Annotated in this window: 57 protein-coding genes and 1 pseudogene (1 of these 58 only partly in view); 14 read left to right on the top strand and 44 right to left on the bottom strand. The window is 31.7% G+C overall.

The genetic code is table 11. The features are described 5' to 3' along the window. Window positions 1-408, bottom strand: partial view of a Y-family DNA polymerase gene (locus HMPREF2642_RS09160; protein ID WP_030062726.1) — the 5' end (the start) only. It extends 855 nt beyond the left edge of the window; the window shows 408 of its 1263 coding nt (coding positions 1-408); its start codon is at window positions 406-408; the stop codon falls past the left edge of the window. 153 nt (window positions 409-561) lie between these two features. Between HMPREF2642_RS09160 and HMPREF2642_RS09155 the strand changes: the two genes are divergently transcribed. Next, window positions 562-747, top strand: coding sequence for a 2-hydroxymuconate tautomerase (locus tag HMPREF2642_RS09155; RefSeq protein ID WP_002433883.1), 186 nt, complete (start codon window positions 562-564; stop codon window positions 745-747). 96 nt (window positions 748-843) lie between these two features. On the opposite strand, the gene HMPREF2642_RS09150 is transcribed toward HMPREF2642_RS09155, so the two are convergent. After that, the gene (locus HMPREF2642_RS09150; RefSeq protein WP_070597797.1) at window positions 844-1818 is read right to left on the bottom strand and encodes an LCP family protein; all 975 of its coding nucleotides are present in this window, start codon (window positions 1816-1818) and stop codon (window positions 844-846) included. 136 nt (window positions 1819-1954) lie between these two features. Here HMPREF2642_RS09150 and msrA point away from each other — a divergent pair, with 136 nt between their 5' ends. After that, window positions 1955-2458, top strand: a complete 504-nt coding sequence (gene msrA / locus HMPREF2642_RS09145) for a peptide-methionine (S)-S-oxide reductase MsrA (RefSeq protein ID WP_023350318.1) — start codon at window positions 1955-1957, stop codon at window positions 2456-2458. Window positions 2459-2515: 57 nt separating this feature from the next. Here the strand turns inward: msrA and mprF are convergent, their stop codons facing one another. From mprF to parE, 6 genes are all read right to left on the bottom strand, one after another. Further along, entirely contained in the window at window positions 2516-5038 is a 2523-nt protein-coding gene (mprF, locus tag HMPREF2642_RS09140; RefSeq protein ID WP_070597796.1) for a bifunctional lysylphosphatidylglycerol flippase/synthetase MprF, read from the bottom strand. Between the two features lie 252 nt (window positions 5039-5290). Then, a complete protein-coding gene (locus HMPREF2642_RS09135) occupies window positions 5291-6505 on the bottom strand; it encodes an AI-2E family transporter (RefSeq protein WP_030062727.1) in 1215 nt (404 codons plus the stop codon). Between the two features lie 161 nt (window positions 6506-6666). Then, entirely contained in the window at window positions 6667-7515 is an 849-nt protein-coding gene (glcT, locus tag HMPREF2642_RS09130; protein ID WP_030062728.1) for a glucose PTS transporter transcription antiterminator GlcT, read from the bottom strand. Between the two features lie 171 nt (window positions 7516-7686). Beyond that, window positions 7687-9150, bottom strand: coding sequence for a glutamine transporter AlsT (locus HMPREF2642_RS09125; RefSeq protein WP_023350321.1), 1464 nt, complete (start codon window positions 9148-9150; stop codon window positions 7687-7689). A 214-nt stretch (window positions 9151-9364) separates the two neighbouring features. Next, on the bottom strand, window positions 9365-11767 hold the full coding sequence (gene parC / locus HMPREF2642_RS09120) for a DNA topoisomerase IV subunit A (protein WP_049428596.1): 2403 nt from the start codon (window positions 11765-11767) through the stop codon (window positions 9365-9367). After that, window positions 11764-13758, bottom strand: a complete 1995-nt coding sequence (parE, locus tag HMPREF2642_RS09115) for a DNA topoisomerase IV subunit B (RefSeq protein ID WP_176744847.1) — start codon at window positions 13756-13758, stop codon at window positions 11764-11766. The genes parC and parE overlap by 4 nt, the downstream gene beginning before the upstream one ends. Window positions 13759-13967: 209 nt before the next feature. Between parE and plsY the strand changes: the two genes are divergently transcribed. After that, window positions 13968-14576 carry a glycerol-3-phosphate 1-O-acyltransferase PlsY gene (gene plsY / locus HMPREF2642_RS09110; protein ID WP_030062730.1) on the top strand — a complete coding sequence of 203 codons (609 nt, stop codon included), beginning with the start codon at window positions 13968-13970 and terminating at the stop codon, window positions 14574-14576. 179 nt (window positions 14577-14755) lie between these two features. Continuing rightward, window positions 14756-15052, top strand: coding sequence for a HesB/YadR/YfhF family protein (locus HMPREF2642_RS09105; RefSeq protein WP_002433639.1), 297 nt, complete (start codon window positions 14756-14758; stop codon window positions 15050-15052). 46 nt (window positions 15053-15098) lie between these two features. Here the strand turns inward: HMPREF2642_RS09105 and menI are convergent, their stop codons facing one another. The 3 genes from menI to HMPREF2642_RS09090 all read right to left on the bottom strand — a co-directional run bounded on the left by menI (window position 15099) and on the right by HMPREF2642_RS09090 (window position 20325). Continuing rightward, on the bottom strand, window positions 15099-15566 hold the full coding sequence (gene menI, locus HMPREF2642_RS09100; RefSeq protein ID WP_002433572.1) for a 1,4-dihydroxy-2-naphthoyl-CoA hydrolase MenI: 468 nt from the start codon (window positions 15564-15566) through the stop codon (window positions 15099-15101). Window positions 15567-15701: 135 nt separating this feature from the next. Next, window positions 15702-18407, bottom strand: a complete 2706-nt coding sequence (gene acnA, locus HMPREF2642_RS09095) for an aconitate hydratase AcnA (RefSeq protein ID WP_023350325.1) — start codon at window positions 18405-18407, stop codon at window positions 15702-15704. A gap of 277 nt (window positions 18408-18684) precedes the next feature. Continuing rightward, window positions 18685-20325 carry a BCCT family transporter gene (locus tag HMPREF2642_RS09090; protein ID WP_002433960.1) on the bottom strand — a complete coding sequence of 547 codons (1641 nt, stop codon included), beginning with the start codon at window positions 20323-20325 and terminating at the stop codon, window positions 18685-18687. Between the two features lie 213 nt (window positions 20326-20538). Here HMPREF2642_RS09090 and mscL point away from each other — a divergent pair, with 213 nt between their 5' ends. Further along, complete coding sequence (gene mscL / locus HMPREF2642_RS09085; protein WP_002433596.1) at window positions 20539-20895, top strand: large conductance mechanosensitive channel protein MscL; 357 nt, start codon at window positions 20539-20541, stop codon at window positions 20893-20895. A gap of 55 nt (window positions 20896-20950) precedes the next feature. Here the strand turns inward: mscL and sbcC are convergent, their stop codons facing one another. The 8 genes from sbcC to HMPREF2642_RS09050 form a co-directional block, all read right to left on the bottom strand. Further along, entirely contained in the window at window positions 20951-23980 is a 3030-nt protein-coding gene (gene sbcC / locus HMPREF2642_RS09080; RefSeq protein ID WP_070597794.1) for an exonuclease subunit SbcC, read from the bottom strand. 3 nt (window positions 23981-23983) lie between these two features. After that, the gene (gene sbcD, locus HMPREF2642_RS09075; protein WP_030062733.1) at window positions 23984-25108 is read right to left on the bottom strand and encodes an exonuclease subunit SbcD; all 1125 of its coding nucleotides are present in this window, start codon (window positions 25106-25108) and stop codon (window positions 23984-23986) included. A gap of 111 nt (window positions 25109-25219) precedes the next feature. Beyond that, window positions 25220-25687 carry a CcdC family protein gene (locus tag HMPREF2642_RS09070; protein WP_002433613.1) on the bottom strand — a complete coding sequence of 156 codons (468 nt, stop codon included), beginning with the start codon at window positions 25685-25687 and terminating at the stop codon, window positions 25220-25222. 865 nt (window positions 25688-26552) lie between these two features. Beyond that, on the bottom strand, window positions 26553-26711 hold the full coding sequence (locus HMPREF2642_RS11745) for a hypothetical protein (protein ID WP_002433944.1): 159 nt from the start codon (window positions 26709-26711) through the stop codon (window positions 26553-26555). Window positions 26712-26760: 49 nt separating this feature from the next. Continuing rightward, window positions 26761-27117 carry a hypothetical protein gene (locus HMPREF2642_RS09065; protein WP_030062734.1) on the bottom strand — a complete coding sequence of 119 codons (357 nt, stop codon included), beginning with the start codon at window positions 27115-27117 and terminating at the stop codon, window positions 26761-26763. Window positions 27118-27235: 118 nt separating this feature from the next. Beyond that, the gene (locus HMPREF2642_RS09060) at window positions 27236-27778 is read right to left on the bottom strand and encodes a phage scaffolding protein (RefSeq protein ID WP_030062735.1); all 543 of its coding nucleotides are present in this window, start codon (window positions 27776-27778) and stop codon (window positions 27236-27238) included. Window positions 27779-28173: 395 nt separating this feature from the next. After that, window positions 28174-28356: a hypothetical protein gene (locus HMPREF2642_RS09055; protein ID WP_002433834.1), complete on the bottom strand. Its 183-nt coding sequence runs from the start codon at window positions 28354-28356 to the stop codon at window positions 28174-28176. A 37-nt stretch (window positions 28357-28393) separates the two neighbouring features. Continuing rightward, window positions 28394-28834 carry a hypothetical protein gene (locus tag HMPREF2642_RS09050; RefSeq protein WP_002433923.1) on the bottom strand — a complete coding sequence of 147 codons (441 nt, stop codon included), beginning with the start codon at window positions 28832-28834 and terminating at the stop codon, window positions 28394-28396. Between the two features lie 267 nt (window positions 28835-29101). On the opposite strand from HMPREF2642_RS09050, the gene HMPREF2642_RS11430 reads away from it, so the two are divergent. Beyond that, window positions 29102-29374 (top strand): tyrosine-type recombinase/integrase, encoded by a 273-nt coding sequence (locus tag HMPREF2642_RS11430; protein ID WP_229952714.1) that lies wholly within the window; start codon window positions 29102-29104, stop codon window positions 29372-29374. Window positions 29375-29469: 95 nt separating this feature from the next. On the opposite strand, the gene HMPREF2642_RS09045 is transcribed toward HMPREF2642_RS11430, so the two are convergent. The 4 genes from HMPREF2642_RS09045 to sosA form a co-directional block, all read right to left on the bottom strand. Beyond that, entirely contained in the window at window positions 29470-29706 is a 237-nt protein-coding gene (locus tag HMPREF2642_RS09045; protein ID WP_016898133.1) for a YneF family protein, read from the bottom strand. Between the two features lie 216 nt (window positions 29707-29922). Then, window positions 29923-31911, bottom strand: coding sequence for a transketolase (gene tkt, locus HMPREF2642_RS09040; protein ID WP_070597793.1), 1989 nt, complete (start codon window positions 31909-31911; stop codon window positions 29923-29925). 131 nt (window positions 31912-32042) lie between these two features. Beyond that, entirely contained in the window at window positions 32043-32279 is a 237-nt protein-coding gene (locus HMPREF2642_RS09035; protein WP_002433819.1) for a DUF896 domain-containing protein, read from the bottom strand. Window positions 32280-32442: 163 nt separating this feature from the next. Beyond that, window positions 32443-32676 carry a DNA damage-induced cell division inhibitor SosA gene (gene sosA / locus HMPREF2642_RS09030; protein WP_023350330.1) on the bottom strand — a complete coding sequence of 78 codons (234 nt, stop codon included), beginning with the start codon at window positions 32674-32676 and terminating at the stop codon, window positions 32443-32445. Window positions 32677-32818: 142 nt separating this feature from the next. Here sosA and lexA point away from each other — a divergent pair, with 142 nt between their 5' ends. Further along, entirely contained in the window at window positions 32819-33439 is a 621-nt protein-coding gene (gene lexA, locus HMPREF2642_RS09025; RefSeq protein ID WP_002433936.1) for a transcriptional repressor LexA, read from the top strand. A 232-nt stretch (window positions 33440-33671) separates the two neighbouring features. Here lexA and HMPREF2642_RS09020 read toward each other — a convergent pair whose 3' ends face one another. From HMPREF2642_RS09020 to HMPREF2642_RS09000, 5 genes are all read right to left on the bottom strand, one after another. Then, entirely contained in the window at window positions 33672-34688 is a 1017-nt protein-coding gene (locus HMPREF2642_RS09020) for a CAP domain-containing protein (RefSeq protein ID WP_030062736.1), read from the bottom strand. 22 nt (window positions 34689-34710) lie between these two features. After that, window positions 34711-35688: a GMP reductase gene (guaC, locus tag HMPREF2642_RS09015; protein WP_023350332.1), complete on the bottom strand. Its 978-nt coding sequence runs from the start codon at window positions 35686-35688 to the stop codon at window positions 34711-34713. Window positions 35689-35849: 161 nt separating this feature from the next. Then, window positions 35850-36119, bottom strand: a complete 270-nt coding sequence (gene rpsN, locus HMPREF2642_RS09010; RefSeq protein WP_002433763.1) for a 30S ribosomal protein S14 — start codon at window positions 36117-36119, stop codon at window positions 35850-35852. Between the two features lie 187 nt (window positions 36120-36306). Beyond that, the gene (rpmG, locus tag HMPREF2642_RS09005; protein ID WP_001831295.1) at window positions 36307-36456 is read right to left on the bottom strand and encodes a 50S ribosomal protein L33; all 150 of its coding nucleotides are present in this window, start codon (window positions 36454-36456) and stop codon (window positions 36307-36309) included. Window positions 36457-36550: 94 nt separating this feature from the next. Beyond that, window positions 36551-38065, bottom strand: coding sequence for a catalase (locus tag HMPREF2642_RS09000; protein ID WP_037548939.1), 1515 nt, complete (start codon window positions 38063-38065; stop codon window positions 36551-36553). Window positions 38066-38283: 218 nt separating this feature from the next. On the opposite strand from HMPREF2642_RS09000, the gene HMPREF2642_RS08995 reads away from it, so the two are divergent. Beyond that, window positions 38284-39732: an amino acid permease gene (locus HMPREF2642_RS08995; RefSeq protein ID WP_002433697.1), complete on the top strand. Its 1449-nt coding sequence runs from the start codon at window positions 38284-38286 to the stop codon at window positions 39730-39732. Between the two features lie 172 nt (window positions 39733-39904). After that, complete coding sequence (locus HMPREF2642_RS08990; protein WP_002433981.1) at window positions 39905-40219, top strand: hypothetical protein; 315 nt, start codon at window positions 39905-39907, stop codon at window positions 40217-40219. A 120-nt stretch (window positions 40220-40339) separates the two neighbouring features. On the opposite strand, the gene HMPREF2642_RS08985 is transcribed toward HMPREF2642_RS08990, so the two are convergent. The 4 genes from HMPREF2642_RS08985 to HMPREF2642_RS08970 all read right to left on the bottom strand — a co-directional run bounded on the left by HMPREF2642_RS08985 (window position 40340) and on the right by HMPREF2642_RS08970 (window position 44477). Next, window positions 40340-41143 carry a Cof-type HAD-IIB family hydrolase gene (locus HMPREF2642_RS08985; protein WP_030063677.1) on the bottom strand — a complete coding sequence of 268 codons (804 nt, stop codon included), beginning with the start codon at window positions 41141-41143 and terminating at the stop codon, window positions 40340-40342. 64 nt (window positions 41144-41207) lie between these two features. Further along, on the bottom strand, window positions 41208-42128 hold the full coding sequence (gene thrB / locus HMPREF2642_RS08980) for a homoserine kinase (RefSeq protein WP_002433614.1): 921 nt from the start codon (window positions 42126-42128) through the stop codon (window positions 41208-41210). Window position 42129: 1 nt separating this feature from the next. Next, window positions 42130-43191 carry a threonine synthase gene (gene thrC, locus HMPREF2642_RS08975; protein ID WP_023350338.1) on the bottom strand — a complete coding sequence of 354 codons (1062 nt, stop codon included), beginning with the start codon at window positions 43189-43191 and terminating at the stop codon, window positions 42130-42132. A 5-nt stretch (window positions 43192-43196) separates the two neighbouring features. After that, complete coding sequence (locus tag HMPREF2642_RS08970; protein ID WP_030063680.1) at window positions 43197-44477, bottom strand: homoserine dehydrogenase; 1281 nt, start codon at window positions 44475-44477, stop codon at window positions 43197-43199. A 188-nt stretch (window positions 44478-44665) separates the two neighbouring features. Between HMPREF2642_RS08970 and HMPREF2642_RS08965 the strand changes: the two genes are divergently transcribed. Continuing rightward, on the top strand, window positions 44666-46042 hold the full coding sequence (locus HMPREF2642_RS08965; RefSeq protein WP_023350340.1) for an aspartate kinase: 1377 nt from the start codon (window positions 44666-44668) through the stop codon (window positions 46040-46042). Window positions 46043-46111: 69 nt separating this feature from the next. Here HMPREF2642_RS08965 and HMPREF2642_RS08960 read toward each other — a convergent pair whose 3' ends face one another. Beyond that, complete coding sequence (locus tag HMPREF2642_RS08960; protein WP_070597792.1) at window positions 46112-46705, bottom strand: hypothetical protein; 594 nt, start codon at window positions 46703-46705, stop codon at window positions 46112-46114. A gap of 334 nt (window positions 46706-47039) precedes the next feature. Here HMPREF2642_RS08960 and HMPREF2642_RS08955 point away from each other — a divergent pair, with 334 nt between their 5' ends. Continuing rightward, window positions 47040-47897, top strand: coding sequence for an NERD domain-containing protein (locus HMPREF2642_RS08955; RefSeq protein ID WP_070597791.1), 858 nt, complete (start codon window positions 47040-47042; stop codon window positions 47895-47897). Window positions 47898-47958: 61 nt separating this feature from the next. Here HMPREF2642_RS08955 and HMPREF2642_RS08950 read toward each other — a convergent pair whose 3' ends face one another. Further along, the gene (locus tag HMPREF2642_RS08950; RefSeq protein ID WP_049428573.1) at window positions 47959-48495 is read right to left on the bottom strand and encodes a thermonuclease NucI; all 537 of its coding nucleotides are present in this window, start codon (window positions 48493-48495) and stop codon (window positions 47959-47961) included. 160 nt (window positions 48496-48655) lie between these two features. Between HMPREF2642_RS08950 and HMPREF2642_RS08945 the strand changes: the two genes are divergently transcribed. Beyond that, window positions 48656-48844 carry a hypothetical protein gene (locus HMPREF2642_RS08945; RefSeq protein WP_030063687.1) on the top strand — a complete coding sequence of 63 codons (189 nt, stop codon included), beginning with the start codon at window positions 48656-48658 and terminating at the stop codon, window positions 48842-48844. A 431-nt stretch (window positions 48845-49275) separates the two neighbouring features. Beyond that, a complete protein-coding gene (locus tag HMPREF2642_RS08940) occupies window positions 49276-49461 on the top strand; it encodes a hypothetical protein (protein WP_030064864.1) in 186 nt (61 codons plus the stop codon). A 16-nt stretch (window positions 49462-49477) separates the two neighbouring features. Here HMPREF2642_RS08940 and HMPREF2642_RS08935 read toward each other — a convergent pair whose 3' ends face one another. The 6 genes from HMPREF2642_RS08935 to HMPREF2642_RS08910 all read right to left on the bottom strand — a co-directional run bounded on the left by HMPREF2642_RS08935 (window position 49478) and on the right by HMPREF2642_RS08910 (window position 54695). Then, the gene (locus HMPREF2642_RS08935; protein ID WP_002433771.1) at window positions 49478-50080 is read right to left on the bottom strand and encodes a response regulator transcription factor; all 603 of its coding nucleotides are present in this window, start codon (window positions 50078-50080) and stop codon (window positions 49478-49480) included. Beyond that, complete coding sequence (locus HMPREF2642_RS08930) at window positions 50077-51177, bottom strand: sensor histidine kinase (RefSeq protein ID WP_002470020.1); 1101 nt, start codon at window positions 51175-51177, stop codon at window positions 50077-50079. The genes HMPREF2642_RS08935 and HMPREF2642_RS08930 overlap by 4 nt, the downstream gene beginning before the upstream one ends. Next, window positions 51178-51909 carry an ABC transporter permease gene (locus tag HMPREF2642_RS08925; protein ID WP_002433649.1) on the bottom strand — a complete coding sequence of 244 codons (732 nt, stop codon included), beginning with the start codon at window positions 51907-51909 and terminating at the stop codon, window positions 51178-51180. After that, entirely contained in the window at window positions 51909-52784 is an 876-nt protein-coding gene (locus HMPREF2642_RS08920) for an ABC transporter ATP-binding protein (RefSeq protein ID WP_030064860.1), read from the bottom strand. Before HMPREF2642_RS08920 ends, HMPREF2642_RS08925 begins: the two co-directional genes overlap by 1 nt. A 180-nt stretch (window positions 52785-52964) precedes the next feature. After that, on the bottom strand, window positions 52965-54437 hold the full coding sequence (gene cls, locus HMPREF2642_RS08915; protein WP_070597790.1) for a cardiolipin synthase: 1473 nt from the start codon (window positions 54435-54437) through the stop codon (window positions 52965-52967). Between the two features lie 60 nt (window positions 54438-54497). Beyond that, complete coding sequence (locus tag HMPREF2642_RS08910; RefSeq protein WP_002433822.1) at window positions 54498-54695, bottom strand: hypothetical protein; 198 nt, start codon at window positions 54693-54695, stop codon at window positions 54498-54500. Window positions 54696-55013: 318 nt separating this feature from the next. Here HMPREF2642_RS08910 and HMPREF2642_RS08905 point away from each other — a divergent pair, with 318 nt between their 5' ends. Next, complete coding sequence (locus HMPREF2642_RS08905) at window positions 55014-56039, top strand: threonine aldolase family protein (RefSeq protein ID WP_030064855.1); 1026 nt, start codon at window positions 55014-55016, stop codon at window positions 56037-56039. A gap of 117 nt (window positions 56040-56156) precedes the next feature. Here HMPREF2642_RS08905 and HMPREF2642_RS08900 read toward each other — a convergent pair whose 3' ends face one another. From HMPREF2642_RS08900 to HMPREF2642_RS11880, 4 genes and pseudogenes are all read right to left on the bottom strand, one after another. Further along, complete coding sequence (locus tag HMPREF2642_RS08900) at window positions 56157-56405, bottom strand: DUF4355 domain-containing protein (RefSeq protein ID WP_051673304.1); 249 nt, start codon at window positions 56403-56405, stop codon at window positions 56157-56159. Beyond that, window positions 56396-56489, bottom strand: a pseudogene (locus HMPREF2642_RS11630) (hypothetical protein); the annotation flags it as partial. The pseudogene HMPREF2642_RS11630 and the gene HMPREF2642_RS08900, both read right to left, overlap by 10 nt. A gap of 69 nt (window positions 56490-56558) precedes the next feature. Then, window positions 56559-56807: a hypothetical protein gene (locus HMPREF2642_RS08895; protein WP_023350352.1), complete on the bottom strand. Its 249-nt coding sequence runs from the start codon at window positions 56805-56807 to the stop codon at window positions 56559-56561. A 20-nt stretch (window positions 56808-56827) separates the two neighbouring features. Next, a partial coding sequence (locus HMPREF2642_RS11880; RefSeq protein WP_256276645.1) for a minor capsid protein occupies window positions 56828-57671 on the bottom strand: 844 nt, incomplete at its 5' end.

The following is a 57671-nucleotide window of genomic DNA, read 5'->3' as shown; positions in this document are numbered from 1 at the left end:
TTCGCAAAACGCATAAACTGTAGAACTAAACCTATGATAACTATCTGTGACATCCATAAAAAATTCATCAATACTATATTGATGTAAGTCTTCAGGTGGTACATAACGTAGTGCAATTTTTGAAATAGCAACAGAAACATTTAAATACTTTCTCATACTTGGGTTAATGATATAAATATCATTTCGATGTGGTATTTCAAAAAGTCTAGATCCCGTTTTTATACCTATTTCTTTCAATTTCGGTGTAGCAGCCAACACTACTGACCCCTGCCTTTTCGTATCAGCTACTACTGCTAACTTGGTTTCTAAAGGATCCAAGCCCTTCTCCATACATGACACACTCGCAAAAAAGCTCTTCTGATCAATGCATAATACATCTCTATCCTCTAATAGATTATAGTCATACATAACTATGCCTCCCTTACGAAATCTATTATATACGAACACGTGTTCTTATTCAATACAAACAAGAACGAATGTTCTATTTAATTTGAATCTCTATCGTTAATTTCGTGATATACTAAAGAAGGCATTTCTAATTAATTAAGGAGGATGCATGATATGCCAATCGTAAATGTAAAGTTATTAGAAGGACGTACAGATGATCAATTAAAAGATTTAGTGAATGAGGTTACAAATGCAGTAGAAAAAACTACTGGAGCAAACAAAGAGGCCATCCACGTCGTAATCGAAGAAATGAAAAAGAGCCATTACGCCGTTGGTGGAGTAAGAAAATCAGATCAATAAAACGCAAAATCCCTGAAATGAAAGCTATTTACCATAGAAGCTATCATCTCAGGGATTCAATTATTTTATCACTTATTTTTTCTAATCATCTTAGTTTTAATCATCGAAAAAGTCTTGAATTGCTTTTTTATTTTTTTCTTTATCAATTTGAAGCGCACTACCATCATTATTAGTATTAATATCTTGATACGTGTTTTTAACAGGTACAGTTAGTGATTTAACATCTTTATCACCACGAATACCAAAGCTTAATCCAGTTTGGAAAATAGCTGAATTAGGCATATCAGTATTAACGTATCCTCTTAAAATACCTGCAACTTTCGGAAGTTTTGCAACGGTATTAAAATTTACTAACTCTTGTTTTAAAGTTTGCATAACTTGTTGTTGACGGCGAACACGCCCGAAATCTCCTTCAGCATCGTGACGGAATCTCGCATAACCTAATAGCTCTTTACCATTTAATCTATGATGACCTTTTTTCAATGAAACACCTATATTTTCAGACATGTCCTTCTCTACGTCTATAGGTACACCATTAGGTTCAAGTTCATCAACCATTTTCTCAAATCCAGTGAAATCTACTACCGCATAATATTCAGGATTGATACCTAAATTTTTATTAAGTGTCTTTCTTAGTAACTCAGGTCCACCAAGTGAATAAGCTGCATTAATTTTGTATTTATCATAACCAGGGATATCTGCGTAAATATCTCTCATTACAGACATCATTTTCATTTTTTTATTAATATAGTCGTATTGTACAACCATAATTGAGTCTGTACGAGATTTACCGCTTTGAGCTTTATCTGCTCCAAGTACTAATACAGATATTTTGCCATCATTTTTAACGGCTCCATTAAATTGATGCATCTTTACATCTTTAGCATACTTCATACCACTATTATATTGATGAGTGATATAGACAATTATTGAAATAAGAATGATGAGAATGATTAAAATGATAAAAGGTAATTTGCGTAGTCTTTTTTTATTTCGTCGCCTAGAAGGTGTCGATGTTGTGCCAGTGTGACGTCGATACTCTGTTTCTCTATGTTCCTTCTGTTCTGTCATATTTACCTACCTTATATCTTCAAAATTACATATCTATATACTATAATTAATATGTATTAACGTTATATAAAAAGTATTCAAATTGCAAGAGTTTTTTTAATAAATGGTACTAAGGTCCAATGAAAGGATGTCATGAATGAATATTAATACGGCATACTTTGCCGGTGGTTGTTTTTGGTGTATGACCAAACCTTTTGATACATTTGACGGTATCGAAAAAGTAACTTCTGGTTACATGGGTGGACATACAGAGAATCCAACGTATGAAGATGTTAAAAGTGGTAACACTGGTCATTATGAAACAGTAAAAATTGAATATGATGTAGCACTTTTTTCATATCATAAACTATTGGAAATATTTTTTTCAGTAATCGACCCACTAGATGAAGATGGACAGTTTCAAGATAGAGGTTCCCAATATCAAACAGCCATTTTTTACTCTAATGAAGATCAAAAGAAATCTGCCGAATCATATATCGAAGCACTTCAAGATACTTTAAATGCAGACAAAGCAATAGCTACAAAAGTCTTACCCGCTTCAACTTTCTTTGAAGCTGAAGAATACCATCAAGATTTCTATAAAAAGAATCCCGAACGTTACGCTAAAGAACAACAAGATAGAGCGAATTATTATAAATAATGGACAAAAAATAGCGATAGTGCTGAATGTTACAATTCAGTACTATCGCTATTATTTTTATTTATGTCGAATGACTCTCATCACTTTCAACATACTTTCCCATAGAGAGCTATCTTTACGATAAACTAAAAATCTTGGTTCCCAGTTAGGACTATACTTTTCTTTATAACGTCTTAAACCTTGGAAACGATATAATCCATTAAAATGTTCAAAGACTCGCCCTGCTAAACGTTCTCTTAAATAAGAGTAATGTAAAGTACCAACATTAGAGAGGGTGGCCATTCCCATGTTAAAGGCTTTATATTCTTTTTCCTGACCCCATAACAACATGTGTAAATACAGTCCATCCATTAAAGGTAGATCGAGCTCTGGTAACCATCGAATTAAATCGACAGAAATTGCATCGTTAAAGTGCGTAGGCATTAAACTACAGAATGCAATCATCTTACCATGTTCATCTCTCATTACACCTATAGGCGCTTTAGAAAGATATGGTTGTGTAAATTGACCTACAGAGAAGTGCATTTCATTTCTACCATCTAACCATCTATCACTAACATATTTGAGTTCGTTAAAGAAATCTTGTGAAAATGGTGGTTCAATAATTTCAAAAGAAATATTTAAATCATTAAATTTATTGAGTGTAGCTCTAAAGCCACGACGCTTTTTACCTGAGGTAGTGAATGATGTTAAATCAATAATAGCTTCCTCACCTAGTTTGAAAAATTGATTCCCGAAATGATGATATAAAGGCATATAATTATCACTAACTTGATAGAAAATAATGTCGTAACCTCTATATTCTGCATATTGATAAAATGATTCTAACAATGATTCAAACGTATTTGCATCGCCTATAGGATCTCCTAATACAACTAAGGCATTAGATTTATAACGATACATGAGGAATGATTTTTCATTTTCATGGATAAAACAATCTTTATCACCACTATAAACAAGATGGCTCAAGTAATTACCACCATATTCATGAATAATAGCTTCACATATTGATAAATCTGTAATTTGATGAGGACGGTCAAATTTGTAATCAAATAACCATGCAATGAGACCAACCAGAATAATCACAATTAAAATAGTAACCCAGAAGTAATATCTTAATAATGATGTATCTACTTCAATGTGATAAATATCTAATGCGTATAATGTTTCCGCAATTAAAATATGATTTAGATATAAAACAATCACGCTGAGTATAAGCATGAGAACTAATTTTCTAAAACGGAACGGACGCTTAAGCACTTGAGCACGACGATAAGCTAAAACTAATAAAATAAACATGACTACAAGCCAAGTTAACAATAAGAAAGATGCGTAAGTATAAATTGTAGCTCCCGCAATTAAAATAATAGAAATCATCGCATAAATAATCGCACGACGACTCTGTTTAAAAATACCTCTCACATTCAAAATTAATAATAAACAAGCACTCGTATGGATAGATAAAGTTAAATAATAAGCAAAGTGATTTCCATCATATAGTCCATCATAAACAATCGTTAAATTATTAATGAAGAAAATGATGCTAGTTAAAAATATTAATATTGCGAGTGAAAATGAAGGTATTTTAGCTAAAATGTCTTTTTGATAGGACATCAAGAATGACGTAAAGTCCTTAGCAGGAACATAATATTTCGAACCTTCAAGATATTTTTTAGCAGTTGTTCCAAACTCAAATGTAGATAGTATAAGTGCAATAATGACTGGAACAAAATAATATGCAAATCGATATAGAAGTAATGCTAATAATATTTTTTCTTCTGAAACATCTAAAGATTTAAGTCCTAGTAAAACAACTAAATCGAAGGCACCAAAACCACCAGGAATAAAACTAACTAATCCTGATAACGCCGCGATCACGAAGATGCCGATAAATGTCATAAATGATACATGAATACCTACGATAAGTGCAGCAAAGTAAAGAACAGTAGCTGCTGCCATCCACTCGATACAAGATACAAGTGTACAATACACACCCATATAACGATTAGATTTATCCGCTGGTTTAGCGATAGTATAAATGATAAATACAGGTAAAAATAGTGCTACAACATATAAAATCCAGCGTACCCATGTAATTTTATCCATCATATGAGAAGCGTTAAAAACGTGTAGAACAACTAATATGGACAAGAGACTAAGTCCAGTGAGCATTGAAATCAAGATAATCGAAATATAATGTACGAGTTTCTTAATATCATCTGTATAGTTTTTATAAACGAAGGCTCTGACTCCTGCACCGATAAAGCCACCAAAACCTACGATAGCATTGAGAGCATTGATAATATAACTAACTCTTAATACTTTAGTCACTGACATGTTAAGCTTTAACGATTTCACTAAAATAATGTCATATAGTGACAAAAGAATGAGCGATGCTCCCCCACCTGCAAATAATAAAATAAGCCACAATCTATTTATTTTGCCAAATTGCATCAAAGTGTCTTTAAAATTAATATGAGCTAATTCACGATACAATGTGAAAATGACAAAAATAAATAACGCTGTGGCAAAGATAAATTTCAAAATAGATAATAATTTACTTTTCACTTCTTGCGTCATTTTTTCACTTCAATTCTAATTTAAATCTATTACATGACAAAAATATATCATAAAGAAAGGTTTTATAGAATATATATTGATAGATAAGTACCTAACATTATTGTAATGCTAAAATTATTTCTCTGACTTAGACACATAATTTTAGCTCTCATTTATGGGAAATGTAAGCATAAATGAGAGCTATTTATTGAATATTAACTTAAAACAAAATTATTCATAAAAAATCCCCTATTCAAGGGGATTCTATAAATATTAATCTGTAATTTCTTCTTCTTGTTTAATACTATAATCTCCAGCATCTTCACCATAGTAACGATTATATCTTCGTTTAAATAGTAAGAATATATGAGATACTAGTACTTTAAGTACCGCATATAATGGAATACCAATAATTACACCCACGACATTCATTAAATTACCAGCACATAGCAAAATGAAGATAATTGTTAATGGATGTATTTTGAGTGTTTTACCCATAACGTTTGGAGAAATAAAGTGCCCTTCAAAGAACTGAACAAGTGTCCAAACGATAACTAATTTAAGTAACATCCAAGGTGATGTGATAATCGCAATTACAATAGCTGGTGAAATTGCAATCGTTGGTCCTAAGTATGGAACAACACTTGTAACTGCTGCAATACTCGCTAATACTAAAGGATATTTAAGACCGATAATTGAATATCCAATTAATAGTAATACACCTATACAGAAAGAAACGATGATTTGACCTTGAATGTAAGAACCTACTTGAACACTCATTTTTTCAAGTAAATCATGAAAATCCTTTCTAAATTTAGGTGGCATAATTTTTGTTGTATAATCTTTAAAACGATGGCCATCTTTTAGCATAAAGAATAATATGAATGGCGTCGTTACTATGACAACACCAACATTTGAAACGGCTTCAGCGAAAGATGCAAGCTTAGGCCCAAATCCATCAAAGTACTCTGATAACATTGAAGGAATTTTTTTCTGAGCTGATTCTAACCAGTCATTAACTTGACTCATATAACTAGATAGGAAAGAGTTAGTAGTTATCTTCTCAATTGATTGAGTAATTTTATTTAAATAATGCGGAGAGTTTTTAATTAATCCTTCAATTTGTGAACCAATGATAGGAATAAGTAAATTAACAATTAATGTAATGATTCCCACAACTGCCACATAAATAATCGTAATACCTAACAGTCTTGGAATTCGATAACGCTCCATTAAGTTAACTAATGGATTAAATAGATAAAATAAGATTAATGAAACAATAATAGGTGCAGCAATTGTATTAAATATAATAATAAATGGTTCAAATACATAGGAAACTTTATCGAAAATAAAGATTACAATACCTAATAAAACAAGTGCAACTAAACCATATATAAGATCATTGCCACCTAAAAATCTCATAAATCTTGTTTCAGAAAAACTAAATATATGGTTTTTCTTTTCACTAGATTTATTTTCGTTTGACATCAAGATCACCATACCTCACATTTATAAATCAAATAAAATTATGATTTAAAATAATTTAGACTCATAAACAAAATATTTAAAAATACAATATTTATGATAACACAAAATGAATAAAGTTAATCATTTTTACCCAAACACAATCGAATAATAAACGTTACATATTATTCGATTTTAATTTGAGCTTCAAAATGGTGTATATGTATCGCAAGATATACAATTTCGGACTCATTGATAATCACATCAAACTGACGTTGTATCATTTTTAAAATTTTATAAGCCGTATTAAAACATTGTGGATAAAGATTTTTAACCATTAAAATAAAATTGTCTTGCGCATCCACATTTTCCCCTTTAGTTAACCTATAAATTAAAAACTGTATATGCCTAATAAAACGTTGGTATTGCGTTGTTGTTTTATCAATTTCATGATTAAGATCTGTTTCAATAATCGTCATACTTTTATTAATTAATTTATTGATAACTGATATATCATGTATTGATAAATCTTCAGAATTAGAAGCAATATGTAAAGCTATAAAACCAATTTCATCTTCAGGGAATCGAACATCTAACGTCTGATTCAATTTATCAATGACACGCTTAGCAATTTGATATGCATCACTGTAAAGATGTTGCGTCTCTATTGCAAATGGGTTAGAAATAACTTGATTCTGTTTAAGTCTTTTATATGCAAAGATAATATGATCTGTAAGAGCAACAACTAAGCTTTTATCATCAGTTTGAAGCGAGGCCTCAGAAATCATATTGACCGATTCGATAACAGCTTGGACAACATGGTCTTCCCCCATCTCGACCAACGTTTTATAATGTTCTTTCTGCTGTTGCTGTTCTAATTTATATACTTTCTCAATTGAAGCATTCTCATCAAGCATCATTCCCACTTTTTTATTGAAACCAATACCCTTGCCAATTAACACAACTTCATGATTATTACTTTTACATATGAGGACGTTGTTATTTAGTGTTTTCGTTATTTCGTAATTCCCCATTATAATCACCTTTCTCTTATCATTAGTAAGATTATAATTCTATTTTTTAAAAATGAAAAGCGAGTTACTAAAGTGTTGATATTTACATTCATACTAACGAATATAAATCATGTAATTTAAAAAAAGACGACTTGAGAGGCAATCATGCGTCAAGTCGTTACTCTAACTAAATTATTTATCATTACGTGGTATTTTAGCTTGAGATCCCCAAGATTCAATACCAAATAAATTAATTTCTAGATTTTCAGGTTTAAATACAGGTTTCTTACCTTCTTTACGTTGCTGTTGATAATCTTTCATTACAGCAAAAGCGATATTGGACAATCCTATAATAGATATAATATTAACTATGGCCATTAGGCCCATAAATAAGTCTGCAGTACTCCAAACTGTTTCAGTTTTTGCAACTGCTCCAATGAATACTAACACAACTACTAAACATCTAAATACAAACAAAATGGCTTTGTTTTTAGATAAGAACTCAATATTTGATTGTCCGTAATAATAGTTACCTACAACTGATGAAAAAGCAAATAAAGTTATAGCCACTGTTAAGAAAATACCACCTGCTGAACCTAAATGTTCATTTAAAGCTGATTGAGTTACAGCTACACCTTGAGGTGCACTTTCACCAAATTTTAATCCAGAGTATAGAAGAATCATGATAGCTGTTGCTGTACAAACTAACATAGTATCAAAGAATACTCCTAGCGACTGTATTAAACCTTGTTTAACAGGGTGTGGGACAGCAGCAGTAGCTGCAGCATTAGGTGCTGAACCCATACCTGCTTCATTTGAGAATAATCCACGTTTAATACCTTGAAGTATCGCTGCACCAACAGCGCCACCAGTCACTTGTTGTAAACCGAAAGCACTTTTAATGATAGTACCAATCATTGGAACTATTTGATCTATATTTAATAACAAGATAACTAAAACCATTCCTATGTATATGATTGCCATAATAGGTACTATAAGTGATGATAATGTTGCGATGCTTCTTACGCCACCAAAAATAATGATTGCAGTAATTACAGCTAATATAATACCAGTTATAACTGGGCTAACATGATATTGTGTGTTTAATGACTCTGCAATTGTATTAGATTGAACAGTATTAAATACAAATGCAAATGTGATGGTGATTAATGTTGCGAATACGATACCTAACCATTTCTGGTTGAGACCCTTAGTAATATAGTATGCTGGTCCCCCACGGAAACCACCTTCTTTATCATGCACTTTATATACTTGAGCTAATGTTGCTTCCATAAATGCACTAGCCGCACCAATAAAAGCTATAATCCACATCCAAAATACTGCTCCAGGTCCACCTAATACAATAGCTGTAGCTACTCCGGCAATATTACCAGTACCTACACGAGATCCAGCACTAATAGCAAATGCTTGGAAAGGCGAAATACCTTTTTTACCACTACTTAGCGTTTCAGGTTTCTCAGTGAGCGCTCTGAACATTTCAGGTAACATTCTTAATTGAACAAATTTAGAACTTATAGTAAAGAAAAAGCCTGCAGTTAATAAAAGTCCAATTAGATATTGCGACCAAATCAAATCATTCCCGACCTGAACAAAAGATTTAAACCAGCCAGGAATCAAATTATCGAAATCTTGCAAATTGAATCCCTCTCATCTTAATAAATTTATTCTCTTTAACGCATCAAGAGATTTATGTTCCCATTTAGAATCTAAAAACTTAATAAATATACTAATTTAAATCATTAAGTCCCATTTTGATTCTTTTAAATAGACATAAATCCCTTGTGCTTACTTTAGTTAATATTATTAAACTTTATTTTATCATTTAATGCTATGGTTGCATATACTTAATTTACTCTAAGGTCATGCTTACTACTTGACCAAAATCATCGACATCTATAATAAATGAACCATTTGTGTATTGTTCTGAGAGATGTACTTCATTAATATTACCAGATTCTTCGTGATTGTTAGAGAAAACCGTATAAGTTTCTTGTCCTTCTTTAACCACTGCAGCATCAACAATACGATGTGGGTTTTTCTTAAGTTCTTTCAATAAGGTAATACCACGTTGTGCACGTTTAGCGACTTGTAAAACTTTATAACTAATACGTTTAATAGCACCACGTTGCGTTATCATTAAGATAGAATCTGAGTCAGAAACGCTCTCTGTCATTACAACACAATCTTCATCTTTAAGGTTAATTGATTTAACTCCTGCAGCTCTTAAACCTGTATCAGATAACTCACTAGTTGAGTAAGTAAGCGACATACCTTTATGTGTAAGTACTGTTACTAATTGATCAGATTCTAATCGTATCACGTTGACAATTTCATCATGGTCTTTTACTTTCATACCTACAAGTGGCTTATTGAATCTTGTAGTTTTAAATTGACTAACACTACTTTTCTTAATCATACCGTTTTTAGTTGCCATGACATAGAATGCATCAGAGTTAAAGTCTTTTTCATTATAAACATCAACCACTTGTTCATCCTCATCTATAGGAACAATCTGTGAAACGTGTTGACCGAGTTCCTTCCAACGTATATCTGCTAACTTATGTACTGGAATAAACAGGTAGCGCCCTTTATTAGTAAACACTAAGACAGTATCTTGAGTATTCACTTCTTGATATTTTAATAAACGATCTCCATCTTTTAAGCCAATTTCAGTAACACCGCTTGCATTGAAACTACGCGTAGATGTGCGTTTGATATAGCCATGATGTGAAACACTTAAAATCACTTCCTCACTAGGAACCATGACTTCTTTATCAATTTTTATTTCAGAAATTTCAGCTTCAATTGTTGATAAACGATTCACTTTAAATTTTTTCTTAATTTCATTAAGTTCGTCTTTAATCACACTTAATAGTGCATCATGATCATCTAAAATATTTCTTAATTTTTTAATTAAAGCTTCTAATTCAGCGTGTTCTTCTTCTAATGCTACAATATCAGTATTTGTTAATCTATACAGTTGTAACATTACAATAGCTTCAGCTTGTGCTTCAGTGAAATCAAATTCAGCAACTAAGTTATCTTTTGCATCTTTTTTATTTTTTGAATTACGGATTAAAGTTATGACTTCATCTAAGATAGATAGTGCTTTCATTAAACCTTCAACAATATGCATACGTTTTTCCGCATGATCTAAATCATAACGTGTTCTATTAGTTACGACTTCAATTTGGTGGTTTAAATAGCTTTCAATAATTTCACGTAATCCCATTAATTTAGGTCGACCATCGCTAATAGCAACCATGTTAAAATTATAAGAAATTTGAAGATCAGAATTTTTGTATAAATAATTCTTAATTGATTCACTATTAACATCTTTCTTTAGTTCAATTGCGATACGCAAACCAGTTCTATCTGTCTCATCACGTACTTCCACGATGCCATCAACTTTTTTGTCAGCTCGTAATTCATCAATACGTTTAACTAAACTACTTTTATTCACTTCATATGGAATTTCTGTAATGATAAGTTGCTTACGACCACTTCTTAATTCTTCTTCATCCACTCTTGAACGTACGACTATTTTACCTTTACCAGTTTCGTAAGCTTTCTTTATACCATCGATACCTTGAATAATTCCCCCAGTAGGAAAATCAGGTCCTTTAATATGTTTCATTAACTGATTTACAGTAATATCAGGGTTATCGATGTATTTTAAAGTAGCTTGAATAACTTCTGCTAAGTTATGTGGTGGAATATCAGTCGCATATCCTGAAGATATACCTGTAGAACCATTTACTAAAAGATTAGGGAATCTTGACGGTAAAACCATTGGCTCTAAAGTAGTGTCATCATAGTTTGGTATGAAGGCTACTGTTTCCTTATTTATATCTCTTAATAACTCTTCAGACAATTGACTTAACTTAGCCTCTGTATAACGCATAGCAGCTGGTGGATCATTATCAATACTACCATTATTACCGTGCATCTCGATAAGTACGTGTCGAAGTTTCCAATCTTGACTTAGACGCACCATAGCATCATATACGGAAGAATCACCATGAGGATGATATTGTCCAATAACGTCACCGACTGTTTTAGCACTTTTACGGAAATTCTTTTCAAATGTATTACCGCTTGAATACATAGCGAATAAAATTCTTCGTTGTACTGGTTTTAATCCATCACGTACATCTGGTAGTGCACGTTCTTGAATAATGTACTTACTATAACGTCCGAAGCGGTCACCGATAACATCTTCAAGGGATAGGTCTTGAATTATCTCACTCAATTCGTTTCCTCCTCAATATATTCTTCGTTTTCAAGAACTTGAACTTCTTTATTATCTAAAATGCTTTGATCTTCTTGCATACCAAATTCAACATGGCTTTCGATCCATTCACGACGTGGTGCAACTTTATCACCCATTAGTGTAGTTACACGTTTAGAAGAACGTACTTCATCTTCAACTTGAACACGAATTAATGTACGAGTCTCAGGATTCATCGTTGTCTCCCATAATTGCTCAGGATTCATTTCACCTAAACCTTTATAACGTTGTAACGTAAATCCTTTACCAAGTTGCTTTTGTAATTTTTCTAATTCATCATCTGTCCATGCATATTCAACTTTCTTAGTTTTACCTTTGCCTTTTTCTAATTTATAGAGGGGAGGTAATGCTATAAAGACACGACCAGCTTGTACTAATGGTTTCATATATTTAAAGAAGAACGTTAATAATAATACTTGAATGTGCGCACCATCAGTATCGGCATCGGTCATTATAATCACACGATTATAGTTACTATCTTCTATTTTGAAGTCGTTACCAACACCTGCTCCAATAGTGTGAATAATTGTGTTAATTTCCTCATTTTTGAAGATATCTTCTAGTCGTGCTTTTTCAGTATTAATAACTTTACCTCGAAGTGGTAAGATTGCTTGGAATTTACGATCACGACCTAGTTTGGCAGATCCACCTGCTGAGTCACCCTCCACAAGATATAGTTCATTTTTATCTGTATTTTTACTTTGTGCAGGAGTTAATTTACCTGATAACAAAGTATCTTTACGTTTATTCTTTTTACCAGAGCGCGCATCTTCACGAGCTTTGCGTGCTGCTTCACGAGCTTGTTGAGCTTTAATTGCTTTTTTAACTAAAGATTTAGATAATTGGCCTTTTTCTTCTAAATAGAAAGGCAACTTTTCAGAAACTACTGAATCAACAGCACTTCTCGCTTCAGAAGTACCTAGTTTAGATTTAGTTTGCCCTTCAAATTGAAGTAACTCCTCTGGGATACGTACAGAAATAATTGCAGTGAGTCCTTCTCTAATATCATTACCATCTAAATTTTTGTCTTTATCTTTTAATTCATTAATTCTACGCGCATAATCGTTAAACACACGAGTCATAGCAGTTTTAAAACCTACTTCGTGTGTACCGCCATCTTTAGTATGAACGTTATTTACAAAACTTAAAATACTTTCAGAATATTGATCATTATATTGGAAAGCCACTTCAACTTCGATATTATTCGCTAACCCTGAAAATGTAGTAACATCATGAAGTACTTCCTTACCTTCGTTAACATAGCTTACAAATTCTTTAATACCTTCTTCATAATGGTAAACTTCTTCACGCTCTTTACCACTACGCAAATCATTAAGCGTAATTTTTAAATTCTTCAATAAGAAAGCCGATTCTTGTAAGCGTTCACTTAAAACATCAAAGTTAAAGGACGTTGTGGCCTTAAAAATTTCAGGGTCAGGTTTAAATGTAACTTTAGTACCTGTCTTTTTAGTTTTCCCTTTTTTATTAAGTCCTGTTGCTGGTATACCACCGTCTTTAAAACTTTGAGTGTAAATATTACCATCTCTATGTATCTCAACTTCTAACCATTCACTTAATGCATTAACTACAGATGCACCAACACCATGAAGTCCTCCAGAAGTTTTATAACCACCTTGGCCAAATTTCCCACCGGCATGTAATACTGTGAAAATTACTTCAACAGTTGGTTTACCAGACGCATGGATACCCGTTGGCATACCTCGACCGTTATCTTCAATTGAAATACTGTCATCTTGATTAATTGTTACAGTGATTTCATCACCATAACCGTTTAAAACTTCATCGACGGAGTTATCGACAACTTCATATACGAGATGATGTAATCCGCGTTTATCAGTTGACCCTATGTACATCCCAGGTCTTTTTCTAACAGCTTCAAGGCCTTCAAGTACCTGAATAGAATCATCTGAATAAGTATTTTGTTTATTCACTGCCAATGATTTCGCCCTCCTACAAACGTACGTTCGTTTTTAAAACTATACAATAGTTATTCTTATATAAATTGACTTAAATTGCAAGTATCATTTATACAATCAAATTGTTTTGATTGCTTTATTCCAATAATTTGAATTATGAATGTTCTAATCGAATATGAATATGGTAGAATGAAGCTAAGTCACTAAAGGATGTGTAAGTTTTTATGATGATTGTCGTCATGTTAGTTTTAAGTTATCTTATTGGCGCATTTCCAAGTGGATTAGTCATTGGTAAATTATTTTTAAAAAAAGATATTAGACAGTATGGCAGTGGCAATACTGGAGCAACAAATAGCTTTCGTGTTTTAGGGAGGCCAGCTGGTTTCGTAGTTACATTTTTAGATATCTTCAAAGGATTTATAACGGTCTTTTTCCCGTTATGGTTCCCTGTTCATGCTGATGGCATAATCAGTACATTCTTTACGAATGGATTGATAGTAGGATTATTTGCAATTTTGGGACATGTATATCCTATTTATCTTAAATTTAATGGTGGGAAGGCAGTTGCTACAAGTGCAGGTGTCGTATTAGGCGTAAATCCTTTACTACTACTCGTTTTAGCAATTATATTCTTTGGAATATTAAAGATATTTAAATATGTTTCTTTATCAAGTATAATTGCTGCAATTTGTTGCGTCATAGGCTCGGTCATTATTCATGACTATATATTATTGGGAATGAGTGCTCTAGTATCAATCATACTAATCATTCGTCATAGAACTAACATTGTTAGAATTTTCAAAGGTGAAGAGCCTAAAATTAAATGGATGTAACTTAAAATTTTTCTTTACGCTAGAAGTTAATGACTTCTAGTGTTTTTTTATAATCAATTTATTAACTCTGATTAAAGTGAATCAGTATAAATGTAGCAGTTATATTAATTGTGCTATAATGCGTATACCTTTAACATAGCAATAAACTATAAATGCTAATTAAAATTGGAGGTATAAAAATGGATATCGAGCTAACTAAAGAGGCAGTTGAATGGTTCAAAGATGAACTTGATTTACCTGAAGAAAATAAAGTACTTCAATTTTATGTAAGATATGGTGGCGAATTTCAACTTAAACAAGGCTTTAGCCCTGCTTTCAGTGTAGATAGAAGAGATGATGTAGAAATAGGTTTTGAACAAAGCTATGATGGTTTAAATATTGTCGTAGCGGAAAAGGATTTATGGTACTTCAAAGATGATGTAATACTAGTAGATGTCGTCGATCATGAAGATGAAATCTCATATACTAAAAAATAAAATAACCCGCTTTTGACTGAGTCAGAAGCGGGTTATTTTAAGTCATTTATAGGTTATTAATGCCGTCTGTTACTTCAGCTTCTTTTCCTTCTTTATTCAGTTCAGCAACTCTGCTATAAGTAGCATGCCAATCAGGGAAGTAACGATCTAAACGTATAGGTCGAAAGTTATCAGCTTTCATACATATTAATTCTGTTGAACCAGTTGTAGCTAATTCTCCTTTTTCGTTATAAACCTCATAACAATATAAAGAACGCAATCTTGAGTATTTCTCAACCCAAGTTTTGATAGTTACTTTTTCAGGATAAAAAATTGACTTCTTATATTTAATATTTAAATCAGTAACTGGTGATATAATACCTGTCTTCTCCATATCAGCATAACTAAAACCAAGTTTTCTTATGTAATCCGTACGCGCGACTTCAAACCATGTGGCATAATTCCCATGATATATAACTCCCATTTTATCCGTTTCCTGATATCTTGCTTCTATTTCTGTCAAACTATAAATCATAAACTTTAGTCCTTCTTTCAACTCATCATTTCTGTTTTTAACTTAAGGATAACACAAAGAAGCCGTGCCAACACAAATGTTAGCACGGCAATTGTTTAACTTAATTTAACTTTAACGCTAGTTAGCATTAAATGATTATTGAGCTAATTTATTTCTTAATACCATTTGTAAGATACCACCATGACGATAGTAATCTAATTCAACTAATGAGTCGAAACGTACAATTACTTCAAATTCTACTACTTCGCCATTTTCTTTTTTAGCTTTAACTTTAACTAAATCATGTGGTTGAACATCTTCAGAAATTTCAACTGAGATTTCTTCTTTACCATCTAAACCTAATGACTCTGCAGAATCACCTTGTTGGAATTGTAATGGTAGTACACCCATCATTACTAAGTTAGAGCGGTGAATACGTTCATAACTTTGAGCGATAACAGTTTTAACTCCTAATAAGTTTGTACCTTTTGCTGCCCAGTCACGAGATGATCCCATACCATAGTCATTACCAGCTAAAACAGCTAATCCTGTGCCATCTTCTTTATATTTCATAGCAGCATCATAAATTGGCATGATTTCTTCAGTTGGCCAATAAGTAGTGAAGCCACCTTCAGTTCCTGGAGCTAATTGGTTTTTAATACGAATATTAGCAAATGTACCACGTACCATTACTTCATGGTTACCACGACGAGATCCATAAGAGTTAAAGTCACGGATTGGAACATTATGATCTAATAAATATTTACCTGCTGGTGTATCTTTACCAATAGCACCTGCTGGAGAGATATGGTCAGTTGTTACTGAATCACCGAATTTACCCATTACGCGTAAATCTTTAAGTGGTTCAATAGTTCCAGGCTCTTTAGATAAACCTTGGAAGAATGTTGGGTTTTGAATATATGTTGAGTTTGGATCGAAATCATATAAAGGTTCATCAGTAACATCGATTTCATTCCACATTTCATTATTGTTGTAAACATTTTTATATTCTTCTAAGAATAATTCTGGTGTAACAACACTATCAACAGTATCTGAAACTTCTTTAATTGAAGGCCAAATATCTTGTAGGTATACATCTTCACCATCTTTACCTTTTCCGATTGGTTCATTTTGTAAATCAATATCTACAGTACCAGCTAATGCATAAGCAACAACTAATTGTGGTGAAGCTAAGTAGTTAGCTTTAACTAATGGATGAATACGACCTTCAAAGTTACGGTTACCAGATAGAACTGAAGTAACTAATAAATCTTCATCAGCAACTGCTTTTTCAATTTCAGGTAATAATGGACCAGAGTTACCGATACAAGTTGTACAACCGTAACCTACTAAGTTAAATCCTAAGTCATCTAAGTATTCTTGCAATCCAGAGTCTCTTAAATAACCTGTTACAACTTTAGAACCCGGAGCTAATGAAGTTTTAACAAACTCAGGAACTTTAAGTCCTTTTTCAACCGCTTTCTTAGCAACTAAACCTGCACCTAACATAACGTAAGGGTTAGATGTGTTAGTACAAGATGTAATCGCAGCGATAGCAATGTCACCAGTTTTCATAGTTGATGTAGAGCCATCATTAAACTTAATTTCAGCTTTTTTATCAAATTCGCTCTTATCAAGACCGTGGCCTTGGTTACCAGCTGGTGCTGTAACTGATTTTTCAAATTCAGTTTTCATATCACTTAAGAAAATTAAGTCTTGAGGACGTTTTGGACCAGATAATGAAGCTTCAACTGTAGATAAATCTAAGTCAATAACATCAGTATATTCTGGATCTTCTTTTTCAACGTCGAAGAACATATTGTTTTGTTGTAAGTATTCTTTTACAAGTGCAATATGATCATCTTTACGTCCAGTTAATTTCATGTATTTAAGTGATTCTTCATCAACAGGGAAGAAACCACAAGTTGCACCATATTCTGGAGCCATATTCGCGATTGTAGCACGGTCAGCTAAAGGTAAGTGTTGAACACCTGGACCAAAGAATTCTACGAATTTACCAACAACACCTTTTTTACGTAATTCTTCAGTTACACGTAAAGCGAGGTCAGTTGCTGTTGAACCTTGAGGTAATGAGTTAGTTAAACGAACACCGATAACTTCTGGAATTGGGAAATAAGATGGTTGACCTAACATTCCAGCTTCAGCTTCGATACCACCTACACCCCAACCTAATACACCAATACCATTAATCATTGTAGTGTGAGAGTCGGTACCTACTAAAGTGTCTGGGAAAGCAGTTTGTTCACCATCAACGTCGCGTACATGTACAACATTTGCTAAGTACTCTAAGTTAACTTGGTGTACGATACCAGTTGCTGGAGGTACAGCGTTATAGTTGTCAAAAGCTTTAGTAGCCCAGTTTAAGAATTGGTAACGTTCATAGTTACGTTCAAATTCTAATTTCATATTTCGTTCTAATGCATCAGGATTCGCATAGCTATCTACTTGAACTGAGTGGTCAATGACTAAATCAACTGGCACTTCAGGGTTGATTTTATTGATGTCTCCGCCTACATCATTCATTGCTTTACGTAATGATGCTAAGTCTACGACTGCAGGTACACCTGTGAAGTCTTGTAAAATAACTCGTGACGGTTTGAATGGTACTTCACCTTCATTACCATCTTTACCAAATTCACTTAACGCTTTAATGTGATCATCAGTAATTACAAAATCATCTTCTTGTCGTAATACAGACTCTAGTAAAACACGAATTGAGTAAGGTAATTTAGAAATTTTAGTTAAACCTTGTTCTTCTAATGTCTTCAGATCATAGTAAGTGTATGATTGGCCATTTAATTGGAATTGTTTCTTTGCTTGTTCTTTAATATTAGAAGCCATTTGTTATCCCCCTTGATATTTCTATATATTTATATGCCGTTAATTAAATTGTATTATTATATGTTTATCAAAACAACTGTGTACCATTAGAAAACGCTTTATTTTCATTTCGCATTTTTAATCAGGTTATATAAGAAAAAGTTATCATTAGCTTATGGTGCAATAAGTAAATATTATTAATTGAGAATGGTTATCAATCCCATTTAAATTTATTAATAAAAAAACCTATAAGTATGAAAGTCAATTCACACTTATAGGCTTTAAAGTTAATTACGAATTATTCTTCTTTTTCTTTATTTCTTCTAGATTCTCTTTTTTCAAGAATATCTGATTCATAATCTTCTTGTTGATATCTCACATAGTCTTGTAAACGATGTTTGTTAGGAGTTAATGTTAATCCTAAGAATTTACGTTCTTGGTTTGCATCTTTATAGAAACTAATCATCATCATTATGACGACAAACGAGAATGGGAAGGCACTAATAATTGCGGCACTTTGAATAGCGTTTAAGGCTTTAGAACCATCACCGCCACCTGCTAATAATAGAACAAATGCAATAAGTGCTTGAGCAACTCCCCATGTCACTTTAACCATACTACTTGGGTTAAGTGAACCAAATGTTGTTTGCATACCTAATACGAAAGTTGCTGAGTCTGCAGATGTAATAAAGAATGATGCGATTAATAATAATGCAATAATTGATAATACTATACCCATAGGTATGTGATTGAATACACCGAATAATTGTGTTTCAGGTGACATTTTGAATAGTTCAGGATGTTTTTTACCTGTTTCAATACCAAGCACACCAAATACACTGAACCAAACGAAACTTACAAGTGCTGGTACAAGTAAAACACCTGAAATAAATTCACGAATTGAACGACCTTTTGAAACGCGGGCAATGAATACACCTACGAATGGGCTCCAACTTAACCACCAACCCCAATAGTATAGTGTCCAAGTTGACATCCAATCTCGTTTTTGTCCATTAAGCGCAGCTGTATCAAAGCTATTAAATAAGAAAGTATTTAATAAGCTACCAGTTGAACTAGTCATCATGTTTAAAATTAGAACTGTAGGGCCAATGATTAAAGTGATAATCATTAAAATAGCACCTAAGCTAATGTTTAAGTTACTTAAATATTGAATACCTTTACTTAAACCTGACCATGCACTTGCAATGAACAAGATTGTAACAATTACGATAATAATCCCTTGTACAAATGTATTGTTAGGAACATTAAATAAATAGTTTAAACCACCATTAATTTGTAAGGCTCCCATACCTAGTGAAACTGCTACACCTACTAATGTAGCAAATACTGAAAGAACATCAATTAAAGTTCCTATAGGTCCCTCAACTTTATTACCTAAAATAGGTCTTAATGTTCTTGAAATTAAACCTGGCTCTCCTTTACGGAATTGCGCATAAGCAAGAGCTAATGCTACTACACCATAGATAGCCCAAGCATGGAATCCCCAGTGGAAGAATGTTGATCTCAGAGCTTCTGTATAAGCTTCTGTAGTTTTAGGATCTGCTGTAGGTGGAGCGGCAAAGTCAGCCATTGGCTCTGCTGCACCATAGAACACTAATCCAATACCCATACCTGCACTAAATAACATTGCAAACCAAGAAATAGTATTAAATTCTGGTTTGTCATTAGGTTTACCTAGTTTGAGTTTCCCAATTGGACTGAAAATTAGGAAGATACAGAAGAAAACAATAATAGTAGTTAAAATTAAGTAATACCATCCAAGTTTATCAGTAATCCACATTTTAGCATTGTTAGTAATGTAGTCGAACTTATCAGGCCAAATGGCACCAATGATTACTACAATTGCAACAATGATTGAACTATAGATAAACACTGATGAAAACTTCTTGTTTCTCTTCTCTTGAGAAGAAGAATTCATAATTAATTACTCCCTTCATCCGAATATTAAATTTTCAAAGTAGTAAAATTAAAAAATTCTTTTTTTATCTTAAAAAATTTAATTTTACTAATGCACCTCTTTAGCATAACAAACGTCTTTTTCATAATCAAATTTACTTAAATATAGTATTTGCTAAAATATTTATATGTTGTATAATTGATTTTATATTTTAATTAGAAAGGAATTAAGTATATGTTAAAAGAATTTAAAGACTTTGCTCTCAAAGGAAATGTATTAGATTTAGCTATCGCTGTAGTAATGGGCGCGGCGTTTAATAAAATCGTTACATCATTAGTTCAATTCATCATTATGCCATTGATTGGCAAAATTTTCGGTTCAGTTGATTTTGCTAAAGATTGGTCTTTCTGGGGAATAAAGTATGGTCTTTTCATACAATCTATTATTGATTTTATAATTGTTGCTTTTGCCCTTTTCATCTTCGTTAAAATAGCTAACACTATTATGAAAAAAGAAGAAGAAGAGGAAGAAGTTGAAGAAAATACAGTTTTATTAACTGAAATTAGAGATTTACTTAGAGAGAAAAATTAATAATATTATAAAAACAGTCGTTATGATTATCTCATAACGGCTGTTTTGTATATTACTAATTTCTTTTAAATCTAGTTTGGCTTTGATACTGGTTAGTAGATACCTCTAAAATAAGTGGTATTCTCTGTTTTAGTTCACTTACATGTGAAATAATTCCCACCATTCTACCGGAAGATTTCAAGTTAATTAGAGTATCAAGGGCAGTTTCTAATGTTTCTTGATCCAACGTACCAAATCCCTCATCAACAAACATTGATTCTAAATTAATGCCACCAGATTCTTGTTGAACAATCTCACTTAAACCTAATGCTAATGCAAGAGAAGCTTGGAATGTTTCCCCTCCAGAAAGAGAACTAATATGTCTAGACTTATTAGAATGAAAATCAAATACATCTATTTCAAGACCACTGAAGCCCTGAGAAATAGCTTCTCTTCTTATCAATTGATACCTATTTCCACTCATTGTTAATAGACGTTGATTAGCTTTAAAGATAATTTTTTCTAAGTAATAAATGAGCACATAATTCTCTAGTGTTAGTTTATGACTATTTTTGCCTGAGAGAATTTCCGTTAGTAAAAATATCTCTTTATGCTCTTTTAATTCTTCATTTAATGTATTGATTAAGTCTTCAATTTTATCAATATTTTTTATATTTGCTTCTTGCATATATGCTATTGTTGCAACTTCTGAATTAATTTGCTCTAATGCTTGTTTTTTTGTTTTTAGATGCGTTTCAATATCTTCTAAATTAGTAAGTTCTCTACCGTCAACAAGTTTTTCCAATTGGCTAATCTCAATCTCATAGGTTTGATACTGTTTGTTATAGTCATTAATTTTTTCTTCAATATTACTTTTATTTTCACTTAAACTTATTGCTTCTTCAATTTCTTCATAAGTTTCGAAACCATTTCGGTTCATCTCATCTTTAATGTTAATAGTAAGCTGATTTTCTTCTTCAACTCTAGCTTCTAAATTTTGATTGTAATGCTTAACATTAGTTGACTCTATATTTAAGTTATTCTTAAGTTCATTTAGTTGGTCTTTTATAGTTTCTTTACGCTCATTAAAAGTTTGAGTCTCTTGCTTTTTATTCTCGTAGTACTGCTTAAATGATGTACATGATTCAAACTGTGTATTTCTCTTAAAATCATTTAATTTAATATCTATTTGTTCAAGTTGCGCTTTTTTATTATTTAGGTCTAGCTCAAATGTATGAAGATTTTGATTTAAATTCTTCTCTTCTTCATTAATTGACTCTAAAAATTTATTTTCTTTTTGTTGAAGCCTTTTAGCGTTCTCTATCTCTTCTAACTTCGATTTAAGTTCATCTAAATCTTGAATTTCTTGATCTTTAAAATTGATGTCCTCTTCTCGTTTAGTCAATTCTTCATTTTTACTTTCTAACCTAATGATATTCTCATTGATGGAGATTTTACTATCCTCAAGCTCTTTTAAATGCTTTTTATTTTGAGCAATCAAATCAAAATTAATATGTTCTCCAAGTGAATGAATCTCATTACCACAAACTGGACATGTATCTCCAATTGAAAGAGCCGTTTGAATTTCTTTAACAAATGTCTCCTTATTGTTTAAATCAATATTAGTTGCATCAACCTGTGAAATAATATGCTCTAAGTTTGCATATTTGTCTTTTAAATCTTTAATTTGTCTTACATTTTCAGATTGTTCTTGTTTAATTTTCCGAACTTGTTCTTCACTTTTCAAATACCTTTCAGTATCATCGATTAAAGTTTTGATTTTATTTATCTCATCTATATATTGATCAACTATTTCATAATTTCTTGATTTTCCTTTAGCTTGATTCAGAAGATTTTCTTTTTGCTCTTTTGAATCGGAATACTTTTTTTCTAACTTATTTAATTCCTCATGATAAATAGGCTTTTGCTCAAAGACTTTAATATAATCATCAAGATTATTGTAAAAATTATAAGTTTGTTCAAGATATTTGTTAGCTTTGTTAACTTCTGGTGCTTCTGATTCTAAAGATTTAAGAGTTTTTTCTACATTATTAATTTGAGTTTCGTATTCTTCTTCTTTAGATTTTGATTTAGTGATTTCAGTCTCTAATTCCTCAATCTCTTTATTAACAACTTTTTGCCTTTTGAAATAATTAATCAAAACATTAGATTCCCTTATTTTCTTTAGTTCAACCTTAAGATGATCAATACTATCTTGATTTTGTTTGAGGAGTTCGAATGATTTCTTTTTCTCTTCTAGAGAGTTTATATTTTGGTTCAACTCTTTACTAAATGTATATTCATTAGTAACTTTTTCAACTTCGTGGTCCAACATATCTTTTCGCTTTTTATAGTTAGATAATATTTTTTTACCGTGATTTATAAATTTTGGTAAACGTTCTAAAATTTTCTCGGTTTGCGAGCTCTCTATATTTTTTATTTTAAGTAAATAATCGTCTTCAAACGTAGCAAGTTCATTCCATAAGTAATCTATTTCATTATATCTATTTTCTATTTGTAATTTTTCATTTTTAACGCTTTCTATTAAATACTTTTGTATTTCTTCAAATCTTTCACTATTAAATAACGTTCTTAAAATAGATTGTTTTTCTTTACTATTTGATTGTAGGAACTTTTTAAATTCACCTTGAGGCAAAATGAATAATTGTCTAAATTGTTCAGCATTCACGCCCATAATTTGAGTGATAAATTGGTTACCCGCATTGACTCTACTTTCCCTTAGTTCATAAACATCATCAATTAACTCATAAATATCAAGTTTTGCTTGGGTTTTAGTAGTATTGCCTTCTTTAATAAAAGGAGCTTCCCTGTGAATTTTAAATATTTGATTATTTAGTTTAAATTCATATGTCACACTCATAGGTTCTTTACCACTAGCAAAATGACTTCTTAAGTCACCCTCTTTTCTATTTTTAGTTGAAGCTTCTCCAAATAATGAATACACAATAGCATCAAAAATCATTGTTTTACCAGACCCGGTTTTACCACTTATTAGAAAGAGTTCATTATTTTCAATTTGACTAAAATTTATTGTCTCATTAAGAAAGGGTCCAAAATTGTTTAACTTCAAATTTAATGGTTTCATTTATTAGACTTCCTTTCTCATAATATTATTTAAAATTTCAGCTATCTTATTAGATTGATTTTCGCTAATTTCCTCATTAGTCATTGATTCATAAAACGACTTAATTATAGATTGATCATCTTGTTTCTTTATCTCTACATTATTAAACTCTTCAATATGTTCGAATGTATTATTAGTTAATGCTAATGTATTAGGATAAATTTGTTTAAGTTTCATCATTGGATCATTAATATGTGACATATTAGTGAGTTTAAAATGAAAATAATTATCTTTATTTTTCACAGAAACTCGTTCTTCAATAACATCATCATAATCCCCTTCTATAACCTCTAATTCTCTTAAAGGTTCAATAGATTTAAATGTATCTTCTACATGATAAACTTCATCGATATTAACTATGCGATAACCTTTTGCTTGATTCACTTCAGAGAATGAATATTGTAGTAATGAGCCGCTATATTTAATGTTTTTTTCATTTACACTAAAGGGATGATGTAAATGTCCTAACATAACATACTCAAATTGATCAAATGACTGTCTTTCAACTGACTCTACAGTTCCTATAGTTAAAGGTCGCTCTGAATCAGATGTTTTACCACCTTTAATAGTTAAATGACCAATTAAAATACTCACTTTATTTTCATCTATATTTTGAGACATATATTCTATGCAGCGATTTAAAGCCTGTTGATGAGTATTGATTTCTTTATCTTCGAAAAAGTGTTGTACTTCACTTATTGTCGCAAAAGGTAAAGCAAAAAATTGTACCCCGTTTATTTCTATAGGTTTATGTATATCCTTAAGTTTGGTTCTTATAAACAAATGATTATGTTCAAACCATGATGACCCATAATTCAATCTTTCTTTTCCATCATGATTCCCACTAATCATAATTACAGGTATTTGAAGTATTATATTCAACTCTGCAATTGTATTTTCAAGTAAACTCATCGTTTCTTTACTCGGATAAGAGGTGTCATATAAGTCACCTGCTATAACAATGACATCAGGTTGTTCTTTTTCCATATGATTAATAAATTTAGTTAATACATATTTTTGATCATCTAATAACTGTTTACCATTCAAGATTCTACCAAGATGCCAATCAGCAGTATGTATAATTTTCATAATCATCCTCCTAAATAGAACATTTGTTCGTATTTATATTTTATAATGATTAATATCAACTTTCAAGTAAAAAATGCCACTCATCAAATAATATGACAAGTGGCCAATACACTACTTAACTAGTGATTTTTTTAACTTTTTATATTTATAAAACATTGCTAATCTCCAAGGTACAATCATACAAAACGCTAGTAAGAAAAACATACCAGCTATTTCACCTGGGTTAATTTCATTGCTAATAAAGATTTTAATAATAGTTCTAATAACTAATAACGAAATTAAAATTACTGGAAATGCCTTAGAACGCTTCATGTAAATTTCGCTGCCTTTGACTTCAAATCTTGATGTGAAAATTAAAACAGTTGAGAATAGTACACCTAAAATTAGTGATTCTAACATTTCCATACCTGTTAATCTGAAATATGGAATAATATACATTAAAGCCCCAGTAGCCATAAAGAATGGAGGTAAAATGATTTTTTTTTCATTAACTGGAAACTTTTGTGCTTTCATTCTTATTACAATTACTACTGCGCCCATTAAAAAAGCAACGACAATAGAAAAAATTAAATAAGCCAATTTGACACCTTCTTATGACATAAACTTAATACTCTTAATTCATCATATGATAGTATATCACTATCCTTATATCAATGACTACTTTAAACTTTCTAAAATTCTAAAGATTTAAAAACCAGTTTTATCAATAACTAATTTAAGTTCCCATACAGTTTTAAAAATGCCTTAGCAAATTATTTTTTGCTAAGGCATGTGTTATTGAAGGTTTGATCACTAATATATAAGTAACACGTCTATAATTTAATTAATAAATAGATTAAAACGATATAGATAGTTAAGTTTACTATATTAAAACCTAATTTGAGTAATTCCTTATTACGACTTGTCATTATTTATCGCCCCCAATTAAATAGTAAACCAAACTTATTGCTATGTAACTTAATAATTTTAACTTTTTTAATACTCTTTTGTTTTTAAGTTACGATTTACAATATATTTTAATCAATCATTACAAAACTTGCCTTTAAAAATTACTTATTCATAAATAAAATTAATCATCATATCTTAATAAGTAATAAAAAAAGCGTCACAGTGGTTATTGTAAACACTGTGACGCCTGAACTTATAGGCTTTATTTGCCTTTCATGTTTTGGTCTTTAATACCATGATAAGCCATTTGCGTACGTAGTAATTCTTTCGTTTTTTCAACGCCTGCACTCAAGTTTTCTGAGCTAATCAATACTGCGTCTAAGACTTATTATTGTTCATCATTTGAATGTGCGTTGTTGTAACGTAATAATTCCATTATAACTAGGAAATAAGCGTCTTGAATTTTAGTAAGTTTCGCCATAGCTTGCCTACCTTGACCTTTATTTCTGATGGGAGAACCTGAATTAAAGCCTGCGATAAACGCTGCTACATTTAATTATATTTTGATGATATTGTAAACATTTTCAATATCTTTAACTTGTTCAGTTGGGAACGCTTGCGCTAACGGGAATAAACTAACGTCGCGGTCTGCGTCGCCTTTGTTAATGAATGCTTGTAAGGTAGCCTTTTGGAAAGCCTTATCTTCTAATACCATTCATATGCCTCCTTATAGTTAAAATGATTAATAGATACGATTAAATATCTTAAGAAATACGGCCTTTTGTAGCCTCTTTAAATGCGTCTGTAGCACCGTGGATACGTTCGGGTCTTACTGACGCTTTACGTACTGCTGGCACTTCTTTGTTTTTGTTAGGGTACACAACAACCTCATTTGTTGTTAATACACCTGCAACGATGTTTGAAGTGCTATCAGTAACCAACTCATATAAACCAGTATCTTCATTACATGAAATAGCTGTACCTGCTTTAACTGTTGTTGGCTCTGTGAATTTAGACGCATCTAACACTGGATTACCTACAGTGTATTCTAAGTATTTAGCGTCGCGTATAAACTCTGGATTGAAACCAAAACCATTAATTACTTTCGGTTTTAAACTCATAGGGTTTAACCTCCTTATTTTTTGTTCGCTCCAAATAATTCATCGTAATACTTTTCGCCTAATGCGTTAGCTTCAGCCTCTGAGCCGCTGTTACCTTTGCCTTTACCTACGCTATAGTTCATATTACTGTTTGAATTGCTTTGACTATCGGCATTTTTTGAGCCGCCTTTATCATCGTTATCATATACGAATAGATAACTTTCATTTCTTTAAGGTCGTCCAATTGCTCTTTTAAGCCACGTAAACCTTTTTCACTATCAAACGAAATGTTGTCGCGATTGACTAACGCCATGACTGATGTTGTATTTTTAGCGCCTGCACTGTTTAGTTCTTTGTCAATTTCATATTGCAATTTAACCTCGTTCATCTCATTGATGTGTTGTTGGTCTTTTTCTTTATTGACTTGCTTGAGTGCATTTATTTGCTCCTCTAAGTTTTCGCCTTTATTGATCTTTTCTTTCAAGTTATCTAACTCATCGTTTTGTTCGTTGATACGTTTACGATAAGATTCAACTTCTTTCTTATTTTCTTCGGCTTTTCGTTTTTCTTCATCAACGCTATCTTTAAGACTTTGAATATTCTTACCGTATAACGTCATCACGTCGTTGATTTTTTCGTCATCTATACCGATATTTTTGAGTTCTTCTCTACTAAATGCCATAAAATTCGTTCCTTACGTTTTGATAACGGTGTTCGACACCGATAAGATTATCCGTTAACGCCGGACTTACGTCATCGCCTTTTAACGTCTTGCGAAGAGGACACAACAAAAAAGACTAGCCCACCTTTATCGTGGACTAGCCTGTAAACATATAAAATATATATGAGTGTAATACAATCTAATAAAGCAAACTAAATAATGTTATACATAATAACGCTATTTTTATTTAGCGCTATTGCGATATGAGTATATTATAAAAAAATGTGTTACTAATTACAATTATAGTCACGTATACCGTTATATAAAAGTAAAATAAAACACGATAACCACACTTAGTATGCATGGCTATCGCATTTCACAAGAATTATAAGTGATTTAATATAATTTAAAAAATGTCATTTATAATATATCCATATTCCTACTTTATATATGACAAAAAGCAATATCAAAGTAAGAATTACTGTTACTACCATACTTAAAATTACATTATCTTTGATTTTCCTGCCAATATATGACGCTACAATAACTGCAATGAAAGTAGCGATACCAATAATGATAGATTCTGGTGTCAAATGCATACTATACACCCCTGTTATTTCAGAACGTAATTAAAAATTACTGATTTCCCCAACTAGTGATATAAGGTGTAGCGTCGCCTTTAGGACTTGTTTTAACAACTCCATGACCTACTACACCGTTTTTAATTGAGCCTGAACCGTATACGTTCGCTAATGAAGTTGCTATAGATGCTCCGTATCCCCAGAATGGCCCAAGTAAAGCGAATAAGCCACCTGCTGCCGCAGTGCCAGTTGTAGCTATAGCTTTCGCTGTTGTTTTACTTAATTTAATAGTGAAATGTTTCCCATCTTTACTCATTTTGAAAGAATTTACGCCCTGTTTGAATGGCATAGGGTTATGTCTAAGTTCTTTGTTCATTTTTTCTTTTTGTTGAGGTGTAGCATGTTTTTGCATATTTGCTATTGTATCGCCCTCGTATTGAGTATATGTTGTAGTACCATCAGCGTTTTTGTGTTTATGCCATCCTCTTTCAGTCATCTGTTTGTCGATTTCTTTTTTACTGTAGTTATTGATTGATTTAGTTTGAGTAGTATTCGCTTTTTCACTGGTACTAGCTACTTGTTAATTGTTCGCTTTCTCCACCTCTTACGCTGAAACATAAGTATTACCTAAAGTCGCAATTGCAATTGAGCCAGTTAACGTTGAAACTAATAACTTTTTCAATTTAATCTCTCCTTATAGAAAATAATTATGTTGCAATTATAAATTAACATATTTAAACTTTAATAAAATATTAGTTCTTAAGTGTTTAATATCTCGCCTAAGTGTCCTAATACAACAGTTAATATGTTGCTCAAGAGAGGCACACAGCGCGCCGGATTGCCTAAAATACTTGTGGCCCATAGACACTCACATGCGTCTTTATTGATTAATGCGGGTGTCTCACTATACGTTGTGTCTCGTCATTTAGGTCACTGCGATATACAAACAACCGTGAACACATACGGCCACTTATATCCGAACACTGAAAATGAAATAGCTGGAATACTTAATGAGCGATACAAAGAAAGCAATTAAAAACTAAATATTTTGTTACCATAGTGTTACCAGTAAACAAAAACGGGCGTTACAGTGAAAATCTAAAATCACTGTAACGCCCGTCATTATAGGCTTTATTTGCCTTTCATGTTTTGGTCCATATTTTTGTTCATCATTGTCATCATTTGATTGATTTTCTTTTGAGATGGTTTTTGACCCATTTGCATCATCATCATACGTAGCATTTCTTCATTGATAGGTGGGTTTTTTTTGAGGTAATCCATCATATATTTTCTTGCTAAAAAGAAACCACCGATTAATCCTACGATAAGTGCTAAAATGATTAAAATAATTGCTAACCAAGTTGCCATTGTTTCACCCACTTTCTTTATCCTACTGAATTTTACTAAATTCACTTTGTTATTTCAAGAGGCACTTTAAAGTGATAACTAATACCTACCATTAGCAATGATAACAAATATTTGTTTTTCTTAACAAATTGACTATTAAACTTATATAAAATAAAAGGCTACTAGCTAATAAACTTGAGCTAGTAACCCTTCTCTAATTATTAATAATTTAAGATATTAGAATGTGCGAATTTGATTTAATATATTTTCTTTAGTAAATCCATATTTTTCAACTACTAAATCACCAGGTGCGCTTGCGCCAAAGCCATCAATACCAATAACTTTGCCTTCTGTTCCAACATATTTATGCCAACCTAATGGAGATGCCATTTCAATTGCTACACGCTTAGTAATTGAGGACGGTAATACTGATTCTTTATAATCATCTGATTGTTTATCAAATGCAAACCAGTTTGGCATTGATACAACTCTAACACCTTTACCTTGTTTGTCTAAATCTTTGGCAGCTTCTACTGCTAAACTAACTTCTGAGCCAGATGCTAATAATAAGTATTCTGGATCCTTTTCTGATTCAAATACTACGTAAGCTCCTTTACGAACTCCCGCTTCTACCTTTTCTTCAGCAATATCTAATGTTGGTAAGTTTTGACGTGTTAAAACTAGAGAAGTTGGTGTTTGTTCTGATTCTAATGCTACTTCCCATGCTACACGTGTTTCATTACCATCTGCAGGTCGAATAACATTCATATTCGGAATAGCACGTAAGCCCGCTAATTGTTCTATTGGTTCGTGTGTTGGACCATCTTCACCTACAGCTATTGAATCATGTGTAAAGATAAATGTTGAGTTAAGACCCATGATAGCTGATAAACGTAATGCAGGTTTTAAGTAATCACTAAATACGAAGAATGTCGCTGCATAAGGATGTAATCCACCATGAGCAGCCATTCCGTTCACTGCTGCACCCATCGCAAATTCACGTACACCAAACCATACATTTTTACCTTCTGGTGTTTCTTTATCATAATCTTTAGCTTCTTTGACATTAGATTTATTAGACCCTGCTAAATCAGCAGAACCCCCAAAGAATGATGGTACTGTTTGACTAAGTTTTTGAATAATTTCTCCAGAATCTGCTCTAGATGCTCCTTTATGATCTAAATCATATTTAGGTAACTCTTTTTCATAGTTTTGAGGTAATTTACCACTAATTGCTAACTTAAATTCTTCTGCTAATTCAGGATATTCTTTGCTATAATCTTCTAATTTAGCTTTCCAAGCATCTTCATTTTCGTTAGCACGTTTTAACATAGAAGTTTGGAAGATTTCATAAACCTCTTCAGGTACATTGAATCGTTGTTCAGGATCAAGTCCATAAGCTTCAAAAGTAAGTTTTCTTTCATCTTCACCTAGCGGAGCGCCATGTACTCCATTTGAACCAGCTTTATTTGGAGAGCCAAAACCGATAACAGTTTTAACTTCAATAATAGTTGGGCCTTGTTGTGATTTAGCTTTATTAATAGCATTATCAATTTCTTCTAAATCATTGCCATCTTTAACTAAAATATAATTCCAACCATATGCTTCAAATCTAGATTGTGTATTTTCTGAGAATGATTTATTTAAATCACCGTCAAGTGAAATATCATTAGAGTCGTATAAAACGATTAACTTATCTAATTGATTATGGCCCGCAAATGAAGCAGCTTCATGTGAAATACCTTCCATTAAATCTCCATCTGAAGCTAAAACGTATGTGTAATGATCAACCATATTAAAATTATCTTTATTAAATTTACCAGCTAAGTGATCTTCAGCAAGTGCCATTCCCACTGACATTGCGAATCCTTGACCTAGTGGCCCAGTTGTTACTTCTACTCCATCTGTATGTCTAAACTCTGGATGACCTGGAGTTTTAGAACCCCACTGTCTAAATTGTTTTAGTTCTTCTAATTCTAAACTACCTGATACATGTAATAAACTATATAGTAAAGCAGAGCCATGTCCTGCTGAAAGAATGAATCTATCTCTATTAAAATAATCTTTAGATTGGGGGTTAAAATTAAGATGACGTGTCCATAATGTATACGCCATAGGGGCAGCTCCCATTGGTAAACCAGGGTGTCCAGAATTTGCTTTTTCGATAGCATCAATACTTAGTGCACGTATTGTATCGATAGCCAATTGGTCTTTTTCGTTAAACATCGTTGTGTCTTCCCTTCTTAAATAATATCTAAATATAATTATAACTTATTTTAAATTAAAATGATAAAGAAAAATCTGATAAATCAGCTCATACAAATTGTTCAAGAACTACCTTGAACAACCTTCTTCCATTATTTATTGTTTTTCTCAGATTGAATTTTTTTAAGCTTTTCAGGTGTAACATCATTTCCTTCAGGATCTATTACTTTAGTATTTTCAAGCTGTTGCTTGAACCCTTTTCTAAATGAATCTAAATATTGCTTTCTTAATTTAGATTGTTCCTTAGCTTCCTCTTCTGTTAAACCTTTTTCTTTTTTCTTTTTAGCTAGCTCATTGATTCTATCTATATTTAAATCTTCCTTAGACATTATCGTCACGCTCCTTGTTAAATTTTTAAAAAAATGTGTAAGACTCTTAAAATATATATGATTTCCTACTTTAAATTCTTGTGTAGAATATATCAAAAAAATGAACGTAACCAAATAGTTACGCTCATTAACAATACTTACTCATCATATTTTTAATAAATTACTAATTAACTAAAGCGAACACTGAAGTGTCATTTTGTTCGCTATTTTGTTTGTCTTCAACTTTATAGTTTGATTTATTATTATCCTGTTGATGAATTTCATGATCTGTCATTTCGTACGTTTGTTCTGAATGCGCACTTTGATTTACACTTAAAAAGAATGTTAGGAAAACCATGCAAGAGATGAGTACTACAGCTATATATATTAAAAACTTTTGTTTTGTCTTAATTAACATTAATCTCACTCCTAGAACGTTTGTTTGTATATTTAATTTATCAGAACGAATGTTCTGTGTCAACACTAAAACGAACAAACGTTTGTTTTCGAAGATAATTAATGCTATAATGTACTTAAATAAAATTAGGGAGTGCCTATATATGAGAGAATTAACTAAACGTCAAAGTGAGATTTATGATTACATTAAACACATTGTACAAACTAAGGGTTATCCACCTAGTGTTAGAGAAATTGGCGAAGCAGTGGGCTTAGCATCTAGTTCAACCGTACATGGACATTTATCAAGATTAGAAGAAAAAGGTTATATTCGAAGAGACCCTACTAAACCTAGAGCTATTGAAATTGTTAGTGAACAACTAGAGGAAGTTAATGTTGAGGAAACGATTCACGTACCAGTAATAGGTAAAGTTACTGCCGGTGTTCCTATTACAGCTGTTGAGAACATTGAAGAGTATTTCCCACTACCTGAACATTTAACTTCAACACATAATAGTGACATTTTCATATTAAATGTAGTAGGAGAAAGTATGATTGAAGCTGGTATTCTAGACGGTGACAAAGTGATTGTAAGAAGCCAAACGATAGCTGAAAACGGCGACATTATAGTAGCAATGACTGAAGACGAAGAAGCTACTGTTAAACGCTTCTATAAAGAGAAAAACCGTTACCGATTACAACCTGAAAATAGTACTATGGATCCTATTTATTTAGATAATGTTATTGTTGTTGGTAAAGTCATAGGGTTATACAGAGAAATGTAACTATCAATTTCTCTCTATTTAAGCCCTCCTATATCAAGACCTCTATAAAAATCTCATATAAATACTAAAAGACAAGGTAGTTCTTATCGAACTACCTTGTCTTCTGTTTAGAATCTTTGTTTAATACATCTTTTATTTTATCAAGTATATCGGGTTGTTTATCTTTATTCGTTTTCATGCTTATCTACATCCTTACGAATTTATTTTACCCTTATCTACTTAAGATAAACTCTTATTCTGTATAATTCTCAGTCCAAAATGGTTGCTTCTCTTTATTAAAATCTACACCTACGCCTAAATTTCGATAATGCGTATTTAGTATGCTCTTCCTATGACCTAGTGAATTCATTAATCCTTCATGAGCATAAATACTATTGATTTGACCATAAGCAAGATTTTCTCCTGCCGCATTGAAATCAATACGATCTTTTTTCAATCTATCAAAAGGAGAATCCCCTTTATTATCTGTATGATCGAAAAAGTTATTTTCAGACATATTTTTACTATGCTTTCTAGCAGTATTAGAAATTTTACTTGAATAATTTAGTGTATTTAAGCCATGTTGCTTTCTTTCCGAGTTAACTAAATCATAATTTTGTAATTCAAAGCTTTTTTCTAATTCTCTAGATGGCACGCCATATTGTTGACGCAAGCGATTTTCCATATTTTCACTTACTTGTAATAATGCAGTCACTCCATTTTTTTCATGTTTGTCGTAAAAAACTGTTGTATAAATGTGATCTTTATGGAAAACATCATATTCATTATTTTTTACCTCAAAACGATATCGCCCTTTACTAATATATTCTATAGGATTACCTAACCGTTCTCTTACAGTATGTTTAGGAGTAGCGTACTTAATTTTAGATTTTGAAGATATAATATTTTGATTTGAGTACATGGCATTAACGTGGTTTTTAATATAACTAATCATAATAAAGTTATCATAATCTTTATTATAATATGTGTACCACTTAGTTCCATATTCATTAGAAGTCATACGTTTTGGATGACCTAATTTACTTTCAACGGCTTGCTTAGACATATTCATTTGGATATTACTAAGTGCAAATTCTTGTTTTTTAGGAACAGATAATGATTTATCGTTTACATTTGAATCGTGGTTAATCCATGTATCAACTTGTTGTCGAACTTCTTTTTGAAAATCTACTAATGGCTTAGCTTCTTTAATGGGTGTGAAAATAATGATACATAATAAAACTACAAAGAATAATAGAAATCTTTTAATTTTTTACACCTACTATTTAAACTTAGTCTCTATCACCATTGAAAATTGAGTTTCTCACGATAACATAGTCTACAGTTCTTAGTGATTTCAGATCTTTTCCACCGGCATAAGATATTGAACTTTGTAAATCTTGTTGCATTTCAATTAAAGTATCTTTCAGTGAACCTTTATGTTCAACAAACATTTTTTTACCCTCAACATTTTTATGTTCACCTTTTTGAAATTCTGAGGCACTTCCAAAATATTCTTTATATTTTTTACCTTCAAGTTCAACAGTTTCTCCTGGTGACTCTTCATGTGCAGCGAATAACGAACCAATCATTACCATTGATGCACCAAAACGAATTGATTTAGCTATATCACCATGAGTTCTTAAACCACCATCAGCAATAATAGGTTTTCGAGCTGCTTTACTACAAATGTTAAGTGCAGCTAATTGCCAACCTCCAGTACCAAATCCTGTTTTAATTTTAGTTATACATACACGACCTGGACCAATACCAACTTTTGTTGCATCAGCACCAGCATTTTCAAGTTCTCTAACGCCTTCAGGTGTGCCAACATTACCTGCAATAACAAAACTTTTAGGTATGTGGTTTTTAATATGTTTAATCATATTGATGACTGAGTCTGAATGGCCATGCGCAATATCAATTGTGATATATTCTGGAACTAAAGATTTTGAAGCAAGTTCTTCAATGAATTTAAATTCATTTTCTTTTACTCCAACAGAAATAGAAGCGAATAGCCCCTCATCTTGCATCTTTTTAATAAATGGAATTCTAGCTTCTTCATCAAAGCGATGCATAATATAAAAATAATCATTTTGTGCGAACCATTGTGCAAGCTCTTCATTCATTACCGTCTGCATGTTAGCCGGAACTACTGGTAATTTGAATGTGCGTGGTCCAAATTTAATTGAAGTATCACATTCAGAACGGCTGTTAACAATGCATTTATTAGGTATTAATTGTATATCTTCATAGTCAAAAATCTTCATTTTTGTAATTTGCCCCTTACAATTAAAAATTTTAATCGGATAACGCTTTAAAACCGAATAATTATATTAAATTTACACATATTATTCAGTTATTCTTTATCCTTATTAACTGTACATTGTTTTTTTACTAATGTAAATGGACAAAAGACATAAATTCATTTTTACCAACTTGATTTTTTCACACCAGGAATTTGACCTTTATGTGCATGTTCTCGGAAAGCAATTCGAGACATTTCAAATTTACGTAAAACACCTCTTGGACGTCCTGTTACTTTACATCTTCTAGTTAATCTCGTAGGTGAAGAATCTCTAGGGAGTTTTCTAAGCGCTTCATAATCACCTTTTGCTTTTAGTTCTTTACGTAATTCATAATATTTATTTACAAGTTCTTCTCTTTTTTGTTCTTTAACTACTTTAGATTTTTTCGCCATTTAATTTAACCTCTTTTCACAAATCGTAATTATTACGTTTTATAGAATAACATAAATTTTAATTTATACAAGGAAAAATTTTAAAGCTACTAAACCTGATTTATATCTTTTCAATAAAAAAAGTCTCTCCTATTTCATTATAGGAGAGACTATAAATTTCAAATTGTCGTATTTGAAAGATAAGAAATTATTTAGTTTCACGATGTAACGTATATTTGTTTAATCTAGGACAATATTTTTTCATTTCAATACGTTCTGGATTGTTACGTTTATTTTTAGTTGTAATATAGTTACGATCGCCACATTCTGTGCAAGCTAAAGTAATATTTACGCGCACGTTAAACACCCTTTCTAATGTTGTTAGGAATTCTTACGATTTAAAATTTTATCATAATTGATGTCAACATGCAATCTCATCTTTTACAATTATATTATTTAAAGTTTTCGTATGTTTCATCTTCTTCAGTTTCTAAATCAATTTGATTAATATCGATACCTAAAGCTTTTGCTACTCCTTTACCATAATCAGGATCAGCTTTATAACAATGACGAATGTGGCGTACTTTAACGTCTTCAGTCACCCCATCCATTGCATTAGCTGTGTTAGTAAAGATACGTTCTTTAGCATCATCTGATTGTAGTCTGAATAACTTACCAGGTTGTTCGAAGTAGTTATCATCATCTTGACGGAAGTTATATTCATATCCATCACCATCTACAGGGAATGATGGTTTTTTAAACTCAGGTTGTGAATCATATACACCTTGGTTATTTGGATAATAGTGAGGACCGCCACCTTGGTTGTTATCTAAGAAACGCATTTGCCCATCGCGACTAAATGGACATAAGTTTTCAACGCCAACACCTTTAGGTTGATTGACAGGGATTTGCCAATGATTGACACCTAAACGATATCTCTGAGCATCTCCATAAGAGAATAATCTCCCTTGCAGCACTTTATCCGGAGAAAAATCTAACCCTGGTACTATATTAGTTGGTGCAAATGCAGCCTGTTCTACATCTAAGAAATAGTTTTCAGGATTGCGATTTAATTCAAATTCGCCTACTTCAATTAATGGATAATCATCTTTATACCATACTTTAGTTAAATCAAATGGATTATGTGGATGATTTTTTGCTTGTTCTTCTGTCATCACTTGGATATACATTTTCCATTTAGGATAATCCCCTCGTTCGATGGCATTGTATAAATCCCTTTGAGATGAATCTCTATCTCCACCTACGATTTCAGCAGCTTCTTCATCAGTATAATTTTCGATACCTTGTTGCGTTCTAAAATGATATTTCACCCATACACGTTCACCTGCGTCATTGTACATTGAATAAGTATGTGAGCCGAAACCGTGCATATTACGGAAACCTTTAGGCATACCACGATCTGACATTAAAATTGTTACTTGATGTAAAGATTCTGGAATGCCAGTCCAAAAATCCCAGTTGTTTTGAGGGCTTCTCATGTTAGTACGTGGATCTCTTTTAACAGCGCGATTTAAACTAATAAATAATTTAGGATCTCTGAAGAAGAACACTGGTGTATTATTCCCAACTAAATCCCAGTTACCGTCTTCAGTATAAAATTTCAACGCAAATCCACGTATATCTCTTTCTAAGTCAGCCGCACCACGTTCACCTGAAACTGTTGAGAAACGTGCAAACATTTCTGTTTGTTTACCAACTTCAGAGAAAATTTTAGCATTTGTGTATTGAGTAATGTCATTTGTGACAGTAAAAGTACCAAATGCGCCAGAACCTTTAGCGTGCATACGTCGCTCTGGAATTACTTCTCTGTCAAAATGTGACATTTGTTCTAAATAATAAACATCTTGCATTAATAATGGACCTCGTGGCCCTGCTGTCATACTATTTTCTCTATCTGATACTGGTGCACCAAATAGACCAGTTAATCTACCATCTTGTTTAGACATGGCTAGCTCCCCCTCACAAATTCTAATTTGTAATAATTATAATCTAATATATATTTTAAATAAACCCGTTTTAAGTAGTTATTAAACCCAATTCCTAATTAAATTTAAATTTCAGAAAATTTTTAAATATTTCCGCTTTAAAGTGCTAAAAAGTTATTGAATACTATACCTAAAAAGATTAAAATGGTGGATATATTTAAATAGATGGGAGACACCTTATGGAAGATAACAATATGAAACGTGGACTCAAATCGAGACACATATCCATGATTGCAATTGGTGGCGCTATCGGAACAGGTTTATTCGTTGCAACTGCTAGTGTGATTTCGCAAGCAGGTCCCGGTGGCGCTATATTAGCTTATATTCTAATAGGAATTATGCTTTACTTTTTAATGTCATCTATTGGAGAACTAGCAACTTTTTACCCAGTATCAGGATCATTCAGTTCTTATTCAACTCGCTTTGTAGATCCATCTCTAGGTTTCACGATGGGATGGTTATATTGGGGAATGTGGTCACTTGTAACAAGTGTAGACATTATTGTGGCATCGAATGTCCTCCAATTTTGGGATGTATTTAAAGTACTTAGTCCCCTAGCATGGAGTTTAATATTTTTAACTTTTATTTTCTTGATTAATATATTTTCAGTAAAAGCTTTTGGAGAAACTGAATTTTGGTTATCACTCATCAAGGTAATAACAATCATTGTTTTCATCATTGTTGGTATATTAATGATATTTGGTATATTAGGTGGTCATTCTTACGGCTTTGATAATTATACTAAAGGTCAAGCACCATTTGTTGGGGGTATATCAGGATTATTAAGCGTATTACTTGTAGCTGGTTTCTCTGTAGGCGGTACTGAAGTCGTCGCTGTTACTGCAGGTGAATCAAATAATCCTCAAAAATCAATGCCAAAAGCTATAAAACAAGTATTCTGGAGAATTTTATTATTCTATGTGTTATCTATCGCAGTTATAGCTGCAATTATACCTTATACTGATCCATTATTATTAAATGAGCATAAATCGGTCTCACAAAGTCCATTTACTATTGTATTCGATAGAATTGGAATCGCATTTGCTGCATCAGTTATTAATGCAGTTATTTTGACTTCATTATTATCAGCAGCAAATTCAGGTATATATACAACGAGTAGAATGCTATTTTCTCTAAGCGCCGATGGTCAGGCTCCTAAATTTTTCGGCAAATTAAACAAACAAACTAAATTACCTATGCGTGCTTTAGTTACAACCTACATCCTTATTATACTTGTTATAATATATGCAAATTTCAATGCAAATGCTGTGTTTAATCTATTAAACATCATTGGTTCAATGGTTATTGTAGTATGGGGATCTAGTATATGGTCTCAGATTAGATTGCGTAGGGCAATTAAAAGACAAGGTAAAAATCCTGATGAATTACTCCCTTATAAAGCACCATTTTATCCAGTAGGTCCAATAATTGTAATTATTACGTTATTGTTTTTATTATTAGGTAATTCTTACAGTAGTATTATTACCGGAGATTTATTAAGCGTTTTAAGAAACTTTGCACCTATCATTATCCTTTCAATTATTTATTTCGTGCATAAATTAATTAAACGCACTCATTTTGTTAAATTAGAAGAAATGGATTTAACTCCACATAATTATAAAAATTAATTACAAAGACGATGATTCCTAATAAGAATTGTCGTCTTTTTATTTTATTACTTTCATTAATTTACTTTATTCTTTTTTTAAAATAAACTTCTTTTACGACAGCTTTGAATATTTTATGTTGAAAAGTAATCATGTATAATATAAGTAATAAAAAGGTTTAGAGGTGGATAACATGGTTGGACAAACTAACTTATTCGATGATGTTATAAAACAAGATGAACGTTTTGTCATTGTGGTTCAAGCCCTTGAAGAAAAAAATGGCAACTTATTAAAGCACACGCTAAGGGAATACCCTAGTTTAAAACATGATCAAATGAATGATTTATTTACACATCTCAAAGATGTATTTTTAGAAGAACCCTTCGAAGACAATCAATCAGCTTTTACTATTACTGTATATACTAATCTTGATTATGCTGCTGACCAAGTCTATGCACACATAAAAAGATATAAAGGGAAACATGATTGGACACATACTGCTAAATAAAATAAACACTCAAGCTATTGTCAAAATGGAATAACGCAAAAATGGACTGGTATGAATAACTCTTCTTCCCAGTCCATTTAAATATGTTAAAACCTGTATTTTTAGTAATTTTATTTTAAGTTAGATTAATTTCTTCAACATATGAGGAATCCCCTCTGAATTGTTATCTAAGGTAACTACATCAGCGCTTTCTTTAAGTTCTTCACTAGCATTACCCATCGCAACTGAATAACCAGCTACGTCAAACATAGATTGATCGTTTAAACTATCTCCAAACACTACTACTTCTTCTAAATTAATATTTTCTTTCTTACATAATGCTTTGATTGCATTTCCTTTAGAGACATCTTTAGCCATAAATTCTAAGAAGAATGGTTTACTTGTCGTTACATCTATGTCCTCATTGAAGAAACCATTAAGATCTACACGCGCTTCAGTAATATTACCTACATAATCTACACCCATAACTTTAGGTACATCATGATTAATACATGATTTAATATCTTCGACTCTTTTCATTGGTAAACCAGTCAATTCAGATTCAATATTCATATATTCGTGATCACTATCATGAATGATATAACCGTTATCATACGTTAAAACTAGAAATCCTCTTTCTCTACAATAATCTACAATTAAATCAAAATTGTCTTTAGAAACTGGTTTACTTACTTCAACTTCTTCATTGGACATTTTAATTGTTTTGCCACCGTTGTAGCTAATTATAAAACTCTCATTGTGATTTAACTGTAATTCTCTAGCTACGGGTATCATCCCTTCAGTAGGTCTACCAGATGCTAGAACTACGCTATATCCTTTATCTTGAATATCTATCAAATAGGATTTAGTTTCGGCTGACACTTCATTGTCACTGTTCATTAAAGTATCATCCATATCCAAAACTATCATTTTAAATTTACTCATATAGCAAAAGAACTCCTTCCGTGACTTAATCAAAAAATCATTCTTATCTATATTTTACAATAGTTTAGGACTTTAGGTACACAACTTCTTCTATAACGCCCTTCTCATTAATTGTAGCAAGCTCAGAGGTACAATGAGTGATTCGATCTCTTAATGCTCTTACTAATTCGCCACTACGTTCTCTAGGACACAAAGTTAAAATTGTAGGACCTGCACCACTGATGACAGTTGCGTATGCTTGGTGTTCTCGCGATAATTGGCGTACTTCCTCAAACTCTGGAATAAGATGTTGTCTAAACGGTTCATGAAACCCATCTTGTTCCATCATTTTACCAGCTAAGCCGTATTTATGTTGAATTAAGGCACATATCATAGTATTACTAATCGCACTATTTTGTACTGCTTTTTTATGTGAAAAGGTTTCAGGCAAAACATTTCTAGAGTCCTCTGTACGTAATTCATACGGTGGAATCGTTAGAATAATATCAACCTTAGGAACATCTATACGTGCGACATCTGTAACTTTTGTCTCTGGGTTATAATAGCCAGAAATTAATCCCCCATATATAGTTGGAGCAACATTATCAGGGTGACCTTCAATTTCAGTAGCTAATTGCAATAACTCATATTGTGATAATTGAATATTACCAAAATAGTTTGCAATATATAAAGCGCCCACTAGCGCTGAAGCAGAGGAACCTAATCCTCTAGCTAGTGGGATATCACTTCTCATTTCAATTTGTAAACAAGGTAATGTTACTTTATATTTTTCTGCAACTTCTTGTGCAACTTTATATATATAATTACTTTCATCTTTGGGTAACGTTTCTAATTCAGGACTATAATACAAGAATTCCCAAGCATATCCTTTTATTTCTTTAATAGACATGTATAAATATTTATCTAATGCCATTCCTATAGAATCAAAACCTACGCCTAAATTAGCAGTTGAAGCTGGAATCTTAAGTTTTAAAACTTCTTCCATATCAAATTGCCCCTTTAATGTATTTTATGATACTGTCCTTGTCATTAGGTAAAGGTTGAATTGGGTTGTCCAATAAGGAGATTGCTGTATCTGGATCTTTTAAGCCATTACCAGTTAAAACTGCCACTACTTTTTTACCTTTTGGAAGTTTACCTGCTCTATGAAGTTTAATTAAACCTGCGATTGATGCGTTACTTGCTGGTTCACTAAACACACCTTCATTTGTAGTCATTAATTGATAAGCTTCAAGTATTTCATCATCTGTTACGCTATCTATTAATCCGTTAGATTCCTCTAATGCTTTAACTGCTTTCTGCCAACTTGCTGGGTTACCGATACGGATGGCTGTAGCAACTGTTTCTGGATTTTTTATGACTTTATTTTGAACAATTGGCGCTGCACCTGCTGCTTGGAAACCAAACAATTGAGGTAATTGACTACCTTTTTTCTCATTATATTCTTTAAAACCTTTCCAATAAGCAGTAATATTTCCGGCATTACCAACAGGAATTGCCAATACGTCTGGAGCTTGTTCTAATTGTTCAACGATTTCGAATGCCCCAGTTTTCTGTCCTTCAATTCTAAAAGGATTCACTGAGTTCACTAATTCAATATCGCTGTTCTCTTTAGCAATTTCTTTAACAATCTCTAGTGCTTCATCAAAGTTGCCTTCAATTGAGACAATTTCTGCACCATACATTACAGCTTGTGATAATTTTCCGAGTGCAATCTTACCTTCAGGTATAACTACTATTGCTTTTAAACCTGCTCGCGCTGCATAAGCCGCTGCTGAAGCTGATGTATTTCCTGTAGATGCACATATCACTATCTTTTTACCCTGTTCTTTAGCTTTAGTGACCGCCATAACCATGCCACGATCTTTAAATGATCCTGTAGGGTTGGCACCTTCATATTTCACATACAATTCTATATCAAGTTTTTCAGATAACTTTTCACAATAAATAAGTGGCGTACTACCCTCGTTTAGAGTAATTTGTGGTGTCTCTTCATTAACTGGTAAATACTCTTTAAATTCTTGTACTAATCCTTGCCATCTTTTCATATTTATTAAACTCCTTCTACAGGATAAATCTTTTCGACTTCGTATCCTGATTTATTAAGAACATCCTCTGGAGATTGATCCAATCCTATAATTATCACTGCTACTGTATTCTCATCTCTTTCAGCAATTTGAAGTGACTTATGGAATGGCAACAGTGCTTTGATATCATTTTCAATCTTATCAAATGTTAAATGATTATTTTGTAAAACAATGTAGTAATTTAACTTTTCTTGGATTACAACAGGTTCTTCCCCATCCATCATCTCTCTCGTTTCATCAGTTTTTAATTCAAAATGAGGTGGCAACGTGTGAAGGTTCGATTCAAAGAATAAAGCTACATTGAGTAAATCACTTACAACAGCGCTTCCCGTGGCTAAGCTACCAGCGCCTTTACCATAAAACATTGTGTCTCCTACAGCATCACCTATAACATAAATAGCGTTATATTCATTCTCAACAGCTGCAAGTTGATGTGACTTATGAATAAGCGTTGGCTCAACTGAAGCGTGAACATGGCCATTTTCATATGTACCTTTACCAATTAGTTTTATTTTAAAGCCTAATTGATCAGCAGCATTTATATCTGATAATGTTGTTCCACTAATACCCGTTAACTTCACATCATTAAGTTTAATTACTTGGTTAAATGATAGATAAGATGTAATGACAACTTTACGCGCAGCATCGACACCTTCCACATCATCTGTAGGATCCGCTTCGGCGAATCCTAATCTTTGAGCTTCATCAAGAGCATCCTCGAAACTTGTCTGTTCTCGGGTCATTTTTGTAAGAATAAAATTAGAAGTTCCGTTCAAAATACCCATAAATTTTGAAATATTATTAGCGTTTAAACCATTATTAATCGCATTAACAATTGGAATACCGCCCGCAACACTTGCTTCAAACTTTAAGGCTACGCCATTACTCTCTGCTAAATCTTCCAATAATTTTAAATGAACTGCTAATAAATCTTTGTTAGCAGTTATCACATGTTTTTTATTTTTAAGTGCAGTTCTTAACCAATCGACTGTAGGTTCTATACCTCCCATTACCTCAATAACAATATCAATTGATTCATCCCCTAATATCTCATCAATATCTTCAGTTAAATGATATTGGCTAATATTTAATGGACGCTTTTTTGATTTATCACGTACTAAAATATGCTTAATGACAATATCTTTATTGATGGTATCTTTAATTTGTTGCCTATTCTCCTCAATAATTTTGACAACACCTGATCCAACAGTTCCTAGACCAAGTAATGCAATATTCAATTCTTTCATGTATCATACCTCCTATTGTGCTTTTGAGAAAAACAATTGTACATTTGAAAAATACTAAATAATGGTTTAGTATAAAATTATTCTTAATTTTTGTAAAGTTCTTAATATTGAAAATATAAATCTATAGTACCATGCTTAATCAGAAAACTGAATAGAATTTTCTGATTTTTTAGAAAGGTTGATAACTCATGAAAGTTGCTAAATTCGGAGGTAGTTCTGTCTCCAATGCTAAACAAATTAAAAAGGTATTAGATATTGTAAATGGAGACCCTGAGCGCAAGATAATTATTGTTTCTGCCCCAGGTAAAAGGAGTAATAATGATACCAAAACAACTGATTTACTCATTCGTTTATATGAAAAAGTACTCAATGGTTTAGATTATCAAAATAAGAAAAAAGAAATTATTCAACGCTATGCTGACATTGTAAAAGAGTTAGATATGGATGATGAAATATTAACTACCATTGATGAAACGTTAGAACTTTACATTAACCAACTTTATGATAAACCTTCACGTTTATACGACGCTTTATTATCATGTGGAGAAGATTTCAATGCGCAATTGATTGCAAGCTACAATAATAGTCAAGGTATCCCTACACGGTATGTTTCTCCTAAAGAAGCCGGACTCACTGTGACGGATTTGCCACAACAAGCTCAAATTATAGATTCTTCATATGAAAAGATTTATAAATTACGTAATTATAAAGAAAAGCTTATTATCCCTGGTTTCTTTGGAATTTCTAAACAAAATTATATTGTAACCTTCCCCCGAGGCGGTTCAGATATTACCGGTGCTATAATTGCTAGAGGTGTAAGAGCATCTCTTTATGAAAACTTCACTGATGTGTCAGGTATTTTCAAAGCAAATCCAACAATTATAGATAAGCCGGAGTTAATTGAAGAGATTACTTATAGAGAAATGCGAGAACTTTCATATGCAGGGTTTGGAGTTTTTCACGATGAAGCGCTACAACCTTTATATAAGGATCGGATACCTGTTGTAATAAAAAATACGAATCGCCCAAATGATAAAGGTACCTATATTCGGCATGACAGAGAAGTAAATTCGGACAATGTAATTAGTGGTATAAGTTGCGACAAAGGCTTTACAGTTATCAATATTAAGAAATATTTGATGAATAGACAGGTAGGATTTACACGAAAGATTCTAGCCGTATTAGAGGAGTTTAATATCTCATTTGATCATATGCCATCTGGTATTGATAATATCAGTATTATAATGCGTACGAATCAAATCAAAGGTAAAGAAAGTCAAGTTTTAAATGAAATCAGAAAACGGTGTGAAGTAGATGAACTTAGCGTTGACCACGACCTAGCAATTTTAATGATCGTTGGAGAAGGAATGAATCAAGTAGTTGGTACAGCGAGTAAAATCACTCATGCACTTTCAGAATCTAATATTAACTTAAAAATGATTAACCAAGGGGCTTCTGAAATATCAATGATGTTCGGTATACGAGTTGAAGATGCAGAAAAAGCTGTCCTATCAACTTATGAATTTTGTTACCATGGTATTTGTTTAAAAAATTTATGTTCATAAAAGATAAAAAGATTTCTACAATACATATACTACTTTAGTCTATATCAAGTGTATGTCGTAGAAATCTTTTTATGATATTTTTCTATTATTTATTACCGCTTCTTCAATACGTTTTTTCCCTACTACTAATTTTAAAATATAAAATTGATAATAACTTAGTGAATCAATCACAGCCTTATAATTTGAAAATTGATGATAATTTTGATTATCCATTAAATCATACATTAAAACTATTTCAGGTTTTATATAATCTACATTCCAGTTTAATGAGTGAAAATAAATATTATTTTTTGGTAAACGGATTTTATTATCTAATCTGAATATCCACTGATCATTTACTACATCATAAACGAAAATATTGAGAACCATATTTCCATCTTTGAATACTTCTACATGGGCAACTTCAGATAATGAAAGTTTTTTATTCTTCGAAACCCCATTTGCCTTACCATAATATTCTATAGTGAAATACTTAGGTATAACTTTGACGATTTCAATTAATTTTTTGCGTTCAACGCAAATATCCACTTTATTAGGTAACTTAAACTCATCATTCAAAAACAACTGCATCGCAACTTCACCATGAAATTTAAAAATATGAGTAGATGTATCCATTAATATCTTAACTATTTGGTCGACTGGTTTTTGTGCTTCAAGTTTCATTCGTACACCTCCTTAAGCAAGCGCTTTCATAAATTTAATTATACATTCGAAATATACAATTATCAAACGCAGAATTGTGAACATTTAGTAAATTAAAATTAATATATTTATAAAGTATAGCCTTTTCATATATACATAAAAACAAAAAGAGTTATATTACGTTCTTTTAGATATTGAGTAAAGATTTCGATTTCTTAAAATTTTGTAAACATTAAATATAGCGCAAGAAAGTTTAATCATTATTAGTACTCATAATGATTGAACTCAAATTTTAAGACGTATATAATTTGTTTTGAAATTAGAATTTAAAATCTTAAGATTTGGGTGAATATTTATGTCTGTAACGGTCATTTTATCTGTAATTATTATTATTTTGATTATAGCTATTGTCTTAAATCAAAGATATATGAAAGATAGAGTTGAGACTGAAGAATACGCTAGAAATCAATTAATTGCTAAAAATTCAACTTTAAGCGAAGAAAATTTAGCTTTAAAGAATCAAATGTTAAGTTCTAATAACGATGTAGGACACCATGCTTTTAAAAATGCTAAGCGTGAGTTACAAAAGATTTTGGATCGCTTTAAAAACAACGGTCGATTAAAAACATATTCAATTGTTTCTACAAATAATTTAGCTGTGAAACACCCATTATTTGAATATGCAAGATCATTTGATTTTATTATTGTCACTGATGTAGGACTCATCAATGTCGACGTAAAAAATTGGAATCAAAAAACTTTCTACCATTTCGACGTTCCAGATAAACATTTTGAAGAAAAGAATCAACCCTATGATACTGATCAAATAGTAGGTCATTATGTAAGTAGTAGATATCATAGCCAATTCAATACGACACTTACAGGTGTCTATACATTTACAGAAATCTTACAAGATAATCGTGTGATATACGAGTTTTATGATCAAGATCCATACCAACAAGCTGCAAACAATGCTAAAGCACTTAAAGATCAAATTGAATCAGATTATCGATTTAAGATACAAAGTATCGGCGTTGTTTATTTCAGTGATGGTAGCGTAAATATTATTGAAGGTTCAGATGAAAGTGATAAATATGTGGATACAGTATCTACTCAATCTTCTCTTGAAAAGGTCATAGAAGATGCTATACAACTTTCTAAGCACCCTCTCAATGATGAACAAGTCCAAGAAATATCTGAGAGTTTTAAATAACATTTCATAGATTAAAAAGGCCAAGAAGATTGCTAATAAATCCTCTTGGCCTTTAAATATATTAACTCCATAAGTTCACTTTATTTTGTTTCGCCTCTTCTTGTGCTTTTTTAAGAATTTGTCTGTACTTACCATTTGGAGAATAGTATTTCTCTCTAGCTAACCCCTTCTCAACTAGCTCTCTATTAAACATCTTATTTTTACTTAGCCAAACGTAAGCTAAAGTTCGACCATATCTATCATTTTTTTCTTTATCATACTCTAAATAAACATATTTATGTGTTAACTCTTTCTTACTATAATTTGATGCTTCTTTACCATAGGGTTGAACAGGAGTATTAGGTTTAACCGTTTCAGGCGTGTCCATACCAATCATTCTAACTTTAATGCGCTCACCATCTTTCTTAGCAAGAAAAGTATCTCCATCCACTACACGCTCAACGTAGACTTTGTCCTTCCCTTTCAAATCTGCGCTTTGATTTTCTTCCGTTGATTGATGAGCACCGAATGGCCCATCATGGTTAATAAATTGAAATAGTATTACTATTATTGCGATTAATGCAACAACAATTAGCGATAATCCTTTTTTTGATTTCATAGATGTCACCTTACTTCACGTTATATTCTGATTTATGTTAAATAAAAATCACTTTGTAGTCAATATTAAATTTAAACTGATAAATCAAAAGCTTCTTCTAATAGTTATTTTTTCAAAATGTAAGCTCATGCTATAATATGTAATGTTAGGAGTGAAATAGATGGATTCATCTAATGAAAGTAAAATATCTTTAATCGCAATTATTGTAGCAATAATCATAGGCGTAGTATTACAAATAGTATTTAAATTACCTATTATAGTAAGTGTTGTAGTAGCCTTATTATTAGGCATTTTAGTTGGTTTCATTGTATACATTATTCAATCAACACTAAATAAAAGGAAAAAGTGAAGGTAAAATGGTCTAAGGAAAATTTAAACTTCAAGGGGAAAATTCAAATGGCTTCTCTTAAGTTAGACTATCCTAAGGAAGAGAAGTCGTTATAAATTAAAAAATTCAATTAATGATAATAGAATTTTTACGAACCATACGCAAAGCGTATGGTTTTTTATATTAATAAGGCTTTTGCAAAAATATATTTAGCTAAAACCAAATTTAAAATATTTTACAAATTAGGAGTAATAATTATCTAAAGTGGTATAGTTACAGAAATAATATAATATCTATTTTTACAACTAAACTATTCAGCTTTATTTTATAGAAGAATAATTTTTATAAATGTATCTCCGACATAAAAGTTGTAAGTAGATAAAGTCTAAATTTATTTACAATTTTATTAAGACTAACATATTTACAAAACTTATGATTGGAGGTACGAAACGATGGAAATTTTAGATTGTATCATCGACACAAACTCTGTGACGCATAAAGTAAAAACAGCTAAAGGAAAAATATTTCAACACACCTTGAGTATTGAAACACCCACACACAAAGTTGTAGAAATTTTATCACTATTATCTAATTATGTAGATAAAACTGACCGCCCGAAATTAATAATTAAAAAGTAATATATTCTATCAAAGTTTATATCCATCCTTTAGCAATCGCTTTTTTCCATGCATCAAAGCGATTTTCAGAGCACATTTTATCAATAATCGTACTTGTATAATTCCTAACAGTACCATTAGACAAGTACAATTTTTCAGCAATTTCTTTACTACTTAAACCGTTGCCTATTTCTTTTAATACAACTTGTTCCTTATGCGTTAATGGATTTGACTCACTAAATAAAGTAGTCATCAATGAGGTACTATATTCTTTTTCACCATTCATAACTTTATAAATTGTATTGACTAAATCTTCTACAGAACGTTCTTTCAACACATAGGCATCTACATCGTTAGCTACAGCTTTCTCAAAGTAACCAGGTCGCTTAAATGTTGTCACTATAATTACACGAGTATTTATCCCTTTAGCTCGAATTTGAGCTAAAATTTCTAACCCAGTCATACCAGGAATCTCTATATCTAAGATGGCTACATCGGGTTCTTTATTTTCAATTAATTGAAGTGCTTCTTCACCATTCTCGACATCATTTAAAACTTTCATATCCTCATGCATTTCAATAAGTTGTACCATGGCTTGTCTTAACATTAATTGATCTTCAGCTATTATTAGTGATATCACATTAATTCACTCCTAGGAATTCTGACTATTATTGTAGTGCCTTCATTTGATTGAACTTCAACTTCTCCATTTAAATATGCAGTACGTTCTCTAATACTTTTCAGCGAACTCGCGACTTCGCCATCGATACCTACCCCGTTATCACTCACAATCAATGTGATTTCGTGTTGCTTTTCTTTAATTTTCCCTACAACTTCTGTGGCATGTGCATGTTTAATTACATTATTAATCGCTTCTCTTAATATCATCGATAGTATGGATTGCTTGGCCGGGTTTAATGACCTCGCAGCACTTTTATTTTTGAAAATAAAATTCAAATTTGCATCATGAAGAATAGATTCTACTGATAAAACTTCCTCTTCAAATGATTGGACTTTCAAGTCATCTATAATAGTGCGTACTTTATTAAGTGTCTCTCTAGATAACTCATTAATTGCTCGCATTTCATTTCTAGCCGCCTCTTTGTCGGTATCAAGGAGTTTAGTGGCAAGTTCAGATTTTAACGTTAAACTTGCAAACACATGACCCAAAGTATCATGAAGATCTTGACCAATACGATTTCGTTCTTGTTCTGCTATAAGTACGTTAATATATTTATTCTTCTCTTCGAGTTCTTTACGCACCCTACGATCTTTACGCACTTGAAAATTACCAAACGCAATCATCAAGATGACGATGTAGTAAATTATCATCGTATACACATAATCATGATGCGTAATATAGGTTAAAAAGGCACATATAATCATTGTAGTAATAAAACTTATAAATTCTTTTGATTTCACTCCCACATCGAAAATGAAGGGTAAAGCAAATGCACTATAAAAAAAGAACATACTCAATAATGGTTCATAAGCATAAACAAAATACATGATGCAGAGATAATGGATAAGCAAAAAGATATATAAGTGATTTTTATTTATCTTAGTGTGAAAGAGGACAAGGATTAGATACGAGATAGTAAAGATAGATAAAATAATACTATACACCAAAATATTATATTGATGTTCACTATAAAATAATCCAAATATCGGAAATATTAAATATATAAGTGAAGAAATTTCACCCATCCTTACTCCAAAACCACGCTTTGATCTCATTTAAGACACATCTTTCTTTTTATTAATCAGTAAAGCAATACTTAGGAAAATTATACTATACACAAGTAAAAAGCCAAGTGACTCATAATTTATACCTTTATCTTTACCTAAATCTAACGACATTTGCTTTAAGTGATAAGTAGGCATTTTTTTAGAAATGGTCTGTAACCAATCTGGAAAAGTATTAATCGGAAACCATAAACCACCTACTATAGCCATAGCCATATTAAGTAAATTTGCTACACTACTCGCCTTTTGACTATCACTAAATTGTGCAATAATCAGTCCTAAAGTTAAGAATAAACTTGCTCCCACCCATAAAGTAACTCCAGATAGTAACCAATCTGATAAATTCATACTTACATCTTTATAAAAGTGTGCCACTGTGAAAATAACTATAATCGCTCCTAAAAATTGGCACATGGTTTTTAAGACTTTTACTAAATAATATTGTGATGGCTTTAAAGGAGTAGACATCAAATGTTTATACCAACCATTGTTTCTCTCCTCAATCATGTCTAGAGGAAATGACAACATACAAAAATTTAATAAACTAAATACAGTCATACTGTACATATACTCCTTATAAAACGGTTCTTTAGCTTCTTCAGGTAAATCCAACAACGAAGTAAATAAAAGATAGAATGCTAATGGTAGAAATATAGACATGAATAAATATAGCTTCTTTCTAAACATCACTTTAAATTCAGTTTTAAAAAATGTGGCTACCATTATAAAGTCACTCCTTCTTGATCACTATTATTCGAAAACATAATATCTAATAATGAAGTTTTATGAATTTCAATTTGGTTTAAATCAATGTGATTATCAATTAACTTTTGTATAACTGTATCAACGTGATTCGTTCTCACTTCATAATTATTTTTATACTTTGCAATTTCAAACTCATTCTCTAACTCTTCAACCATATCTTTACAAATTGGTGGTAAAACTACTGTGGAATAAGTCTGTTGATTTTTAATCTGTTCAGGAGAATCACTTAATTGAATTCGACCTTCATCTAGTAAGACGACATGATCAGCCATTCGCTCAACCTCCTCAATGTAATGAGAAGTATAAAGAATCGTGACATTCTTTGATTTGAGATCCTCAATCATTCTCCAGAAATGTTCTCTTGTTTCAATATCCATAGCAGTTGTAGGCTCGTCTAGTATTAAAAATTCAGGTCGACCAACGAGTGTTAATGCAAAATCAAGAATACGTTTTTGTCCTCCAGATAACTGATTTGCCATCTGATTCATTTGGGTTTCACTAAATTGAGTAATATCTAAAAAACGTGATGTTGATATCGAATTTGCGTAAAAAGACTGATGAAGTTTAAATAATTCTTTTACTTTGAAAAATTTAGGAAAATTAGTTTTTTGAAATAAGATTGCCATTTTATGATGATTGATCATTCTAGACTTATCGATAATCTCCCCCTTATCACCTTGCATATTACCAATTAATATATCTATAAGCGTTGACTTTCCTGCACCATTTTTACCAATCAAAGCTGTACAAGAATGTTCCTTAATTTCTAAATTAATATCATTGAGTACACTAGTCTTCTTGAAGGACTTAGATAAATTGTTAATCTTTATCATAATAATCACGCCTTTTCTTTAGGATATATACAATTTATCAATTACTAGGTACATAATTTAGTTCATTTTGTCATTATTAGTACGTGACATTTGTCATTTATTTTTTTAGTTTACATAATAAAGTTATTACCAACTAAAAATCCTCGCTCTTTCGAACGAGGATTCTACTTAATTATTAGTTTATAAAATTGGTGAAATTAACTTAGCTAAATCTTCTTTAAACTTAATTGAAAGTGGACGTTGCTCATATTTTTCTTTGGTAAGAAGTTTTGATTTCTTCACGTCTTCTTCAAAAGCATGACGCAATTGTTGTGCAATTTCTTTATCGTACACAAAGGCATTAATTTCAAAGTTTAACTCGAAACTTCTAAAGTCCATGTTCGCACTACCTACAGATGAAACTTCATCATCGATCATCAATATTTTAGAATGTATAAATCCATTCTGATAAGTATAAATTTTCACACCACTATCTAACAAATCAGCTGCATTTGAAAATGTAGCCCAATATACAAATGGATGATCAGGTTTACATGGAATCATCAAATTGACGTCTACCCCACTATTTGCAGCCATTTTCAGCGCGTTAATATAAGATTGATCTGGTATAAAGTAAGGGCTTTGAAGATAAATTGATTTTCTTGCACTCATTATCATTTTTGTATAACCATATTCAATTTGGTGAAGATCGAACGCTGGTCCACTCGATGCAATTTGTAATGCTTTATCTCCTTTTTCCCCAATCTTTTTAGGGAAATATTTTTGGTCATATTCGAACTGTGGTCGATGTGCTTGTGAGTTCCAATCCAGAATAAATCTTAGTTGCAATGCGTCAATACTATCACCTTGAACACGAAGGTGTGTATCTCTCCAATAACCTAATTTACCTAGACCTAAATAGTCGTCACCTATATTAAAACCACCGACATAGCCAACTTGACCATCTATGATAATAATTTTTCTGTGATTTCGGTTATTCATTCTAAAGTTGATGATAGGTAATTTAGAAGCAAAAAAGGCTTCAACCTCTCCACCTAGAGACTTAAATTTTTTAAATTTAGCCATATTCACTTTTTTCGAACCTACATCATCATATAATAATTTGACTTCTAAGCCTTCTTTGAGTTTAGTTTCTAACGCATCGATAATACGATTTCCAAGGCCATCAAGTTCAAATGTATAATACTCCAGATGAATATAATCTTTAGCGTTATAGATATCCTCTATAACTTTATCAAATAGTTGATGACCGTCCGTAAATAATTCAATTTTATTATTCTCTGTTAAAAAAGCATCTTGTTTCATCAATAACATTCGGATTAAATCATGATGTTTTGTAACTTGGTCGTTTGGAGAATTAAAATTTAATTTTTCAAAGCTTTTTGCTTGTGCTTTAACTAAATCTTGGAAAGCATCCAACTCTTTTCCGTTATTTTTCTCTAGCTTTTTCTTAGAAACAGTTCGACCTAGGAATAAGTAAAGAATGAATCCTACTATTGGTAATAAGAAAAGTACAAATAGCCATGCCCATGTGGAACTTGCACTTCGTCGGTCCTTTTCCAAGAAAATGATAATAAAAGCAAGTATCAAATTAATGATAAATCCTAGGACTAATAAAATCGCTAAAATAGTACCAAAATATCCTAAATTCATGAATGTTAACTCCTATATGTATTTCCACCTGAATCATATCAAGTGGATATTTCTCTTATATTATTCTTTAGTAACTAAAGTTACTATTGCGTTATAATCTTCTTCTATATTTGGAAACTTTCGCTCCTCAATTTGTTTAATAGTGATATTTAATAAGCTATATGCACTACCTTCATCTGACTTAAGAAAATCATTAACGCTTTTTTCCAATCTTTCAATAGAATCTTCTGTAAATGTTTTGAATTTAATTTGTTGCATAAGGTACATTCCCCTTTCTTTATGTTGATTAAATGATAGAACTTTTCATATAAAAATTCAATTATTACAGAAACAATTTGTTTAATTGCCAATTATTTAAATAGGTTGTTCGGAATATATTTTAATTTTAGTTATCATGATGTATAATAACAACATTCGATTGAATATTCAGAATTATCTATCTTTTGATATTTTTATTAGTTAATCATTTCTTGTTTACTACCCCTAAAAATGAGAATTTATTTTTCTAATAAAAGTGAATCATCAAGATGTATTGAATAATATTGAAGATTGGATTTAACTTAGGAGGGAAAGTTAATGATTTCATTTGAAAATGATTACTTAGAAGGTGCACATGAGAAAGTACTCAAACGACTTATTGATACAAACATGGTTCAAGCTGCTGGATACGGCTTTGATGACTTCTCAGCACAAGCAGCTGATAAAATTAGAGAAACTATCAAGTGTCCTGAGGCAACTGTAAGATTTTTAGTTGGTGGAACTCAAACAAACCAAGTAGTTATCAATTCTATGTTGAAAAGTTACGAAGGTGTTATATCAGCAGATACGGGACATGTGGCGGTTCATGAAGGTGGCGCGATTGAATTTAGTGGCCATAAAGTTTTAGCCATCCCATCAGAAGAAGGGAAAATATCCGCTAAAGGTGTTGAAGCTTACTTAGAAACTTTTTATAGTGACTTCAAAAAAGAACATATGGTATTTCCGGGGATGGTTTATATTTCTCATCCTACAGAATATGGCACACTATATACAAAAGAGGAATTAGATAGTTTAGCCAAAGTTTGTCGTCAACATGAGATACCATTATTTATGGATGGTGCTAGACTCGGTTACGGGTTGATGAGTGAAAATACCGACGTCACTATTGAAGATGTAGCTAAATATTGTGACATCTTTTATATTGGTGGTACTAAAATAGGTGCACTATGTGGTGAGGCAATTGTATTCACTAAGAATAATGAGCCAAAAAATTTTACAACCATTATTAAACACCATGGCGCTTTACTAGCTAAAGGTCGATTAACTGGTATCCAATTCTTAGAGTTATTTACAGATGATTTATATTTTAAAATTAGTAAACATGCGATTGATATGGCTAAGAAAGTCAAAAACGGATTTTTAGAAAAAGGATATCAAGTCTATTTTGATTCACCCACGAACCAACTATTCTTTGTACTCAGTAACGATAAAATAAAAGAATTAGAGAAGAAAGTTAAATTCGCAGTGTGGGAAAAATATGATGATAATCACCGTGTTGTAAGATTTGCGACTAGTTGGGCAACTACTGAAGAAAATGTAGAACAGTTGTTGAAGTTAATTTAATATACTGCTATTTAAATTTGAAGAGATTTCGTCTATTCTTAATTTACTTTGAAAATAAAAGGTTAATGATTGATTATTGTGAGAATGCGACGAGATCTTTTTATTATGGTTAATTTATTAAAATTTGAACACCGGACTCATTAAGCATTGAACTGGTTTCATTTTTGCCAGTTTCTTAGCTTCTTTAATTGCATTTCTAATACGTTCATCAGATTTTCTTCTTTCTCTTGCTAAACGATCTTTAATCATTTGAGATACTTCTTCTTGGGAGAATGTTTTCTCCTTTTGTTGCGATTGTTCATGAATTGTTTCTGAATTATCATTGTGCTTCGTTTCTTCAGTAATATTACTTTGGTTGTTTTCCATGAGATATACCTCCGTTTATAGTCTGTCGACTGCGTATTCCATACTTGCTTTTATAACGTCATCAGCACGTTTTGGACATAAAAAATAACCTTCCGTAGAAGGTTAAAAAAGTGTATAAAAATAGCACCTTAATCTATATCTTTGTTAGGTGCTCTATCCCCAAGCTACAAGTTCAGATTTGGGAAACATTTTTTTACTGGTATTCAATTCTATTCTTTCGATAGCATGTATAAAATAATTATCTTTTTCTTTATCTTCTATCTCAGATTTTTCAGCATTGATAATTTGAAGACTGTCTATATTCACATGAATAACACCTGGCTTAATATTTTCATTATCATTAGGATAATATTTATATATAACAGTCTGGTTATTTTTTTCTTGAAGTTTTAAAATTAGCAAATAATCTCACCTCTATTTAATTAATGCGCTGTAATTGTATTTTTTTCAGATAGTATATGTGCTTCTTTATAACTTAAATTATACTTATTCATTAAAAAGTGTTCAAGTGCTTCGTGCTTTAGCATTATTACATCCATAGATTTAATATTTTTCCCTTTTCTCAATCTTTGCCAACTTTGAGCCATATAAAAATCAGGGTCAAATTGTTTAATGCCACTGTCTAGTAGATACTTGTTCTCAAATAGGTGTTCATAAACTCTTTTAATCGCTTTTTCATTCATATTCACATTGTTTGCAATAGTTTTTATCTCTGCCAGTTTATCACGATTTTTTACTGAATTATAATACGTTTGTGCGTGCTTTCTTCTTTTAACACCGTATTCATCATTTTTGTTACTAAGTGCACCTGACTCGCTAAGGTAATCTTTAATCTGATATTTATCTTTACGTTCATTAAAGAATTTATCCCGCCAGTTTCCCAAATGCGGTACTGTAGTACTTCTACACCATGGATGCATTGGTGGAGCATTAACTCCAGGTATCATATCTTTAACTTTAAATACTTTATCATTTAAAGAGTGACATATTTTAGATGTTTTTTTATCTATTTTGGCCACATATTTATATTCGCCATCTTCACCTAAATCTTTAAGATAAGTTAGCTTCTGTGATTCAGCCTGAACACGTGCAGATTCAGTAACTAACAATCTACTTGCATTATAAATATTTGTAACAGTATGTTTCTCATAAACAGTTACATACTCATTAGGATGTCTTCCCCTAAGTGACACATTACTAGCCGTTCTTTCCACTACTTTTTGAATTACGGCACTATCTTGCCATACTCTTCTAGACCATTTCACA

Source organism: Staphylococcus sp. HMSC055A09, from assembly GCF_001809655.1.
Taxonomy (GTDB): domain Bacteria; phylum Bacillota; class Bacilli; order Staphylococcales; family Staphylococcaceae; genus Staphylococcus; species Staphylococcus capitis.
This window is presented reverse-complemented; position numbering and strand designations above follow the sequence as displayed.

What these genes read in the sequence shown, in the direction of transcription:
- mscL (WP_002433596.1), top strand. Translation starts at nt 20,539, where the DNA reads ATGTTAAAAGAATTTAAAGACTTTGCTCTCAAAGGAAATGTATTAGAT.
- HMPREF2642_RS08910 (WP_002433822.1), bottom strand. Translation starts at nt 54,695, where the DNA reads ATGCAACAAATTAAATTCAAAACATTTACAGAAGATTCTATTGAAAGA.
- guaC (WP_023350332.1), bottom strand. Translation starts at nt 35,688, where the DNA reads ATGAAGATTTTTGACTATGAAGATATACAATTAATACCTAATAAATGC.
- HMPREF2642_RS09090 (WP_002433960.1), bottom strand. Translation starts at nt 20,325, where the DNA reads ATGAATTCTTCTTCTCAAGAGAAGAGAAACAAGAAGTTTTCATCAGTG.
- HMPREF2642_RS09155 (WP_002433883.1), top strand. Translation starts at nt 562, where the DNA reads ATGCCAATCGTAAATGTAAAGTTATTAGAAGGACGTACAGATGATCAA.
- HMPREF2642_RS08930 (WP_002470020.1), bottom strand. Translation starts at nt 51,177, where the DNA reads ATGAGATCAAAGCGTGGTTTTGGAGTAAGGATGGGTGAAATTTCTTCA.
- HMPREF2642_RS08970 (WP_030063680.1), bottom strand. Translation starts at nt 44,477, where the DNA reads ATGAAAGAATTGAATATTGCATTACTTGGTCTAGGAACTGTTGGATCA.
- HMPREF2642_RS08940 (WP_030064864.1), top strand. Translation starts at nt 49,276, where the DNA reads ATGGAAATTTTAGATTGTATCATCGACACAAACTCTGTGACGCATAAA.
- HMPREF2642_RS08960 (WP_070597792.1), bottom strand. Translation starts at nt 46,705, where the DNA reads ATGAAACTTGAAGCACAAAAACCAGTCGACCAAATAGTTAAGATATTA.
- HMPREF2642_RS08900 (WP_051673304.1), bottom strand. Translation starts at nt 56,405, where the DNA reads ATGGAAAACAACCAAAGTAATATTACTGAAGAAACGAAGCACAATGAT.
- HMPREF2642_RS08955 (WP_070597791.1), top strand. Translation starts at nt 47,040, where the DNA reads ATGTCTGTAACGGTCATTTTATCTGTAATTATTATTATTTTGATTATA.
- plsY (WP_030062730.1), top strand. Translation starts at nt 13,968, where the DNA reads ATGATGATTGTCGTCATGTTAGTTTTAAGTTATCTTATTGGCGCATTT.
- HMPREF2642_RS09045 (WP_016898133.1), bottom strand. Translation starts at nt 29,706, where the DNA reads ATGGCAACTTGGTTAGCAATTATTTTAATCATTTTAGCACTTATCGTA.
- sbcD (WP_030062733.1), bottom strand. Translation starts at nt 25,108, where the DNA reads ATGAAAATTATACATACTGCTGATTGGCATCTTGGTAGAATCTTGAAT.
- HMPREF2642_RS08995 (WP_002433697.1), top strand. Translation starts at nt 38,284, where the DNA reads ATGGAAGATAACAATATGAAACGTGGACTCAAATCGAGACACATATCC.
- HMPREF2642_RS08985 (WP_030063677.1), bottom strand. Translation starts at nt 41,143, where the DNA reads ATGAGTAAATTTAAAATGATAGTTTTGGATATGGATGATACTTTAATG.
- thrB (WP_002433614.1), bottom strand. Translation starts at nt 42,128, where the DNA reads ATGGAAGAAGTTTTAAAACTTAAGATTCCAGCTTCAACTGCTAATTTA.
- HMPREF2642_RS09150 (WP_070597797.1), bottom strand. Translation starts at nt 1,818, where the DNA reads ATGACAGAACAGAAGGAACATAGAGAAACAGAGTATCGACGTCACACT.
- mprF (WP_070597796.1), bottom strand. Translation starts at nt 5,038, where the DNA reads ATGACGCAAGAAGTGAAAAGTAAATTATTATCTATTTTGAAATTTATC.
- acnA (WP_023350325.1), bottom strand. Translation starts at nt 18,407, where the DNA reads ATGGCTTCTAATATTAAAGAACAAGCAAAGAAACAATTCCAATTAAAT.
- menI (WP_002433572.1), bottom strand. Translation starts at nt 15,566, where the DNA reads ATGATTTATAGTTTGACAGAAATAGAAGCAAGATATCAGGAAACGGAT.
- glcT (WP_030062728.1), bottom strand. Translation starts at nt 7,515, where the DNA reads ATGGGGAATTACGAAATAACGAAAACACTAAATAACAACGTCCTCATA.
- HMPREF2642_RS09105 (WP_002433639.1), top strand. Translation starts at nt 14,756, where the DNA reads ATGGATATCGAGCTAACTAAAGAGGCAGTTGAATGGTTCAAAGATGAA.
- HMPREF2642_RS09050 (WP_002433923.1), bottom strand. Translation starts at nt 28,834, where the DNA reads ATGACTGAAAGAGGATGGCATAAACACAAAAACGCTGATGGTACTACA.
- msrA (WP_023350318.1), top strand. Translation starts at nt 1,955, where the DNA reads ATGAATATTAATACGGCATACTTTGCCGGTGGTTGTTTTTGGTGTATG.
- sosA (WP_023350330.1), bottom strand. Translation starts at nt 32,676, where the DNA reads ATGTTAATTAAGACAAAACAAAAGTTTTTAATATATATAGCTGTAGTA.
- HMPREF2642_RS08965 (WP_023350340.1), top strand. Translation starts at nt 44,666, where the DNA reads ATGAAAGTTGCTAAATTCGGAGGTAGTTCTGTCTCCAATGCTAAACAA.
- HMPREF2642_RS09055 (WP_002433834.1), bottom strand. Translation starts at nt 28,356, where the DNA reads ATGCATTTGACACCAGAATCTATCATTATTGGTATCGCTACTTTCATT.
- cls (WP_070597790.1), bottom strand. Translation starts at nt 54,437, where the DNA reads ATGAATTTAGGATATTTTGGTACTATTTTAGCGATTTTATTAGTCCTA.
- HMPREF2642_RS09035 (WP_002433819.1), bottom strand. Translation starts at nt 32,279, where the DNA reads ATGTCTAAGGAAGATTTAAATATAGATAGAATCAATGAGCTAGCTAAA.
- sbcC (WP_070597794.1), bottom strand. Translation starts at nt 23,980, where the DNA reads ATGAAACCATTAAATTTGAAGTTAAACAATTTTGGACCCTTTCTTAAT.
- HMPREF2642_RS08990 (WP_002433981.1), top strand. Translation starts at nt 39,905, where the DNA reads ATGGTTGGACAAACTAACTTATTCGATGATGTTATAAAACAAGATGAA.
- HMPREF2642_RS09135 (WP_030062727.1), bottom strand. Translation starts at nt 6,505, where the DNA reads ATGTCAAACGAAAATAAATCTAGTGAAAAGAAAAACCATATATTTAGT.
- HMPREF2642_RS09060 (WP_030062735.1), bottom strand. Translation starts at nt 27,778, where the DNA reads ATGGCATTTAGTAGAGAAGAACTCAAAAATATCGGTATAGATGACGAA.
- thrC (WP_023350338.1), bottom strand. Translation starts at nt 43,191, where the DNA reads ATGAAAAGATGGCAAGGATTAGTACAAGAATTTAAAGAGTATTTACCA.
- HMPREF2642_RS09000 (WP_037548939.1), bottom strand. Translation starts at nt 38,065, where the DNA reads ATGTCTAAACAAGATGGTAGATTAACTGGTCTATTTGGTGCACCAGTA.
- HMPREF2642_RS08920 (WP_030064860.1), bottom strand. Translation starts at nt 52,784, where the DNA reads ATGATAAAGATTAACAATTTATCTAAGTCCTTCAAGAAGACTAGTGTA.
- HMPREF2642_RS08950 (WP_049428573.1), bottom strand. Translation starts at nt 48,495, where the DNA reads ATGAAATCAAAAAAAGGATTATCGCTAATTGTTGTTGCATTAATCGCA.
- HMPREF2642_RS09065 (WP_030062734.1), bottom strand. Translation starts at nt 27,117, where the DNA reads ATGAGTTTAAAACCGAAAGTAATTAATGGTTTTGGTTTCAATCCAGAG.
- tkt (WP_070597793.1), bottom strand. Translation starts at nt 31,911, where the DNA reads ATGTTTAACGAAAAAGACCAATTGGCTATCGATACAATACGTGCACTA.
- lexA (WP_002433936.1), top strand. Translation starts at nt 32,819, where the DNA reads ATGAGAGAATTAACTAAACGTCAAAGTGAGATTTATGATTACATTAAA.
- HMPREF2642_RS08905 (WP_030064855.1), top strand. Translation starts at nt 55,014, where the DNA reads ATGATTTCATTTGAAAATGATTACTTAGAAGGTGCACATGAGAAAGTA.
- HMPREF2642_RS11745 (WP_002433944.1), bottom strand. Translation starts at nt 26,711, where the DNA reads ATGGTATTAGAAGATAAGGCTTTCCAAAAGGCTACCTTACAAGCATTC.
- rpsN (WP_002433763.1), bottom strand. Translation starts at nt 36,119, where the DNA reads ATGGCGAAAAAATCTAAAGTAGTTAAAGAACAAAAAAGAGAAGAACTT.
- HMPREF2642_RS08925 (WP_002433649.1), bottom strand. Translation starts at nt 51,909, where the DNA reads ATGGTAGCCACATTTTTTAAAACTGAATTTAAAGTGATGTTTAGAAAG.
- HMPREF2642_RS08945 (WP_030063687.1), top strand. Translation starts at nt 48,656, where the DNA reads ATGGATTCATCTAATGAAAGTAAAATATCTTTAATCGCAATTATTGTA.